Source organism: Streptomyces sp. NPDC002004 (assembly GCF_053593975.1).
Map to the genome: position 1 here is coordinate 1 of NZ_JBSFDP010000032.1, position 57671 is coordinate 57671.

Below are 57671 nucleotides of genomic sequence, written 5' to 3' on the forward strand. Positions count from 1 at the left end.
TCGGACAGGCAGTAGGAGAACATCGCGTCGCCCTTGGCGAGCGGGGCGAGGTAGGTCTTCTTCAGCTCCTCGGAGCCGGAGAGGATCACCGGCAGAGAGCCGAGCTTGTTGACGGCCGGGATCAGCGAGGAGGAGCCGCAGACCCGGGCGACCTCCTCGATCACGATCACGGTGGCCAGGGCGTCGGCGCCCGCACCGCCGTAGGTCTCGGGCACGTGCACGGCGTGCAGGTCCGCGGCGACCAGCGCGTCCAGGGCCTCCTGCGGGAAACGGGCCTCCTCGTCCACCGCGGTCGCGAACGGCGCGATCTTCGCCTCGGCGAGCGAGCGCACCGTCTCACGGAGCATCTCGTGCTCTTCGGACAGGCGGTACAGGTCGAACTCCTGGGGCATCGCTGACAGCTCCTCGCTTCTGGCACTCAGTACCCTCGATTATGCACACTCAGTGCCATGCACGACTAGGTCGGTTCGATTTCCGGTGCTATGTTCCGCCCATGCGAGACGAGCCCGGCAGCAGCCGTGAGACCTCTGGTAACAGCCGTGAGACCCCCGGTGCCGGCGGCAAGATCCCGATGCGGGACGCCATCATCACGGCGGCCTTCGAGCTCTTTCTCGACCGGGGATACGAGTCCACGACGATCGACGAGATCGTGGCCCTGGCCGGTGTCGGCCGCCGGTCCTTCTTCCGGTACTTCCCCACCAAGGAGGACGTGGTCTTCCCCGACCACGAGCGCCGTCTGGCCGAGCTCGGGGAGTTCCTGAACGCGGGAACGGACGACGAGGACCCCATCCAGAGGGTGTGCGACGCCGCCCGCGAAGTCGCCCGGATGTACATGGAGAACCCTCGCTTCTCGGTCCAGCGGTACCGGCTGACCAGGAGTGTCCCCGGCCTGCGGGCGCACGAGCTGTCGGTGGTGTGGAGGTACGAGCGCATCTTCGCCGAGTATCTGCGCCGCCGCTACGCGGGATCGCCCGACGGTGCCCTGCGTGCCGATGTGGTCGCCTCCGCCGTGGTCGCCGCCCACAACAACGCCCTGCGTTCCTGGCTGCGCTCGGGCGGCACGGAGGACGGCCGCGCCTATGTGGAGCACGCCCTGGACTACGTCCGGGAGGTGTGGGGCGGCGACGGCGAAAAGCGGGCGGAACCGGCCGAGCCGGACGATGTCGTCGTCGTGATCAGCAAGCGTGGAATGCCGATGTGGCGGGTCGTCCGGGAGATCGAGTCGTCCCTCGGCGGCGACTGAGCGGATCCGGAACAAGATGAGGGAACGCAGTGCCTTCCCAAGTGGCACTGAGTGTCATACGCTGCGGTCGTGCGGGGCGGCACGGGACGTAGGGACGCGTCCGGCCCCGCGACGTAGCCTCCGGCAATGCGCAGGGAGAAGACATGACGGTCATCGACGCCCTCGACGGTGTGCACACCGATGAGCCCCGCTCGGACATGGACGGTACGCAGGCCCTGGCTTCGGGCGCGAGCAGCTGCGGGCTGCGGGACGGCGCCCTGTGGTTCCAGCGATGCCACTGGTGCCGGGCCGCGGTCTACCAGAAGCTGCTCTGCCCGTTCTGCGGCTCCACCGAGCTGACCGCGGAGCGCAGCGGCGGCACCGGGCTCGTCCGCCGCGCCTCCGCCTCCCGCACGGCCCAGACGGGTCGGCAGCGCCGCGCCTGGATCGAGATGGCCGAGGGGTTCCACCTCCGGGCGACGGTGATCGGTCTGTCGCCGCTCACCGCGGGCGAGTGGGTCCCGGTCCATCTGGCGCCCGAGGTGGAGGACGCCTCACGCGGACTCGTGTTCCGCTTCACCGAGGACGAGCCGCAGCAGCCGGACTGGCGGTGAACGACCGCGGCGGCTGCGTGCCGCCGGCCGTACGCGTGTGTCAGGCGAACGTGTAGGGCGGCAGCGGACCCTCGAGCCGGAACTCGAAGTCGTCGCCCATCTGGTGAGCGAGGCTCAACTCCGTCGTGAGGAACAGCTCCTCCTTGTCGTGGGCGATCAGGAAGGAGACGTCGAGGATGTCGTCGCCGGTCGGCTCGGCGCGGTTCTGGCGTCGTGCGAACGGCACGAAGGCCTCCACCACTCCGGCGGCCAGGGCCTCTTGGCGCGCATGCACCGCCCCGACGGCCCGCTCGTCGGCCGAGACGTCGTGCGACACCTTCAGCTGGTACTCCGCGCACCCCTCCAGTTCCTGGAGCCGGTCCATGTAGTCCTGGGCGTGCTCCTCCAGGCCGAGCCGCACGGTGTCGTCCCCCGGCGCGGTCATGCCGAGCCGCATGGGCAGCACCGTCCCGTCCGCGAGGAGTCGGTCCTGGATCCTCTGGTGTGCGGCCACGTCCGACGCCTCGGGCCGCAGCCCGTCCGGTGCGTCGCTGACGACTGCGCACAGCGGTCCCGCGGTCACGGTGCGCAGACGGGAGGGCGGGGAGCCGATGCCGTGGAGTCCGTCGAGCCGGACGGGATGCTGCTTGCCGACGATGGAGTGGATGTAAACGGCCACGGCTTGTTTCCCCTTTGCGTTCCCGCTGTCCCCCCGGGCCCGCATGACCACACACGTTCAGGATAGAGGAGACCTCACCCCGGAGCGCAGGTGTTGACCGCGTCGCCCGACGCCGGCCGGTGCACCATACCGCTGCACGTCGGGCTCTGCCGATGCCCGCCCCACGGGTGACGCCGTGAACGCCTCGTGGCGGCAGGGCAGGCGGGCGCGGTGGGTGTCGTCGGTGCGCATGCGCCGTCCTCCGCGGTGGAGTAGCGATGCGGTCGCTCACGGTGCCGGGTGCCGTCCGCGGCCGCCCGCATGGCGGAGCCGGTGGCGACCGGCGGCAGTGTGCCGAGCATGTCCGGAGGGCGTCGAGCGGCCTGCCGGTCCGTCCGGCGGGCGCCACCCGGCCCACCGCGAGGTACTCGGTGCCGTGTCCCGGCGCCACGACGTACCGGCCCTACTTGTGCGGCAGTTGGCCGTGCACGTCGGAGGCCACGGGACGGGAGGTGAGGGTGAAGGTGCCGAGCCCGTTGCCGTCCAGGTGCTCCACCCGGACCTTGGTCGCGTCGCCGTCGGGGCCCAGGGTGAACGTGACGCCGGACAGGCCGACCGCGTTCTCGCCGGTGGTGTCGTAGCTGAAGGTGTTGCCGGTGTAGTGGCGGAGTGGGAACCGCATCTTCCTGGGCCCGAGGCTCATGACCAGGGTGCTGCCCTCGGTGCTCACGGTCAGGGGGCCGTAGTAGCCGTTGCCGTAGGTGCCGGTGTAGGCGCTGTCGGGGCGGGCCGCGACCGGATGGGCGGGCGGCTTCGCGTAGTCGACCCGTGAACGGCCGACCGCGAGTTGCTGGGCGAGGACACGGCCGATGAACGAAAGCCAGTCGACCTGGGGCCGCCCGGTCTGCGCGATGTCGAAGAAGTCGTTGGCGATGGCCTCGGGCACGCCGACGGGCTGGCCGTTGGTGAGGACGACGATGCCCAGCTGTTCGGACGGCAGCATGGTGACGTTCGTCGCCGCGCCCTGGTCGAACGCGCCGGAATGGCTGAGGCGCAGTCGCCCGTGGTCGTCGTAGCCGACGTCCCAGCCGAGTCCGTAGAAGCCGGTCCGGCCGGCCGGAGCCATGGGGGGTTGCGCGACGATGTGCGGGACGTACGTCTCGGCGAGCGGGGCCGCGTCGATGACCTGTTTCCCCTCGAACCGTCCGTCGCCGAGCTCCAGACGCAGCCACCTGGCCATGTCGCGGGCCGTGGAGTAGGCGCCGCCCGCGGGGCTCTGCGCCTGCGGGTTTCGTACGTACTTGGCCTGCCAGGTGCCGTCGGTCCGCACATGGCCCGCGGCCTTGTCCCCGGCCCGCTGGTAGTCGGCGAAGGACGAGCTGGTGGAGGTCATGCCGAGCGGCCGGTACAGCGTCCGGGCGGACAGCTCCTCCCAGCTGCTCCCTGCCGCCCGGGCGGCAGCGACCGCCGCCTCGGTCAGCCCGAAGTTGGTGTACGCGTACGAGGCACGGAACGGCGCCAGTGGCTCGTCCCGCAGATGACGCAGGATGTACGCACGGTCGTAGCCGAGGTCCTCCAGGAGGTCGCCCGCGTGGTCGGGCAGACCGCTGCGGTGGGAGAACAGGTCGGCCAGGGTGACATGACGGGTCACCCAGGGGTCCTTGAGCGCGAACCCGGGGTCGTGCTCGGTCACCGGGTCGTCCCACCCCACCGTCCTGCGGCCGACGGCTCCGGCGACCACCGTGGACGCGAGCGGCTTGGAGACCGAGGCGAGTTGGAACACGGTGTCGGGGTCGACGCGGTCCGGCAGCCCCACCTTCCGTACACCGAACCCCTTCAGATACACGACGCGGTCGCGGTGGACGACCGCGACCGACACACCGGGCACACCCGTTCTGCGCATGGTGCTCTGCACGACGCCGTCGAGCTGCCGCACCGCGGCGTCCACCTGGGCGGGCGTGAGCTGCGGCGGTGGCTGCACGGGCGGCGCAGCGGCCGGACCCGCCGACGCGGAGCCACCCGCCAGATCGGGTGCGGACACCGGTCCGGCAGGGCCGGTGCACCCGCCGGTGGCCAGCACCGTGGCCAGCGCCAGCGAGGCGACGGCGCGGGGGCACGCCGAACGGCCCCGGTCATGGCGTCTCATGAACCCAGTCAAGATCCACCCCCGGGAACTGTCGCCCCGTGCGTGGCGATCGGGGTGACGGCCATTCGGGCGGCAGTGCCTCTTCCCCGACCACGGCGCACCGACGGTGGACCACGGCGCACCGGCCCATGACGTACCCACGGCGGACCCCGACGTCCACGGCGCCCCGCGGCGCACTACGGCGGACCCCGGCGGCCGGGGCGGACCCCGACGGGCGGCAGCGGACGCCGGCCGACCCGCGCGCATCCCGGACCGCCCGCCGTGCATCCTTCACGCACCGGGCAGCACGGAACACCGCGGCCCTCCCGTGGCCCTCCCGTGGCCCACGCGTCAACTCGTTGCTCTACATTGCCGGTTGACAGTCACACAGACGCAACCGACCCCAGGAGACGAGCCCGTGACCGAGAAGCCGGATACCGGGGGAGTACCCGCCGACGCGGTGCGCAGCCGGATCAACACCTCGCAGCCGCACACCGCCCGGATCTGGAACTACTGGCTGGGCGGCAAGGACAACTACGAGGTCGACCGCGTCGTCGGCGACCATATCCGGGAACTGCACCCGGGCATCGGCGAGTACGCCCGTGCGGACCGTCTGTTCCTCGGGCGTGCCGTCCGCCACCTGGTCGCCGACCGCGGCATCCGGCAGTTCCTCGACGTCGGCACCGGCCTGCCGACGGCCGACAACACGCACGAGGTGGCCCAGCGCCTCGCGCCGGAGTCCCGCGTCGTCTACGTCGACAACGACCCCCTGGTGCTGGCACACGCCCGTGCCCTCCTCACCAGCACGCCCGAGGGCCGTACCGACTATCTCGACGAGGACCTGCGCAACGCCGACGCCATCCTTGAACACGCCACGAAGACGCTGGACTTCACCGAACCGGTCGCGCTGATGCTGCTCGGCGTCGTGATCTTCATCGGGGACGACGACGAGGCGTACGGCCTGGTGCGCCGGCTCCTGGACGGACTGCCTCCGGGCAGCCACCTGGTGCTCTCGCACACCGTCACCAGCCCGGCGATGCCCGACGTGGACGCGGCGGTCGCCTACTGGAACGAGCACGGCACACCGAAGCTGACCCAGCGCACCCCCGAGGCGGTCGCCCGCTTCTTCGACGGCCTCGAGGTACTCGACCCCGGGGTGGTCTCCTGCTCCCGCTGGCGCCCCGGCGACGGCGACGAACCCGGTGAGGTGGCCATGTTCGGCGGCGTCGGGTTGAAGCGCGGCTGAATCCGCCGGGGGCCGCGACGGGCCGTGGGAGCCTCCCGCGGCGCGCCGCGGCCCCGCGGCAGGGGCGAGCCGGTCCCGGGGCCGCAGGGCCTGCGCCCACAGGCGGCCCGCGGCCCTAGAGGCCGTTGCCCGGGAGCGCCTGCTCCGTCCAGATGGTCTTGCCCGTGGACGTGTACCGCGTTCCCCACCGCGCCGCCAGCTGGGCGACCAGGAACAGACCGCGGCCGCCCTCGTCCGTGGTGGCGGCCTGGGTGAGGTGCGGGGACGTATGGCTGCGGTCGGACACCTCGCAGATCAGGGTGCGGTCGTGGATGAGACGGACGTGGATGGGCCCGGACGCGTAGCGGATGGAGTTGGTGACGAGTTCGCTGAGGATCAGCTCCGTGGTGAACGCCTCCTCCTCCAGGCCCCATTCGCCGAGCTTCTCCAGTGCGGCCGCGCGCACCGTCGCCACCGCGGACGGCTCGCTGGCCACCGCCCACTCCGCCACCTGGTCGTAACTCAGCAGATGCGTCCGCCCGGCCAGCAGGGCGATGTCGTCGATGGGATGCTCGGGCAGCAGCGCGGCGAGCGCCGAGTCGCAGATGTCCTCGGGGGACCGGTCCGCCCGGCCGGTGAGGGTGCGGTGCAGCAGTTGGAGCCGGTCGTCGATGTCCTCGTCGCGGTCCTCGACGAGCCCGTCCGTGTACAGGACCAGGGTGCTGCCCGGCTCCAGCTTCAGCTGAACGGTCTCGAACGGCAGTCCGCCCAGGCCCAGCGGCGGGCCGTCGGGCACCGGCGCGAACCGTGCGGTGCCGTCGGGGCAGAGCACCAGAGGCTGAAGATGGCCCGCCCGCGCCATGCTGCACAGTCCGGTCGCGGGGTCGTAGATGGCGTAGAGGCAGGTCGCGCCGGTGACCCCGATGTCCGAGCCGTCGCCCGGCTCGTCCTGGTCGATCCGGGCGACCAGTTCGTCCAGGTGGAACAGGAGCTCGTCGGGGGGCAGGTCCAGCGTCGAGAAGTTGTGCACCGCGGTACGCAGCCGGCCCATGGTCGCCGCCGCGTGCAGCCCGTGTCCGACGACGTCGCCGACCACGAGCGCCACACGCGCCCCCGGCAGCGGGATGACGTCGAACCAGTCGCCGCCCACTCCGCCGAGGGTGGCCTGCGCGGGCAGATAGCGGTACGCGGCCGTCAGCGCGCTGTGTTCCGGCAGGGCGTGCGGCAGGAGACTGCGCTGGAGGGTGATGGCCATGCTGTGCTCGCGGGCGTAACGGCGGGCGTTGTCCACACTGACCGCGGCCCGGGCGACGAGCTCCTCGGCCAGGGACAGGTCCTCGTCGTCGAAGGGGTCCGGCTTCTCCGAACGCCACAGCAACGCCAGTCCGAGGACGATGCCGCGGGCGCGCAGCGGAACCGCGATCATCGAGTGGATGCCGCTCTCGACGAGGTTGTGCGCCCGGACGGGGTCCTGTTCCTGCCACCCGGCGAACGCGGCGAGATCCGCCTCGAGCACGGGCTCGCCCTTGGACAGGGCCACCCCCAGACGGGTGACGGGCACGTAGTGGATCAGCTTGCCCCGCGGATAGAAGTCGATGCCGCTGCGGATGCCGCTGAGAGCTATCCGGCGCATGCCGTTGGCCACGCCGGAGGCATGGGGTTCCTCGCCGCGCAGCACGTCGTCGACGAGGTCCACGGTGACGAAGTCGGCGAAGCGCGAAGCGGCGAAGGAGGCCAGCTCCTCGCAGGTGCGCTCGATGTCGAGGGACGTGCCGATCTGCGTACCGGCGTCGTACAGCAGCTTCAGACGGCCGCGGGCCAGGTCGGCCTTGCCGGACAGGGCCTGCAGATCGGTGGTGTCCCGCAGGGTGACCACGCTGCCCGGCGGGCCGCCGCCCTGGTCGGTGGGCCGCTGGTTGACGGCCAGCAGCCGCTCGCCGACGGGCACCACTTCGTCCGTGGCGACCCGGCCCGAGGCCAGCAGTTCGGCGGTCGCCTCGTCGAGGCCCAGCTCGTCGACGGTGCGCCCTTCCACGTGTGCAGGCAGGTCGAGGAGACGGCGCGCCTCGTCGTTGGCGAGCAGCAGCAGGTGGTCCTCGTCGAAGATGAGCACGCCCTCGCGCACCGAGTGCAGCACCGCGTCGTGATGCTCGTACATACGGGTCATCTCGACCGGGCCCAGGCCGTGCGTCTGGCGCCGCAGCCGCCGGCTGACCATCGCGGTGCCGGCCGTCGTGACGAGCAGGACGGCCGCGGCGGCACCGAGCACCAGGGGCAGCTGGTTCTGGACGACGCCGCTGATGTGCTTGAGGGTGATGCCGGCCGAGACCAGGCCGATGACCTGGCCGTTCTTTCCCTTGACCGGGACCACGGCCTGCACCAGCGGCCCGATCGTGCCGTTGATCTTCTCCGTGACGACGCCGCCGGCGAGGGCCGGCCCGGTCGTGCCGACGAACTTCTTGCCGATCCGGTCGGGCAGCGGGTGGGTGTAGCGGATGCCGTCGCGGTTCATCACGACGACGAAGTCGACGCCCGTGCTCTTCCTGGTCGCCTCGGTACGCGGCTGGAGGAGGGCCGTCGGATCGCGGGAGGTGAGGGCCGCCCCCACACCCGGTGAGTTGGCGAAGGACTGGGCCACGGCGACCGAGCGGTTGCGCGCCTCACGCTCGCTGTCGGTGCCGGACTGCAGCACGAGCGCCACGATCGCTGCGGCTACCAGCAGCACCACGATCGCCAGCTGCAAGAGGAAGACCTGACCTGCGACAGTTCGCAAACTGGGAACCATGCGCGGGCGGCCGAGGCGTGCGGCCATGTCCTATTACTACACCCCGGTGTGCCCGCGGCGCACCGTGCGGTGCGGCGGTCGGCACGTCCACCGGGGCCCTTTCGGTCAGCGACCGGCGGTGCCGATGCGGGCGACGAGCAGGGCGATGTCGTCGTCCGCCGATGAGGGCGCGAGATGGCTGACCAGGGTGTCGCACAGCTCGGTCAGGGGCAGCTCGGGGTGCGCTATCAGATGAGTGAGTTCGCCCAGGCGCTCGTCGATGTCCGCGCCCCGGGCCTCCACGAGGCCGTCCGTGTACATCACCAGGATGCTTCCGGGCTCCAGCGTGACCTCGGTCGTCGTGAACGAGACGTCGCCGATGCCCAGGGGCGCGCCGGGCGGCGCCTCGACGAGGCGCGCGGTTCCGTCGGGGCCGACCACGGCCGGTGGCGGGTGTCCCGCCCGGGTGATGCTGCACGTGCCGGTGGCCGGATCGCACTCGGCGTACAGGAAGGTCGCAAGGAGCGGCTCGGCGAGCTCGGCCAGGGTGGTCTCCAGATGGCCCAGCAGCTCGGCGGGCGACAGCCCGAGCCGGGCCAGCGCCCGCACGCTGCTGGACAGGCGGCCCATCACGGCCGCAGCCGCGATGCCGTGCCCCATCACGTCCCCGATCAGCAGGGCCGCCCTGCCGTCGGGCAGCGGGATCACGTCGTACCAGTCGCCGCCCACTTCGTTGACGTCACCGGCCGGCAGGTACTCGTGGGCGACCTCGATGCCGGGTGGTGCCACGATGCGCTGCGGCAGCATGCTCCGCTGGAGGATCACCGCCGTGTCGTGCTCGCGGTGGTAGAGGCGGGCGTTGTCCACGCACACGGCCGCGCGGCTCGCGAGATCACCGGCGAGCGTCACGTCGTCCGCGTCGAACGGCCCCACCGGGCTGGTGCGGTACAGCGTGGCCAGGCCCAGCACCACTCCACGGGCGATCAGGGGCACCATCATGATCGAGTGCACCCCGGCCCGCAGCAGCTGCTCGGGACGCGCCGTGTGGCGGGCCGCCGGGGCGATCGCGCGCTCGTCGACATGCGCCACCAGGAACGGCTTCCGGTCGGCCAGGGTCTGGGTGTACGGGGCGGTTCCGGGGAAGGAGAGGGTGCGGCCGAGCGGGGCGAGGATGTCGGCGACGGGGGAGCCGACCAGGGGCGCCTTGCCCAGGCGGCGCAGGGCCGTGCCTCCCCTGAGACCGCCCTCGGGATCGTCGTCCGTGACGATCGTCTCGAGGATGTCGACGGTGACCACGTCCGCGAGCTCGGGCACCGCGACGTCGGCGAGTTCCTGCGCGGTGCGCTCCAGCTCCAGGGTGCTGCCGATGCGCAGGCTCGCCTCGCCGAGCAGGGCCAGCCTGCGTCGGCCCCTCTCCGCCTCCAGGTGCACGCGCTGCTGCTCGGTGATGTCGATGATGGTGGCGGCGAGGCCGATCGGCGTGCCCGCCGCGTCCTCCACCCGGACGTACGAGCAGGACCAGACCCGGTCATGGTCGGGGTCGGCGGCGGTGCGCCCGGTCCGGCGGACGTCGCGGACCGGCTCCCCGGTGGCCAGCACCCGGCGCATCACCGCCTCCATCTCGGCCGTGTTCACGCCCGGCAGCACCTCCGCGAACGGCCGCCCCACATGGCCCTCCTCCGGAACGCCGGTCATGGCCTGCAGAGCGGGATTCACCTGGAGGAACCGCAGCTGTGCGTCCAGCACCGCGATGCCCACGGGCGACCGGGCGAAGAGCCCCTCCCACACCACGGACGTGCCGCGGATCCGGTGGGCCTCGTGGGCGTCGGCGGCCAGCACCAGCACCGTGTTGCACCCTTGGCCGCCCGATGCGGGGCACGCCCAGATCTCCAGCTCGACCGGGTGTCCGTCGCTGTGCCAGGCCGTCACCGTGCCCATCACCCCGCGGCCCGCCGTCGCCGTCTCCCACAGCGACCGCCCGAGGCTCGGGTCGGAGCCCGGATGCAGCAGGTCGGCGATGTGGTGGCCGACCACCTGCGGCGGGGCGTAGCCCAGGAGCCGCTGGGCGGCCGGGTCCCAGCGCACGATCGTCCCCGAGGCGTTGGTGGCCACCAGGGCCACGGGGAGAGCGCCCAGCCAGCCCCCGGCATTCCCGGACGCGCCGCCTCCCCTGTCGTCGATCGGGATGTGTGTGTCCATCGTGCACATCCGCCGGGCCTAGGGTGATCTCTCCCCTCAGTATGGGCGCCCGCCCGCACCCCGGCACTGCCTGACGACGACAGGCCGTCCGCCCGCCAGGCCGGCCGGCAGGGGAGAGGCCGCCGTCCGGCGGCGCAAGGCCGGCCGGAGCGTCCGCAGGACGGCGGACCCCGGCGGGGACGAAGGAGGGCCGGCCGACCGCGGCGGCGGGCCCTGGTGGTGTGCAACGGCCCCGGCGCGGGGGTGTCACGCGTCAGGGCCCTCCACCGCGGTCGGCACCGTGATGGAGGGCCGCGTGGAGGGCCCTGACGCCTTGTGGGCCTGGCCTCAGTGGGTCAGCGGGTGCGACGTCCGGCCGGACGCCGTGTCGATCTCGTCGTGCGCCTTGGTCAGCAGCTTCATCGCCAGATCGTTCAGCGCCCTCGCCCCGGCGACTTCCTCGCCGACCCTCGGCTGATTCGAATCGGAGGGGTGGCGGCTGGCGTACCCGTGGGACCGTACCTCGGTCCCATCGGGGAGTCTTACGAGGGCGGCCGCGCGCGTACGCTGCGCGTCCTCCTCGAATTCCAGCTCGACATGCCATCCGACAGTGGTCTGCAACATGACGATCACCTCCGGAACCGCTGCTTCCAGAGTGCTCCTGCCGGCGCACCGACGCCACCACGTGTCCCGGGTCGCGCGGGGGCGGAGCATCGGCCCGCCCACGGCCCGTCGGCGCCTCGGACACGAGGGGCACGTCGTCCGTGGCGCTCGGTGATCCGTCTCCCGGCGGCTCGGTCGCGGTGGAGCGCTTCGACGGCGGCGCGGCGCCGGGGGCAGGGCGGACGCCCTCGGCCCCGGGTGGGCGTCGCCGGTCAGAACGGGCCGTGGAGCGCGCCGAGGCGGTCGGTCAGGCGCAGGTTCTCGGAATAGTCGACGGGGCAGGCGATCACGGAGACGGCATCGTCGTCGAGTGCGCGTCGCAGCACGGGCAGCAGCTGGTCGGCCGCCTCGACCGCGTATCCGCGTGCGCCGAAGCTCTCGGCGTAGGCAATGAGGTCCGGGTTGGTGAACCGGGTGTGGCTGTGGCGGCCGAGTTCGAGCTCCATCTTCCAGGTGATCAGGCCGTATTCCCGGTCCACCAGGACGAGGACGACCAGGGGGACGCGTTCCCGCACGGCGGTCTCCAGTTCCTGGGAGTTCATCAGGAACGAGCCGTCGCCCATCATCGCCAGCACCCGCCGGTCCGGGCGGGCGAGCTTGGCGGCGATCGCGCCCGGCAGGGCGAAACCCATGGTGGACAGACCGTTGGAGACCAGACAGGTGTCGGGTTCGTACGTGGGGTACAGGCGCGCCATCCACATTTTCCCGGCGCCGGTGTCCGCAAGGACGATGTCGTGGCGGTCCAGCGCGGTGCGGACGTCGGCCACCACGCGCTGCGGCACCAGCGGGAACGCCTCGTTGCCGCGTCCGTACGCGAGTTCCTCGGACAGCAGCGACCGGATCCTCTCCCCGGTGCCGCCGGTGCCGTACGCCGTCCCGTCGGGCAGCGCAGCCGCCAGCGCGTCCAGGGTCCGCGAGGGGTCGCCCTGGACCCCGACCGCAACCGGGTAGTGGGAGTCCACCTCGGCGGGGAACCGGTGAAGGTGCAGAATGCGCTTGTCGCGGTTCGGGTTGATCTTGACCGGATCGAACTCCTGGACCTCGTACCCCACGCAGATCAGGACGTCGGCCGTGTCGAAGCCGAAGTTGCCGTAGTCATGGCGCATGAAGCCGACCGCCCCGAGCGCGTTGGGGTGGTCGTCCGGGAAGACGCCCTTGCCGTGGAAGGTGGTCGCCACCGGCACGTCGAGCCGCTCGGCGAACCGTACGAGGGCAGCGGACGCCCCGGCCCTGGCGGCGCCGTGACCCGCGAGCACCACGGGGCGCCGCGCCGCGGCCAGCACCTCGGCGGCCCGTGCGATCTGGGAGGGCGACGGCGCGTCGGTGCGCACCGTGTCGACCTGCAGGGGAGTCAGCGGCTCCGCGGGATGTGCTGCCTCGATGTCCTCCGGCACCGCCAGGAAGACGGCACCGGGCCGCTCGCTCTGCGCCGTCTTGAACGCCTTGCGCACCATCTCGGGCACGGCGTCGGGGCTCTGCACCCGCGCCGCCCACTGCGTGACGGGAGCGAACATCGACACCAGGTCGATGACCTGGTGGGACTCCTTGTGGACCCGGCGCAGTGCGCCCTGCGCCGCCAGGGCCACCAGCGGCGTGCTGTTGGTCGTCGCGTCCGCGGTGCCCAGCAGCAGATTGATCGCGCCCGGCCCGAGCGTGGCCGAGCACACCCCGGCCCGGCCGGTCAGCCGCCCGTAGATCTCCGCCATGAACGAGGCACCCTGCTCATGACGCACCAGGATGTACCGGATCCCGGAGCTGTTCAGCGCGTCGACGAAGCGGATGTTCTCCTCGCCGGGAATCCCGAAGACGTACTCCACGCCCTCGGCCTTCAGGCAGCGCACCATCAGATGCGCGACGTCCTCCACGAGTGCCGCGGCCTGCTGCTCGGTGTCCATGCAGCGAACCTAGGCAGGCCGTCGCCCGCAGGCCAATCACCGGCCGCTGAGCAGGGGAACGCCACCCGGGCAGGGGAGAAGCCGTCGGCAGGCCCGGCCGGGACGGCGCATCGGCGTCCACGGGCCGCCCGTGCGAGGGCCGTTCGGACGTACCTCTGTGGCGGGAGCCCGTGGCCCGGCCGGACGATGGGCCACGACGCGCCGCCGTGAACGGCACGGCGGCGGGGTTCCGGGAGGACCGTGTGACCACTTCGTCGTCGACCGCCGACTCGCCGCCCGCCCGCTACGACGACCTGCGCGCCCTCGTCATCAACTGCACGCTCAAACGGTCGCCGGAGCGCAGCAACACCGAGGGGCTCATCGAACGCAGCACCCGCATCATGGGCGAACAGGGGGTGCACGTCGACGTGGTACGGGCCGTCGACCACGACATCGCCACCGGTGTCTGGCCCGACATGACGGAACACGGCTGGCAGACCGACGCCTGGCCGGCGTTGTACGAGCAGGTCACCGCGGCCGACATCCTCGTGCTGGCCGGGCCGATCTGGCTGGGGGACAACAGCTCCGTGATGAAGCAGGTGATCGAACACCTCTACGCCTGCTCCAGCCTGCTCAACGAGGCCGGACAGTACGCCTACTACGGACGGGTCGGAGGCTGCCTGATCACCGGCAACGAGGACGGCGTCAAGCACTGCGCCATGAACGTCCTCTACAGCCTGCAGCACCTGGGGTACACCATCCCCCCGCAGGCCGACGCAGGATGGATCGGCGAGGCGGGCCCCGGCCCTTCCTACCTCGACCCCGGGTCGGGCGGCCCGGAGAACGACTTCACCAACCGCAACACCACCTTCATGACCTGGAACCTGCTGCACCTGGCCCGGGCGCTGAAGGACCTCGGGGGCATCCCCGCCTACGGCAACCAGCGCACCGCCTGGGACGCCGGCTGCCGCCACGACTACGAGAACCCCGAGCACCGGTAGCAGCTGCGGCGCGTCGTGGGCGCCGTCGCGGAACCCGCCCCGCGCCGAGCGCCCGGCATTCGGGTGCGGGGCGCCCCGGTCGCCGGAACCTCCGCTCGAGGACAGCCGCATCCGGGGTGACAGGGGCCCCGGACCGTGGGGTGTCCGCCGGGCTCGTGTGCACTCCCGGTGCCGCGACGCGCGGGCGCGGCGGAAGCGGAATCGTCCGCGGGGCGAACCACGAAGTTGCTCCGGCGAAATGACGTGACACGGTCTTGCCGTCCCGGCCGGCCGCGGACAGGATCGGCAGCCGCCGAGCACTCCGTCCGTTCCGCCGACCGCCCCCGGAGGCACCATGCGTCTGCGTCGCGCAGCCACCGCCCTCGCTCTCGGCACGACCCTCCTCTGCGCGGCCCCCACCGCCGCCCCCGCACAGCCCGGAACGCCCACCGCCGCGCCGGCCCCACGGCCCGGCCGGTCGGACTGGGCCGTACCCACCGGCACGGTCACCACCCCCGACGGCATCGTCCGCCTCGCCGACCGGTACGGCCGGGCCCTGCGGCTGCACGGGCCCAACCTCGGCAAGACCGACACGGTCACCCGCGACCGGGTCGCCCTGCTGTCCCGGGAGGGGTTCACGCTGATGCGGCTCAACATCCAGTGGGAGAAGGTGGAGCCCCGGCGGGGCCACTACGACACCGCGTATCTGCGGCACCTCGACCGGGTTCTCGACTGGGCCGACGACTACCGCGTGCTGGTCCTGGTCGACTGGCACCAGGACGTCTACGGACCCGCCTTCGGACACAACGGCATCCCCGCCTGGGCCACCCGCACCGACGGCCTGCCCTTCGAACCGAACCCGGACGACTGGTTCGCCGACTACTTCCAGCCCGCCGTCCAGGCCGCCTTCACCCACCTCTACGACGACACCGACCTGCGCACCGCGCAGGCCGCCGCCTACGCCGAAGTGGCCCGTACCCTGCGCGGCCACCGCTCCCTGCTGGGATACGACCTCTTCAACGAGCCCTTCGGCCCCGTACCCGGGGACCCGGCCGACCCGGCGGACCTGATCGCAGCCTCCGCCGCGCTCGAACAGGGCCGGCTCGCCGCCCTCTACCGCCGCCTCATCGTCGCCGTGCGCGGAGCCGACCGCGACGCCTGGCTGTTCGTGGAACCGACCGTGCTCGTCGGACAGGGCGTCCCCACGCGCCTGCCCGGCTTCGACGACCCGCGCCCGGGCGCCGACCGCATCGGCTACGCACCGCACGCCTACGACACGGCCGTCGAAGCGGGCCGGGACTGGGACCCCACCAGCCGGTTCGTCGAGGACTACGAAGCCGCCGTCGCGGCCTACCCCGCCGAACACCGGCTGCCCGTCGTCGTCGGCGAGTGGGGCCCGCCGAAGGCAACCACCCCCGGGAACGCCGAACTGATACGCCGGCAGCTCCGGTCCCTGCAGGGCTTCGCGACGGGGTGGGCCGTCTGGTACGACTGCGACGCCGCCGACGGCGGAGGCTACTGCATACGCGGCGCCGACGGCCGCCCCGCGCCCGGCAAGGAAGGCGTGTTCGCCCCCTATGCACGAGCCGTCGCCGGAGCGCCGGGCGACGAGACCTATGACGCGACGACGGGCACCTTCACCCTCACCCTCACGGCCGACCGCACCACCCGCCGTGCCCGGACCGCGCTCACCCTGCCCGCCGCCGCGTTCCCGCACGGCGCACGCGTGACCGTCGACGGCGCAGGCCACGCGGTCGTGCACGCCGACTCCGCGGGCGCGCAGGTGCTGCTGCCCGATGCCCGCCCCGGCGCGGAGGTCACCGTCACCGCTGTCCCCCGCTGAGCCGGACCCCCGGCATGAAACCCGGTGCGCAAGGGAGGTCATCCGCCGACGCGCGGTGGACCGACACGGCGCGGTCCGGGGCCGTGGCCCGCGCGGACCGGCGGCGGGCGCGCACCTCGGTACGCTCGCCCCGTGCGCCTGCTCCTGATGTCCGACACCCATCTGCCGAAACGCGCCAAGGCCCTGCCGCCCGAACTTCTCGCCGAGCTGCCGCACGCCGACGTCGTCGTCCACGCGGGCGACTGGGTCGACACCGCAACGCTGGACCTGCTGCTGGAGAGGTCGCGACGGCTCATCGGCGTCCACGGCAACAACGACGGCCCCGAACTGCGCGCCCGGCTGCCGGAGGTGGCCTACGCCGAATTGGCGGGCGTCCGCATCGGTGTCGTGCACGAGACCGGGGCGGCCCGGGGCAGGGAGAAGCGCTGTGCCGAACGCTTCCCCGACCTGGACGTCCTGGTCTTCGGTCACAGCCACATCCCCTGGGATTCGCTGGCCGAGGGACGGCTGCGCCTGCTCAACCCCGGCTCGCCGACGGACCGCAGACGTCAGCCCTACCGCACGTACATGACCGCGGAGGTCGCGGACGGCCGCATCGGCGAGGTACGGCTCCACCGGCTCCCCGGCCCGCCGCGCTGAGCCCGCCCGTGGTGAGCCGGCCGCGACGTGCCGCTCCGGCCGGGCCCCCGCCGACTGGTGGCGTCCGGTTGCGCTTTCGGGTGACCCCACGGCTCGGCGGCGGATGTCCGTGTACCGCGTGCTGAACGATCGCCGTGGCCGGTTCTGTCCGGGTCCGCGCGGCTCGCGCGTCGCCGGGACCGTACCGACCGGTCGTGAACCGCCCGTTCCACGGGAAGGCCGTCATGCACATCCTGCTCGTCGCCAGTGCGTACAACAGCCTCACCCAGCGCGTCCACGCGGAACTGCGCGACCGCGGACACTCCGTGGGCGTCGAGCTGGTGCGGGACGAGGAGACCGTGCGGGACGCGGTCGCGCGGCACACGCCCGAACTGGTCGTCGCACCGATGCTCAGGACGGCGATTCCGCACGTGGTGTGGAGCGCGTACACGTGTCTGGTCGTCCACCCGGGACCGGTCGGCGACCGGGGGCCGTCCTCCCTGGACTGGGCCCTCCACGAGGGCGCCGAGACCTGGGGGGTGACGGTCCTTCAGGCACATGAGGAGATGGACGCGGGTGACGTATGGGCCACGGCCGCGTTCCCGGTGCCGCCCGTCGGCAAGAGCGACCTGTACCGGGGCGAGGTCTCCGACGCCGCGCTGAGCGCCGTGCTCCGAGCCGTCGACCGCTTCGCCTCCGGCACGTACACGCCCCGGTCGCAGAGCACGCTGCGCACCGTACGGGCCAGGCCGTTCCTCCGGCAGCCCCAGCGCCGTATCCGGTGGGAGTCGGACAGCACGGAGACGGTGCTGCGCACCCTGCGCGCGGCCGATTCGCAGCCCGGTGTGCTCGACGAACTGCTCGGTGACGAATGGTTCCTGCACGGTGGTCACCCCGAGGACGGGTTGCGCGGGCGTCCCGGGGACCTGCTGGCGACCCGGGCCGGTGCGCTCTGCCGGGCCACGACGGACGGCGCGGTGTGGATCCCCGAGCTGCGGCCACGACGGCGCGCCGGCGGGCCCGGTACCGTGAAGCTGCCCGCGGCCCTCGCGCTGGCCGGCCGTCTCCCCGCACTTCCCGAGCTGCCCGCGCCGCTGCACATCGAGGACGGCGGCGAACACGGCAGGACCTGGAGCGACATCCGCTACCGGGAGGAGGGTCGCGTGGGCGTGCTCTCGTTCTCCTTCCCCGGCGGAGCCATGAGCACCGCACACTGCCGGCGCCTGCTCGACGCCTACCGGTTCGCCTGCACCCGGCCCACCTCCCTGCTGGTGCTGGGCGGGCAGCGGGACTTCTTCTCCAACGGCATCCACCTCAACGTCATCGAGGCCGCCCCCGATCCCGCGGCGGAGTCCTGGGCGAACATCACCGCCATGGACGACCTGGTGGAGGCGGTGCTGACCACCACCGACCGGCTGGTCGTCGCCGCCGTCGGCGGCAACGCCGCGGCGGGCGGACTCATGCTGGCCCTCGCCGCCGACGAGGTCTGGTGCCGTGCGGGCGCGGTGCTCAACCCGCACTACCGGCTGATGGGCCTGTACGGGTCGGAGTACTGGACGTACACGCTGCCCCGGCGCGTCGGCCGGGCCGCGGCGGACCGCCTCACCCAGGACGCGCTGCCGGTGACCGCGTCTGCCGCGCTCGGCCTCGGCCTGGTGGACCGGGTGGTCGACTGCGCGCCGCAGGACTTCACGGCAGAGGTCACCCGTTCGGCGGCACGCCTCGCCTCGTCGCCCGGTGCACAGGCGCGTATCGCCGCCAAGAAGGCGGACCGCGAGCGCGAGGAGGCCGTCAAGCCGCTCGCCGCGTACCGCGCCGAGGAACTGGCCCGCATGCTGACCACGTTCGGCGACCCCGACGCGCCCTATCACGCGCTGCGGCGGGCCTTCGTCCGCAAGGAGCCCGTGACCCGTACGCCCGCCCATCTCGCGGCGCCGCCTAGGGCGCGGGACGGTTCCGCGCCCCCGCCGGCCGGCCCATCGGGGCCGGGGAGGGGAGCGGTGGCGGCCGGACCGGCCACCTGTTAGCAAGGAAGACGACAGCCGGTAGTGGGGGGTCACTGCGAAGAGCTCCCCAGGAGGCGTCCTCATGCACAGCGCACCGCCGAACACGGTCGACACCACGCAAGGGTCCGGCGAGGCCGCAGCGGAGCAGGCCCCGATCCACATCCTCTGGATCAACGCCGGTCTGAGCTGCGACGGCGACTCGGTCGCCCTGACCGCCGCCATGCAGCCGAGCATCGAAGAGATCGCGCTGGGCGCGCTGCCCGGCCTGCCGAAGATCCAGGTGCACTGGCCCCTGATCGACTTCGAGTGCGGGCCGGTAGGCGGCGCGGACACGTTCATCGAGTGGTTCTTCAAGGGTGAGCGCGGCGAGATCGACCCCTTCGTGCTGGTCGTCGAGGGGTCCGTGCCGAACGAGCGCATCAAGAAGGAGGGCTACTGGTGCGGGTTCGGCGACGACCCCGAGACGGGCCAGCCGATCACCACGAGCGAGTGGATCGACCGGCTGGCGCCGAAGGCCCTCGCCGTCGTCGCGATCGGCACCTGCGCCACGTACGGCGGCATCCACGCGATGTCCGGCAACCCCACCGGAGCCATGGGTGTGCCCGACTACCTCGGCTGGGACTGGAAGTCCAAGGCGGGCATCCCGATCGTGTGCGTGCCCGGCTGCCCGATCCAGCCCGACAACTTCGCCGAGACGCTGACGTACCTGCTCTACCAGGCCGCCGGCTCCGCGCCGATGATCCCGCTCGACGACAAGCTGCGGCCGACCTGGCTGTTCGGCGCCACCGTGCACGAGGGCTGCGACCGCGCCGGCTACTACGAGCAGGGCCAGTTCGCCGAGACGTACGACTCCCCGAAGTGCCTGGTCAAGATCGGCTGCTGGGGGCCGGTGGTCAAGTGCAATGTGCCCAAGCGCGGCTGGATGAACGGCATCGGCGGCTGCCCGAACGTCGGCGGCATCTGCATCGCCTGCACCATGCCGGGATTCCCGGACAAGTTCATGCCGTTCATGGACGAACCGCCCGGAGCCAAGCTCTCCAGCGGAGCCAGCGGAGTGTACGGCGCGGCCGTCCGCAGACTGCGGTCGATCACCGCCCAGACCGTCGACAAGGAGCCGAAGTGGCGCCACACCGGAAAACGCCTGACCACCGGATACCGGGCCCCGTGGTGAACGCACCCGGATCGACACCCCGCACGGACTTCGACGACGAAGGGCACGGCAGACGATGGCACTGAGGACCAAGGCGGCGCGCGAGGGCGACGGCCTGGTGGAGATGTCCTGGGACCCGATCACCCGGATCGTGGGCAGCCTCGGCATCCACACGAAGATCGACTTCAAGCAGAAACGCGTCGCGGAGTGTTACAGCACCTCATCGGTGTTCCGCGGCTACAGCGTCTTCATGCGCGGCAAGGACCCGCGCGACGCACACTTCATCACCAGCCGCATCTGCGGCATCTGCGGCGACAACCACGCCACCTGCTCGGTGTACACGCAGAACATGGCGTACGGCGTGAAGCCGCCGCACCTCGGGGAGTGGGTCATCAACCTCGGCGAGTCCGCCGAGTACATGTTCGACCACAACATCTTCCAGGAGAACCTGGTCGGGGTCGACTACTGCGAGAAGATGGTCCGCGAGACCAACCCGGGCGTCATGGAGCTCGCCGAGCGCACCGAGGCCCCGCACGCCGCCGAGCACGGCTACCGCACCATCGCCGACATCATGCGCTCGCTGAACCCGCTCGAGGGCGAGTTCTACCGTGAGGCGCTCCAGGTCAGCCGCTACACCCGGGAGATGTTCTGTCTGATGGAGGGCCGCCATGTGCACCCCTCCACGCTCTACCCGGGGGGCGTCGGCACGGTCGCCTCCGTGCAGCTCTTCACGGACTACCTCAGCCGTCTGATGCGGTACGTGGAGTTCATGAAGCGCGTCGTCCCGCTCCACGACGACCTCTTCGACTTCTTCTACGAGGCGATGCCCGGCTACGAGGAAGTCGGCCGCCGCCGCGTCCTGCTCGGCTGCTGGGGGGCCCTCAACGACCCCGAGTACTGCGACTTCACCTACCGCAACATGACGCACTGGGGACGGAAGATGTTCGTCACCCCGGGCGTCATCGTGGACGGCAAGCTGGTCACCAACGACCTCACGAAGATCAACCTGGGCATCCGGATCCTGCTCGGCAGCTCGTACTACGAGGACTGGGAGGGCCAGGAGCAGTTCGTCACGCAGGACCCGCTCGGCAACCCCGTCGACCCGCGCCACCCGTGGAACCAGCACACCATCCCCGCCCCGCAGAAGCGGGACTTCGACGACAAGTACAGCTGGGTGATGTCCCCGCGCTGGTACGACGGCAAGGACTACCTGGCCCTCGACACCGGCGGCGGCCCCATCGCCCGTCTGTGGTCCACGGCCCTGTCCGGGCTCGTCGACATCGGCTACGTCAAGGCGACCGGCAACAGCGTCGTCATCAACCTGCCGAAGACGATGACCAAGCCGGAGACCACCTTCGAGTGGAAGATCCCGAGGTGGAGCAACGCCCTGGAACGCAACCGCGCCCGCACCTACTTCCAGGCGTACGCGGCGGCCGTCGCGCTGCACTGCGCGGAGAAGGGCCTCGAAGAGGTACGCGCCGGACGCACCCAGACCTGGGAGAAGTTCGAGGTGCCGGACGAGTCGATCGGCTGCGGATTCACCGAGGCCGTGCGCGGTGTGCTCTCGCACCACATGGTCATCCGGGACGGGAAGATCGCCAACTACCACCCCTACCCGCCGACCCCGTGGAACGCGAGTGTGCGCGACTCCTACGGCACGCCCGGCCCCTACGAGGACGCGGTGCAGAACACGCCCATCTTCGAGGAGAACCCGCCGGAGAACTTCAAGGGCATCGACATCATGCGCACGGTCCGCAGCTTCGACCCCTGTCTGCCGTGCGGCGTCCACATGTACGTCGGCGGCGGCAAGACGGTGAAGACGATGCACATGCCCACCGGACTGAGCGGGCTCGCCGGATGAGCGCCACCGCAACCGCACGCCCCGTCACGGCGGAACAGGCGGGCCGGCAGGTCGAGGAGGTCCTCGACCGGCTGGCCGCCTCCGGCGACCCGCAGGCGCGGGCCGCCGCCGAGGAACTGGTGCGGGTCCTCATGGACTTCTACGGCGCCGGACTCGCCCGGGCCCTCGAACTGCTGCGCCGTGCACAGCACCAGGGGCCCGGGGCGGACCCGCTCGCCGCCCTCCTCGGCGACGAACTCGTGGCGAGCCTCCTCGTCCTGCACGACCTGCACCCCGACGACCTCGCCACCCGGGTCGCCCGTGCCACCGACAGAATCCGCGCACAGGGCGCCGAACTCGCGGGGATCGACGAGGCGACCGGAGTGGTACGTCTGCGGACCACCGGATCCGGCGGCTGCGGCTGCCCGAGCACCCAGGAGACGATCCGCAGGGCCGCCGAGGACGCGCTGGCCTGCTTCGCCCCCGAGGTGACCGGCGTCGAGCTGGAAGCGGGCGGCGCGGCACGTGAACCCGCCCTCCTCCAGATCGGCCGGCGCCCCACCGGCGTATCCGCGGACTCCGCACCGTGACCGCGCAGCACGCCGGACCGGACGGCGGACCGCTGGCGGGGCGCAGGGACGGGCTGTGGCGCTTCACGGTGCCCCGCCCGCCCCAGCAGGAGCGCTGCGAGATGTGCGGAGTGGCGCTCCCCGACGAAGCACACCGGCACCTCGTCGACACCGAGAAGCGGACCCTCGCCTGCGCCTGTACGCCCTGCGCCCAGTTGCTGGCCCATCCGGGCACCGCGCGCGGGCGGTTCCGCGCCGTCCCGGACCGTTTCCTCACCGACCCCGACCACCGGCTCGACGACAACGCCTGGGCGGTCCTGCAGATCCCGGTCGGCGTCGCCTTCTTCTTCCACAACGCCGCACTCGACCGCCTGGTCGCGCTCTACCCGAGCCCGGCCGGCGCCACCGAGAGCGAACTCGAACCCCCCGCCCGCCGCACCCTGCTCGACGTGAGCCCCCTCGCCGAACAGCTCGAACCCGATGTGGAGGCACTGCTGGTGCGCCGCACCGACGGGCACGCCGAGTGCTACCTCGTGCCCATCGACATCTGCTACGCCCTCGTGGGCCGCATGCGACAGCTGTGGCAGGGCTTCGACGGCGGGGCCGAGGCCCGCGCCGCGCTCGACGCCTTCTTCGACGACGTCAGGCACCGGGCCCGCAGCGCCGGGGGTCGGCAGGCATGACCGAACTCGACTTCACCTGCACCGGTGTACGCGCCGACGCCTACGCCGCCGGGCCCACCCTCGTGTTCCGGCTGCGCATCACCGCGTCCGACCGGGCCCAGGTGCACGCCCTCGCGCTGCGCTGCCAGATCCGCATCGAACCGGCGCGACGTGCCTACGACGACACGGAGGCCGGCGGACTCGCCGATCTGTTCGGCGAGCGCTCGCGCTGGGGCAGCACGCTCCAGCCGGTGCAGTTCGCCCAGGTCTCGCACATGGTCCCCTCCTTCACCGGGGAGACCGAGACCGACCTCGTAGTGCCCTGCACCTACGACATGGACGTGGCCGCGACCCGCTATCTGCACGCCCTGGAAGGCGGCGAAGTCCCCCTGCTGCTGCTCTTCTCCGGCACCGCCTTCGCCGGCGCCGGCGGATTCCGTGTCCACCCGGTGCCCTGGGACCGCGAGACGTCCTTCAGGATGCCGGTCAAGGTCTGGCAGGAAATGATCGACCAGCACTTCCCCGGCTGCGGCTGGATCAGGCTTCCCCGCGACACCATGGACGCGCTCCTCGCCTTCCGTTCGCGGCACGCCCTGCCGTCGTGGGAGGCCACCGTACGGGCCCTGCTCGGCACCGAGGGCGCACCGGACGGGAGGACGCAACGATGACGACGACCGCCCTCCCCCCGGAGACCGGGGCACGGCTCGCGCACGCCCGGCAGGTGGCCGACGCCGTCCTCTTCGAGGGCTACGTCCTCTACCCGTACCGTGCCTCCTCGGCCAAGAACCGGCTGCGCTGGCAGTTCGGGGTCCTGGTGCCGCCCGCATGGAGCGCCGCGGGCTCGGAGCACGACTTCCAGCACACCGAATGCCTGATGGAACCCAAGGCCGACGCGGTGCTCACCGCCCAGGTGCGGTTCCTGCACGCCCACCGGCGCACCGTCCAACAGGTGCGCGGCGACGGCGGCTTCGACACCGTCGCCGCGCTCCACCTCCCGGACCGCGTCCTGATGCCCTGGGACGAAGGGGTCGAGGAGAGCGTCGAAGCGGCCGTCACCGTCGCCGAGTTGACCGGCGACGGCGTCGAGGTGCCGTTCTCCCGGCCCGCCGGCGAGGAGACGGAACCGGTCCTCGACGGGACGGGACGGCTCGTCGGCCGGCTCGTGCGCCGCCGCGAGGAGATCCGCGGCGTCCTGCGGCTGCGGGCCGAGGAACTCCCCGGCCCCTACCGGGCGTTGCGGCTGACCGCAGTCGTGGAGAACACCAGCCCCTGGCTCCCCGCAGCCGGCGGCACCGAACCTCCCGAGTCCGGGGCCGGCCGCGACGCGGCGCTGCCCCACTCCATCGTCGCCGCGCATCTGCTGCTGCACCTGGGCCGCGGCTCGTTCCTGTCGATGACCGACCCGCCGGAGTGGGCCCGGGCGGCGGTGGCCGCGTGCCGGAACCTGCACACCTGGCCGGTCCTCGCGGGCGAGCCCGGCCGCGCCGACCTCGTCCTGTCATCGCCGATCATCCTCGACGACCACCCTGCCATCGCACCGGAGAGCCCCGGCGTCCTGTACGACGCCACCGAGATCGACGAGATCCTCGCGCTGCGCACCGCCGCACTCACCGACGAGGAGAAGCGGGAGGCCCGCGGCACGGACCTCCGGGCCGCGGCCGTCATCGAACTGGCCGACTCGATGCCTCCCGAGGTCCTGGAGCGGCTGCACGGCGCGGTGCGCTCGCTGCGTGAGGTCACCGGGCCGGAGCCGGCCGTCCGGGACGACCGGGCCGTCACACGCCCCGACACACCGTGGTGGGACCCGGGCGGTGACACGGGCGTCGATCCGGCGCACGACGCGGTGCTCGTCGACGGCCGGCAGGTGCGCGCGGGAAGCCGGGTGCTGCTGCGTCCGGGCGCGCGCCGAACCGACGCCCAGGACCAGTTCCTGCACGGGCGTACCGCCGTCGTCGAGGCGGTGCTGCACGACGTGGACGGGGGCGTGCACATCGCGGTGACCGTCGACGGCGACCCCGGCGCGGACATCCGCCGCGAGCAGGGCCGGTTCCTGTACTTCCAGCCGGACGAAGTCACCGCGCTGGACGACGAAGCCGCACCGCCGGCCGCTCCGCCCGCCGGCGACGCCTCCCGGCTGGAGGACGCGTGAGCACGGCATCGCCGACGGGCCCGCGCACGCTGGTCGCGGGCATCGGCAACATCTTCCTCGGCGACGACGGCTTCGGCGTGGAGACCGTACAGAGGCTGCCGGCCGAATCCCTCCCGCCGCACGTCGAGGTGGCCGACATCGGCATCCGCGGCGTCCACCTCGCCTACCAGCTGCTCGACGGCTACGACACGCTCGTGCTGGTCGACGCCACCGCTCGCGGCGGCGATCCGGGCACGGTCTACCTCATCGAGGACCCGGCACCCGGCGCCGTCCGGCCCGAGTGCCTTCCCGTCGACGGGCACGGCATGTCCCCGGACACCGTCCTGGCGCTGATGGACGGCCTGTGCACGGGCACCGGCGGGACCCCGCCCCGCCGCATCGTCGTGGTCGGGTGCGAACCCGGCTCCGTCGAGGAGGGCATCGGCCTCAGCCCGCCGGTCGAGGCCGCCGTGACGGAGGCAGTGAAGATCATTCTGGGTCTCGTGCGCGAGTCCCTGACGACAACGTGAGGACACCATGAAGAAGCTCGTCATGTGCGGCGCCGCCGCAGCCCTGCTCGCCGCCTTCGCGCACAGCCTGCCGGACATCCGGCGCTACCTCCGGATCCGCCGGATGTGAACACCGCGGTCCCGGCCGGGGGACGGCCGCTGCACTGAATGGCGTACCCGGCCGCATGCCGCCGGTGCGCCGGTCCGCCGAGGCCCGCCGCCGGCCCTGTAATGGATCCCCCGGAGGGCTTCGGCAGGACGGATACGCGGATACCCATGCACGAGATGTCCATCGCGATGGCAGTCGTCGACCAGGTGGAGGAGGCCGCGCGCTCCGGCGGGGCCACCTCCGTCAGGACGGTACGGCTCCAGGTGGGCGAACTGGCCGGAGTGGTCCCCGATGCCCTCGGCTTCTGCTTCGAACTGGCCTGTGCGGACACCGTGCTGGCCGGCGCAGAGCTGGTCACGGAATCCGTGCCCGGCCGGGCACGGTGCGAGCCGTGCGCCCGCGTCTGGGCGGTCGGGATGCCGCCGGACCTGTGCTGTCCGGCCTGCGGCACTCCGGCCGCCGAACTGCTGTCGGGCCGCGAGCTGCGCGTCGTCGGTGTGCAGTGGGACGAGGGCCCGGCGGACGGCACCGCCCCGGCCGCCGCCACCGTGGACGGCTCCGCCGCGGCGGGTCCCACCACGGCCGCCCCCGCCCCGGACGTCCCTCCTTCCGACGCCCTCGCCTCGGACGGCCCCGCCCCCGACGGCCCCACCGCGGACACCTCCGTTCGGCAGAAACGTACCCGCGAGCCGACCCCCCAGGAGAGCTGAACCATGTGCCGTGTCGTCGACCTCCAGCAGGCGGTGCTCGCCAAGAACGACGCCGCCGCCCACGCGCTGCGCACCGACCTCGCCGCCCGCGGCACCACCGTCGTCAATCTGCTGTCCAGCCCTGGCAGCGGCAAGACCGCTCTGCTGGAGGCGGAACTCCAGCAGGCGCGCGAGCGGGGGGTGCGCACCGCGGCGCTCACCGCGGACCTCGCCACCGAGAACGACGCCGTGCGCCTGGCCAGGTCCGGTGTCCCGGTCAAGCAGGTCCTCACCGACGGGCTCTGCCATCTGGAGGCCGGCATGCTCGGCGGACACCTCGACGGATGGCTGCCCCAGGGCACCCGGCTGCTGTTCGTGGAGAACGTCGGCAATCTCGTCTGCCCGGCCTCGTACGACCTTGGCGAGACCCTGCGCGTCGTCCTCGCCTCCGTCACCGAGGGCGAGGACAAGCCGCTGAAGTACCCCACCGCCTTCGGGCTCGCCCAGCTAGTCCTGGTCACCAAGACCGACATCGCCAAGGCCGTGGGCTTCGACGAGGACGCCTTCCGCGCCCACGTCGAGCAGGTCAACCCCGGGGTGGAGGTGGCGCTCACGTCCGTGCGCACGGGCGAGGGCGTGGGCGTGCTGCTCGACCGCGCCCTCGCCGCGGCCGACGGCGCGACGCTCCACACACCGGTGATGACCCGGACCGTCCACGGCCATCACGCGTGACCGAGACCGAACGGCCGGCCGCGCCCGGAGGAGCCCCCGCTCCGCTGCGCCGCCGGGTCACCGTACGCGGCGTGGTCCAGGGCGTGGGGTTCCGGCCGTTCGTCCACGCCCTCGCCGCGCGGCTGGAGTTGAGCGGGCACGTGACCAACACCGGCGACGGCGTCGTCGTCGAGGTCGAGGGCGCGCCGGACGCCGTCGCACGGTTCTGCGCATGCGTCGCCACCGACGCCCCGCCCCTGGCCCGCGTCGAGACGGTCCGGCACGAGGACATGGCGACCGCGGGCACCACCGGGTTCACCATCCTCGCGTCCCACCACGGCGGCCCCGTCCGCACCCTCGTCCCCCCGGACACCGCGACGTGCGCCGACTGCCTGCGCGAGCTCGCCGACCCCGGCGACCGGCGCCACCGGCACCCCTTCATCACCTGCACCCACTGCGGGCCCCGGTTCACCATCGTCACCGGACTGCCGTACGACCGGGACCACACGACGATGGCCCGCTTCCCCCTGTGCCCCGACTGCGCCCGCGAGTACGACGATCCCGCGGACCGGCGCTTCCACGCCCAGCCGGTGGCGTGTCCCGCGTGCGGGCCGCGCCTGCGGCTGACCGGGGACGGTCCCGGCCCCGTGGCCGATCCGGTCGCGCAGGCCCGTGCGCTCCTGGCGCGCGGGGCCGTCCTCGCCGTCAAGGGACTCGGCGGCTACCACCTGGCCTGCGACGCCACGAACGCCGATGCGGTCGCCCTGCTGCGTCGCCGCAAGGCACGCGGCGACAAACCCTTCGCCCTGATGGCCCGGGACCTCGGGGACGTCGAACACCTCGTGCACCTCGGCCCCGCCGAGCGGGACCTGCTGACCGGCTCCGTCCGGCCGATCGTCCTGTTGCGCCGCCGTACCGCCGCCGCGCCACGGCCCGGAGTCCCGCATCCCGCCGACGGCGTCGCGCCCGGCAGCCCCGACCTCGGCGTGATGCTGCCGTACACCCCGCTGCACCACCTGCTGCTCGGCCTCCCGGGCGACCCGGAAGGGCCCGCCCTGCTCGTCATGACCAGCGGCAACGTCTCGGGCGAGCCGATCGTCACCGACGATGCGGAGGCCCTGGAGCGGCTCGCGCACCTCGCGGACGCCTGGCTCGCCCACGACCGGCCGATCCATGTGCCGTGCGACGACTCCGTGGTGCGGGTCTGCGACGGGGAGCCGCTGGTGCTGCGCCGCTCGCGCGGATACGCGCCACTGCCGCTCACCCTGCCCGTGTCCGTCCCGCCGTCGCTCGCCGTGGGCGGCGACCTCAAGAACACCTTCTGCCTGGGCAGCGGCCGCAAGGCCTGGCTCTCCGCCCACATCGGCGACATGGACGACCTCGCGACCCAGCACGCCTTCGAACGGGCCGAGCGGCAGCTGGAGTCCGTCACCGGAGTGCGTCCCCGGCTCCTCGCGGCGGACCGGCACCCCGGCTACCGGTCGGGCCGCTGGGCCGAGCGCCACACCGCAGGGCGTCCCCTCGTACGGGTGCAGCACCACCACGCGCACATCGCCTCCGCGATGGCCGAACACGGCCTGGACGGCAGCACCCCGGTCATCGGCGTCGCCTTCGACGGCACCGGATACGGCGACGACGGCGCGGTCTGGGGCGGCGAGTTCCTGCTGGCCGACTACACCGGCCACCACCGGCACGCACACCTGTCCTATGTGCCGCTGCCGGGCGGGGACGCGGCGGTGCGCCGGCCGTACCGCATGGCCCTCGCGCACCTGCGGGCCGCGGGCATCGCCTGGACCGGTGACCTGCCCTGCGTCGCCGCCTGCCCGCCCGAGGAACTCGCGGTACTCCAGCGGCAGGTGGACCGGGGCATCAACTGCGTGCCCACCTCCAGCATGGGCAGGCTGTTCGACGCCGTGTCGTCCCTGGCCGGGGTGTGCCACCACTCCGGGTACGAGGCACAGGCGGCCGTCGAGCTCGAAGCGGCGGCGGTGGGCGCGCAGCCGGAGGACGGCGACGCGTACGCCTTCGCACTGAGCGCCCCGTCCGCCGGACCGCTGACCGCCGACCCGGCCCCCGTGCTGGCGGCGGTCGTCGGCGACCTCCGCGACGGCGTCCCGGCCGGTCGCGTCGCCGCCCGCTTCCACCGCGCGGTGGCCCGCCTCGTGGCGGAGGTGTGCCGACGGGCACGCGAGGCGTACGGACCGGACACGGTGGCCCTGAGCGGCGGGGTGTTCGCCAACACCCTCCTGTCCACGGACTGTGCCCGGCGGCTGCGCGACGACGGCTTCACCGTGCTGCGCCACCGACAGGTCCCGCCCAACGACGGAGGACTGGCCCTCGGCCAGCTCCTCGTCGCCGCCGGGACCGCCGCTGCCGGCGACGGCACGGCACCACCCGACTGACCACCCCGGCCCCGGCCGCGCCGGGGCCACGCAGCGCGACAGCGAGGAGACAACTCATGTGCCTGGCGGTTCCCGGCAGAGTGCTGGGCATCGAGGAACGGGACGGCACCCGCATGGCCACGGTCGACTTCGGCGGTGTGGTGAAGGAGGTGTGCCTAGAGTACATGCCGGACCTGCAGGTCGGCGAGTACACCATCGTCCATGTGGGCTTCGCCCTCCAGCGACTGGACGAGGAGTCCGCCATGCGGACGCTGGAGCTGTTCGAGAACCTCGGGCTGCTCCAGGAGGAGTTCGGCGACCCCTGGGAGCAGGCCGAGGCGGAGCAGGAGGTGAACCGGTGAAGTACATCGAGGAGTTCCAGAACCCCGATCTCGCCCGGCGCCTGCTCGACGACATCCGCGCCACCGTCACCCGGCCGTGGGCGCTGATGGAGGTCTGCGGCGGCCAGACGCACACCATCATCCGCCACGGCATCGACCAGCTCCTGCCGGACGAGGTGGAGCTGATCCACGGCCCCGGCTGCCCCGTCTGCGTCACGCCCCTCGAAGTCATCGACAAGGCCCTGGAGATCGCCTCGCGCCCCGACGTGGTCTTCTGCTCCTTCGGGGACATGCTGCGCGTCCCCGGGACCGGCCGCGACCTGTTCCAGGTGCGTGGCGAGGGCGGCGACGTACGGGTCGTGTACTCGCCGCTCGACGCCCTGCGGATCGCCCAGCAGAACCCCGACCGCGAGGTCGTGTTCTTCGGCATCGGATTCGAGACCACCGCGCCACCCAACGCCATGACGGTGTATCAGGCCCGCAGGCTCGGCATCCGCAACTTCAGCCTCCTGGTGTCCCATGTGCGGGTGCCCCCGGCGATCGAGGCCATCATGCGCTCGCCCAGCTGCCGCGTGCAGGGATTCCTCGCCGCCGGGCACGTGTGCAGTGTGATGGGCACGGGGGAGTACCCGGAGCTCGCCGAACGCCACCGGGTGCCCATCGTGGTGACCGGCTTCGAACCGCTGGACATCCTCGAAGGCGTCCGCCGGACCGTGCGGCAGCTGGAGCGCGGGGAACACACCGTCGACAACGCCTACCCGCGCGCGGTGCGCCCCGAGGGGAACCCCGCCGCGCAGGCGATGCTCGAAGACGTCTTCGAGGTCACCGACCGCGCCTGGCGGGGCATCGGCGTGATCCCGGACAGCGGCTGGCGGCTGTCGGAGCGCTACCGGGAACACGACGCCGAACACCGCTTCTCCGTCGGGCACATCGACACCCGGGAACCCGCCGAGTGCCGCAGCGGAGAGGTACTGCAGGGCCTGCTCAAGCCGCACCAGTGCGAGGCCTTCGGCACCGTCTGCACCCCGCGCACCCCGCTCGGCGCGACCATGGTCTCCAGCGAGGGCGCGTGCGCCGCCTACTACCTCTACCGGCGGCTGGATCTCACACCCTCCCCCGGACCCTCGGCCGCACCGCAGCAGGGCGGACCCCGATCCCGGGAGGGCAGCACCGTTGTCTGACACCGTCCGCACCGCCCGCCCCGGCGCCGTACCCGCTGCCGGAGCGGACACCCCGTCCGCGCCGGACGTCCTCTCCTGGACGTGCCCGGCCCCGATCCGGGACCTGCCCAGGGTCGTGATGGGCCACGGCGGCGGCGGGGCCCTGTCGGCCGAGCTGGTCGAGCAGATCTTCGCCCCGGCGTACGGCGGCCCCGCGCTCGCGCAGTCCACCGACGCGGCCGCCGTCGAACTCGGCGGCGCACGACTGGCGTTCTCCACCGACTCGTTCGTCGTGCGCCCGCTCTTCTTCCCCGGCGGCAGCATCGGCGACCTCGCCGTCAACGGCACCGTCAACGACCTCGCGATGAGCGGCGCCCGGGCCGCCCACATGTCCTGCGGGGTCATCCTCGAGGAAGGGGTCGAGCTGACGGTCGTCCAGCGGGTGGCCGAGGCGATCGGCGCCGCGGCACGCACTGCAGGCGTCGAGGTCGTCACCGGCGACACGAAGGTCGTGGAGGCGGGCCACGGCGACGGCATCTACCTCAACACCAGCGCCATCGGCCTGATCCCGGCGGGCGTGGACCTGCGTCCGCAGCGCGTCACCCCCGGCGACGTCGTCATCGTCAGCGGCGCGATCGGCGTCCACGGCGTGGCGATCATGAGCGTGCGCGAGGGCCTGGAATTCGGGGTGGAGATCGAGAGCGACTGCGCGGCACTCGTCGGCCTCGTGGAGGCGATGCTGGCCGTCACCCCCGACCTCCACGTGCTCCGCGACCCCACGCGCGGCGGTCTCGCGGCCTCGCTCTGCGAGATCGCCTCGGCCTCCGCCACCGGCGTCGTCCTCCAGGAGCGCGCCGTCCCGGTCCCACCCGAGGTGTCCAACGCCTGCGCCGTCCTTGGCCTGGACCCGATGTACGTCGCCAACGAGGGCAAGCTGGTCGCCTTCGTACCGCGTGAACACGCCGACGCGGTGCTCGCGGCGATGCGTGCCCACCCCCTGGGTGCGCAGGCCGCCGTCATCGGCGAGGCGGTCGAGTCCCACCCGGGCATGGTGGTGGCCCGCACCGGACTCGGCGGGACGCGCGTGGTGGACATGCCACTGGGCGAGCAGTTGCCGCGGATCTGCTGACCGGCGCGCCGACGTCCCGGACACCGAGGTGCGGGGGGCCGAGGCGCGCGGTCGCCCGGTCCGCCGCGCGCAGGCGGCGGACCGGGCTGCTCCGGGGCGGGCCGCTCCGGAGCGACGACCGTGCCGGCCGGGGCGGACCGTCGGGCATTCCGTCGCCCGGTGGCACGCCCTCCGACGCCTGCCGCCGAGCCTCGGCGGTCATCGACGGTGGGCAGCCCCGGCGTTCGGCGTCAGTCGGGAAGCTCGTGGAGGTCCACGATGCGCAGGCCGAGCGACTGGAACCGTGCCAGGAGGCCGTACAGATGGGCCTCGTCGATGACCGGCCCGTACAGGACCGTCTGGTCGCTCACGACGAAGTGCTTGAGCTCGGGGAACGCCTCGGTGAACATGTGCGACATCTTTCCGAGAACGCGGATTTCGTATCGCATGAGGCGCCTCTCTCGCAGCCGGACGCCGACGTTTCCCGTCCATCGTGCACAGCCGCGAGGACCGGGTGCATCACCCGGCATAGGTGACTCGCGCGCTCACAGGAGATGAAGGTCCCTGGCCCGCCGTACCGCCTCACCGCGGCGGCTGGCCGAGAGCTTGCGGTGCACGCTCTTCAGATGCGTCTTGACCGTGTTCACCGAGAGGTGGAGTTCGGCCGCTATCTCCTCGGTGGACATCATCTGTGCCGCGCACTTCAGCACATCGTGCTCACGGCCGCTGAGCGGCTCGACGAGGGCGGCCGGTGTCGGCACAGCGGGGGGCGTGCGGGCGCAGTCCGGGAGCAGGACCGGCGGCAGCCAGTCCTCGGCGAGGTCGGGCCGGCGCAGCAGCAGCCGGCGCAGCCATGCTCCGGATTCGAGGAACGCGAGCCGCAGCAGTTCGGGGCGTCCGGTCCTGAGCGCCCGGCCGACGATCCGGTGGGCCGCCTCCTCGTCACCGAGGGTCTGCGCGATCCGGGCGCGCAGCAGGAGCATCCGCACGGCGGGGCCCGGCCCGCCGGCGGTCGCGGCGGGTACCGCGTCCAGGACGCCGAGGGCGGCCGTGGCGTCGCCCGCCTCCAGCCGGGCGCAGGCAGCCGCCACGGCGCACTCCGGCGATACCGCGGCGTCCTCGCCGAGCGTCTCCAGGGCGGCCGCCGGATCTCCTCGCGCCAGGAGCGCCATCGACCGGGCCACCGCCAGATGTCTGCCGGCCCACGGGGACGCCACGCCCGCGGCGGAGCGGGCCTCCGCTCCGTCGAGGACGTCGAGTGCGACGCGCGCATCACCGCGGGCGAGCGCCAGCCGCGAGCGCAGCACGGTGAGACTGGTGGCGACGAGCGGATCGGCGGCGGCGCCCGACGCCTCCTCGGCGCGGGCGAGGGCGTCGCGCGCGGCGGCCGGGTCGGCGCGTTCGAGTGCGACGGCCGCCAGCACGAGCGGGGCGATCCCGCTGCAGTGGGCCGGTGCGAGACCCGCACGCTCGGCCACCTCCAGCGCTTCCCTCGCGCGGGACTCCGCCTTGCGGAGGCAGCCGTGCAGGACGTCGATCAGGGCGACCCTGCCCGACGCCTCGTGCCGTGGCCACGCGGTCCCGGCGGAGTCGGACACGGCCACGGCGGCGCAGAGGCGGTCGCGGGCGGAGTCCGGCCTGCCCGCCCAGAGCTCGGTCGACCCGAGAGCGGTCAGCAACAGGGCGGTCAGCTCGGGGTGGTCCGCGATCCGCTCGGCCGCGACGCACCGCATCAGCCCGTCGGCCTCCCGGGCCGCGTTCCCGGCCAGGTCGGGCGCGCCGAGGAGGCCGCCCGCCATGACGCGCAGAAACGCGTGCGTCAGCCGCGCGGCAGCCGACTCGTCCGTGCCGTCGTCCCCGAGCCGCTCCGCCGCGCGCCGCAGATGCAGCAGACCCCGGTCCACGTCGTACCGGGCCAGCTCCCGCGCCGCGCGGACCAGTTCGGGAGCGGCGCCGGGCACCTCCCGCGGCATCCCGGAGAACAGGGCGCCCAGCCGTTCCATGTCGACGCCCGTGAACAGCCGCCCGACGGCGAGGTCGCCGACGAACCGGCCGGCCGCGAACTCCCAGTCACCCGCCGCAGCGGCGTGCGGCAGCGCGTCGCCGAGCAACCCGGCGTCGCACAGCCATCGCGCGGCCCTGCGGTGCAGCTCCCGCTCCAGCCCCGGATGGCGGGCCCGCAGCCGGGCACGCAGCACCTCCGCGCACAGGGGGTGCAGCCGGTACCACCGGTGACCCACCGAGGTCACGAACGCATTGGCACGCTCCAGCGAGGCGAGGATCCACTCGCCGTCCTCACGGCCGGTGAGGGCGTTCGCCAGGGCGGGGTGGGTCTGGTCGAGGATGCTGGTGCGCAGCAGCAGGTCCTGGGTCCGGGGCGGCTGGGTGGCCAGTACCTCCGACAGCAGGAAGTCGGCGACGACACTGTGCCCCGCCTCGAACTCCTTGGCGAAGGTGTCCGCGTACGGGGTGCGCAGCATGGCGAGCGCGAACAGCCGCAGACCCGCGGCCCACCCCTCGGTCCGCTCGGTGAGCGCCCGGGCCGCTTCACGTGACTGCGGCAGACCGTGCCGGTGCAGCAGGACGGCGGTCTCGTCGGGCGTGAAGGCGAGATCCGCGGCGCGGACCTCGGCGATGTCGTCGGCGGCGCGGTAGCGGTGCAGCGGGAGCAGCGGCTCGGAGCGGCTGATGAGCACCAGGCGCAGCCCCGAACCCGCGTGGCGCAGCACGAAGTGCAGCTGGGCTGCGACCTCGGGGGACGTCACCCGGTCGTACTCGTCGAGGACGAGCAGCACCGGCTGCGGCAGCGCGCCCAGCTGGGCGGCGAGCCGTGACAGCAGCGCCCGGTCCACCTCGTCCGAGCGCGCCGGGCTCCCCACGTCGTCGGGCAGCGGCACACCGCAGCGCCGCAGCGCCTCCAGGACGTACGCCCAGAACAGGCCGGGTGCGTTGTCGTCGGACGACACGGTCAGCCACGCGGCCGGCCAGGGCAGGGGCCCGGCGAACCAGTCGGCGACCAGCAGGGTCTTGCCCGCACCGGCCGGACCGTTCACCAGCACCAGGGGCTTGCGGACCCCTTCGGAGAGCAGCCCCAGCAGCCGCGGGCGGCGGACGAAGGTCCGGGGGAGCGCGGGCGTGGTGACCCGGACGCCGAGCAGCGGGTCACCGCGGGGCGAGAGCCTCCACGGCGACGCGTGCGGACGCGGTCCGGAGCCCGGTGGCCCGCTCTCCGTCCCGGGGGACTCGGCATGGGGGTAGGGGGTTGCCATCGCATCACCGCGCAGAATCAGCGGCCCGCGCCTCCCGGCATCTCTGCGGTCCCCCGCGCGAGCTCTCCGTACGTATCTGCCGCTCGGCTGATTTCTTACCTAAGTGATTCTGGCACGGGGAACGCCGGTGGGCAGGACCGAACGGCCCTGCCCGGTACCCCCGCGGCCCTCGGCCTCTCCGGCCGGACCGGCGGTCCACTGTGTGCCCGGCTGCGCGCCGGGCCTCAGATTCCCTTGTCGAAGTCCGCGCTCCGCGCCACGCACAGCCCCCAGATGATGAACCCGTACATGGCGATCGCGACGATCGACCAGAGCGGGTAGTAGGGGATGGACAGGAAGTTGGCGATGATGAGCAGGCTCGCGAAACCGATGGCCGCGTAGCGTGCCCAGGTGACGCCCTTGAACAGGCCGGCACTCACCACGATCGCGAGGGCACCGAGGACCATGTGGATCCAGCCCCAGCTGGTGGTGTCGAACTTGAAGACGTAATTCGGCGCGACGACGAAGACGTCGTCCTGGGCGATGCCCATGATGCCGCGGAACAGGTCGAGGAATCCCGCGACCATCAGCAGGATGGCGGCGAACATCACCAGTCCGCTGGCCGCGGCCAGATGCGTTTCCGAGCGTTGCCTGACGCCTGTGGTCATGATGGCCTCGTTTCGCGATTGGTGTGGCGGACGCGCGGCCGGCCAGGACGTGCGCCCACGGCCTGCCGGTCTCCGGCCCCGACGGGGGTGGATCCTCCGCGACGCCGGTGTCCCGTCGTGTCCGAGACTGCGCCGCGCGGAGGATGATCGCCTCACCCCGCGGGAGTGAACCGCGCGGACGGTCCGGACGGACCAGGCCGCGTGCTACGGCGCCTGCGCCCGCCGCAACGCCGAGCGCAGCACCAGCGACCCGGCGACCTCGGCCAGCCCCAGCAGGACGAACCACAGCCCGAGCAGCCGGGTCAGTGCGACGGCGGAGTCCACCGGAAAGGCGAGCACGAACACCCCGGCGACGACTCCGAGAGCGGCCAGGGCGAAGGCCGTGCCACGGTGCGGCAGGTCGGTCGCCGAGATCGCGACGAACGCGGTGAGGACGCCGGACACCAGCCAGAACGCACCGACGATCAGCGCCAGCACGGCGACGGTCTGCGTCTGGTGCCGCAGCACCAGCACGCCCGCCAGGACGGCGAGGGCCGAGACCAGGACCGCCGGCAGCCTGCCGCCCTGCTGCTCGCCGCGGCGGGAGAAGGCGGAGACGAAGCGGAACACTCCGGCCAGGAGCAGCTGCAGTCCGATGATGATGGCCAGGATGTGAAGGGTCTCGTTCGGCCAGACCAGGATGAGGATGCCTGCGACGAGGGTGATGAGGCCGAAGCCGAGGGCCCAGGTCCATGAGCCGCCCAGGTCGCCCAGGGCGTCGCTGGGGTCGCTCTCCCGGGCCATCGTGGGGTGCGGCGATCCGGTCATTGCTGCCTCCGCAGTCGGCGTGGTCCGCTCGGGCACACGCATCGGTCGACGGGCAACCGCAGCGTCACGCGTCGGAGCCGTCCGCGCATCACCCCTCATGGGCGAATTCCGGCCCCTGCGGACGGTGCCCGGCGTCCACGGAGGTCACCCGAACGGCGGACGCGCCCGCCGCCCGGAGCGCCCGGCGCCCATCCGGGGCACGCCGCCCACCAGCGGTTTCGGCGGCGGCGCGGGTGGTGTCCCGGCCCGTTCCGCTGAGTTGCAGGGGCATGCGCGGGGGGTTACCACGTAAAGGGACGACAGCGATCGGAGATCGCCAATGGCTACGGAAATCAGTCCCCTCATCGGGACTTCTCATCTGAAGCGCCGCGGGGGCCTGCTCGGCGAGTGCCTCGCCGAGTTCCTGGGGACTCTCGTTCTGATCGCCTTCGGCTGCGGCGTGGTCGCGATGGCCGTCGCCGCGCTGCCGGGCTCCGGGCGTACGTCGGGCCCGACCACGTTCTTCATCAGCGCCGGGGACTGGCTGCTCATCACCTGGGGATGGGGCTTCGCCGTCATCCTCGGCATCTATGTCGCAGGTGGTGTCAGCGGCGCGCACATCAACCCGGCCGTCACACTGGCGCTGGCCGTGCGCCGCAAGTTTCCGTGGCCCAGGGTGCTGCCGTACTGGGCGGCGCAGTTCCTGGGCGCCTTCGCGGGCGCCGCGCTGGTGTACGCGGTGTACCACGACGCCATCAACACGTTCGACGCGGCGATGAAGGGACCCAAGACGAACGGGCACACCCTGGCCTCGTTCTCGATCTTCGCGACGTTCCCGGCGCCGTATTTCCACGGCAGCATCTGGGGTCCGCTGCTCGACCAGATCGTGGGTGCCGCGTTCCTGGTGATGCTGGTGGTGGCCATCACCGACCTGCGTAACACCGCGGTGCGCGCCAACCTCGGACCGGTGGTCATCGGCTTCGTCGTCGCCGCCATCGGCATGTCCTACGGTGCGAACGCCGGCTATGCCATCAACCCCGCCCGTGACTTCGGCCCGCGGCTGTTCACCTACGCCGCCGGATGGGGTGATCTGGCCCTGCCGGGCACGTTGTCGGGGGCGTTCAGCAACTACTGGTGGATCCCGATCGTCGGACCGTTCGTCGGCGGCGTCGTCGGCGTCCTGATCTACGACCTGTTCATCGGGGACGTCCTGCACATCCGGGCACAGCTGCACGAGCCTCACGAGGTCGGCCGGGTGCTCGAGGAGGACGAGTAGCACGGGCAGCCGCCGCGGAAACGGCAGGGCCTGGCGGAGCGTGTGCCGGAGGATTTGGCGCACGCTCCCGTGGCATGCCGTTGCGCATACCCGGAGGCGGCGCCCGGGTCGCGTGGGACTAAGGTCTGAACTCCAGAACCAGCACGACGAGGGGCGGCCGGGAGATGGCAGAGGACGATGCCGTTATCGGCTGTACAGGGGAGCTTCTCATCGGTACGCGCGGACCCGCCGGACCCGGCGAGGTCCAGGTACGTGTCAGAGGCGGAACCGAGACCTTCCTCGCCTGGTCCGAGGAGCCCCTGCCGACAGGGGCCACCGTGCTCGTGGTCCACTCCCGAGGCGCGCGACAGGTCGATGTCGTCGGGTGGGCCGATCCGTTGGACGCGTTGGGCGACAGCGCCGCCGACGCAGGTTAAGGAGACAAGGATGTTCGGTTACCGGGTACCCGCCCCGGATCAGGCGATGTTGATCTCGGGTGGCAGGCGTGGACTGGGGGGTGCGCCGTTCCGCGTGGTGACCGGCCACGGCAAGTTCGTGCTCCCGGTCTTTCGCAAGACCCGCTTCCTGACGCTGGCGATGTGCGAGGCGGAGGTCGCCGAGACCTGCGTGACCCGTCAGGGCATCGCGCTCACCGTCCGCGCCGTCATCGCCTTCAAGGTGGGCAACGACAACGAGAGCATCGTCAACGCCGGTCAGCGGTTCCTCTCCGACCAGGACCAGATGTCGGTCCTGACCGGCCGCATCTTCGCCGGTCATCTGCGCTCCATCATCGGCTCGATGACGGTCGAGGAGATCGTGACGGAGCGCCAGAAGCTCGCCACGGAGGTGCTGGACACATCCAAGGCCGAGATGGCGAAGATCGGTCTGATCGTCGACTCCCTGCAGATCCAGTCCATCGACGACGGTGACACCGGCTACATCGACGCCATGTCCGCACCGCACAAGGCCGCGATCCAGCGGCAGGCCCAGATCGCCCAGGCACAGGCCACCCAGGCCGCGTCCGAGGCGGAGCAGGAAGCCGCCCGGAAGCAGGCCGAGTACGCCCGCCAGACCGCGGTGGTCAAGGCCGAGTACACGGCCGAGGTGGACCAGGCCCAGGCCAAGGCCGCCCAGGCCGGTCCGCTGGCCCAGGCCCACGCCCAGCAGGAGGTCCTGGCGGCCCAGACCGAGCTGGCCCAGCGGCAGGCCAAGCTCCGCCAGCAGCAGCTGGTCGCGGAGATCGTCAAGCCCGCGGAGGCCGAGGCCGAGCGCATCCGTATCCTCGCCCAGGCCGATGCGGAGCGGATGAAGATCCAGGCCGAGGCCGCAGCCTCGCACGACCGGGTCGCCCTCGACCGGATGCTCATCGACCAGCTGCCGCAGATCGTCAAGGAGGCCGCAGGCGGCCTCTCCGGCGCCAACGTCAACGTGCTCAACGGCGCCGACGGCCTCGGCGAGATCGCCGCCGGGCTCGTCGGCCAGGGCCTGACCATCCTCGACTCGGTCCGGCAGAACCTGGGCGGCGGCGCCCAGCGGCCCGGCCACGCCAACGGCTTCAAGGAGCTGCAGGGCCCGGCGCAAGTGAACGACGAGGGCGAACAGCGCGAGCAGGGACGCGCCGGCGGGCAGATCGACATCGACTAGGGTCTGTTGCGGAAGTGGATCTTGTTCGTTGGTGATCGCGTGCTGCGGGACGCGGGGATCTGACGAATGGTCAGTGGGCCTGACGAGCAAGATCCACCTTGCGGTGGAGCAGGGTCAGAAACCCTTATGGCCATGACCAGCACCTTCACGACAGGCCCCCAGGTTGCAGCACCGGACGACGGCCTCGCCCTCGTGGTGCTGGAGGGTGAGGCCGCCGTCGGGGGCGTGTCAGCGGCTGGCGTTCGGCGTTGCAGCGATTGTCGGAAACCGTACCCGCCGAAGGCGTCCTTGGCCGGTGGTTACGCGTCCTGGAGCTGGGCCAGGATCCACTTGCCGAGCTCCGGGGTCATGACGGTGTGGCCTTCGTTGGTGGTGGCGCAGAGGAAGTGGTGGAGTTCGCTCCGCTCGGGGTCGACCTTGGAGTAGAGGGCGGTGTGGTCGTCGATGTCGGCCGACGCCACGGCGCTGATGGTGGGGACGAAGGTGGAGGCGTTGTGGGTGAGTTCCGCCGGCTGCTCGTTGACCATCGCGGCCAGCACGGCAGCCATGCCGAAGTTGGCGGCGTCTTCCAGGAGAGGCGCCTTGGGGAACAGGCCGCCGGGAGCGCCGTCGAGTTCGGGGAAGCCGGTGGTCTTGATCGAGACCGGTGCCTGGCGTGCCTCCGCCATCTGGGCGACGGTCTGCCGTCCCTGGCCCTGGGTACGGAGCTGGGCGCTCGCCTTCGGTCCGAGGGCGGCCATCGCGGTGTCGGCGGCGGGGATGTTGTTCCCGACGCCGGTGCCCGTTCCGTTGGCGACACCGAGCAGGCGGGGGCGCATGGGCCAGTCGCCCACCCGCTGGAGTGCTTCCAGGAAGTCGGTCCGTTCCTGATCCTGGCCGGCGGCGACGTCGAGGGTGACCTCGGTGCCGGTCTCGACGTGCCAGCGCAGCATCTGGCGTGCGGCCGGGCTGTTGACCAGGTCGGAGTAGAGGCTGAGGAACGGGTTGGTGTTGCCCCAGTGTTCCTTCACGAAATGGGCGAATGCCTGGACGCCGAGGGGCAGCCACGCGCCGCGGTGCGGGGTGTCGTAGGAGAGGTAGGTGGAGGTCTGGTGGTCCTCCCTCTGCCTTTCCATCTTGGCCAGGGCGTAGCGGGTGACCATTCCTCCCATGCTGAAGCCGCCCACCGTCAGCATGGCGTCACCTTCGCGGTCGGCGACCGTCCTGCGGATGCACTCGATCGCGACGTCGGCGTTGTCGAGGATGGACGCGGACCGGTCGTTGAAGCCCAGGAGGACAACGTCCAAGCCGTTCTCACGCAGCGAGGAGATGAACGGGTAGTCCCCGTTCTCCAGGCCGTCGTACAGCACGTGGCCGTTGCTCCCTCCCATGGCGAAGCCGTCGGCGAGGATCACTGGCCGTTGGACGGCCGTCTGGTCGGATGAGCTGTAGAAGACCCAGGCGGTCCCGTTGCGGAGCTCCCACTTGGTGTCCCAGGGCTCCGTTTCCGCGGCTGCGGGCTGAGCCCCCGGAAGTGGGCCCCAGATACTGACAACAGGCTTGGACATGCTTCGACGACTCCTTGGTGTCGCGGCCGGTCACACCGAACACGGTTATCGTCTCAGTGGCAAGATCCAAGCCCCCGCCGCGACCCAGCAGCATCACTCTTTCGTGGATGACTCGGCTCTTGGCTGTGACCAGCACTTTCACAACAGGCCCTGGCCGTCCGACCACCGGGGTGGGGGAGTCCCCCACCCCGGTTCACTGCGCCCGGCCTTCATGTGCCGGGCGCAGTGCCGCGCCCCGTACCCGCGGCGCGGTGCCGCCGCCTCCCGGCCCACCGGCACACAAGGAATCCGGCGGCGGCCAAGAGCAGGTACGCGGGCACGAGCAACACCGCGTCGGGGCCGGTGAGTTCCGCGTGCCAGCCGGCTCCTCGCCGGTCGCCCTCCAGCAGGATGCGGTTGACGGTGAGAAAGGTCAGATGGGTACCGATGGCGGCCCACAGCGGCGCGCCGCTCCCCGCCGTCCTGGCCGCGACCAGGGTCATCCCGAACACGGCCATCACGAACAGGTACGGGGCCGGGTCCAGCCCTTCGGGCGCCACCCCGACCGGCCCGGGCTCGGTCCCGATCAGTGTCGCCGTCAGCGCTCCCACCACGGTCGACATCCCCGGCACCGCGAGGAACACCGCCGTCGTACCCAGGGCGGCGCCCCTGCCGCCGAACCGGTCCCGCAGCGACCGCCATGCGTAGCCCCGCAGCGTCGTCTCCTCCGGAAGAGCCTCCAGCAGCAGCGCGACCACACCGTTCGTGAGGACGAAGCGGGCCAGGGCGACGGGATCGGGACCGGACCAGCGCAGGAGCCCCGCGGCCGTGCCCGCACCGAGGACGACCGCCGCCGCCGCAGCCGTCACGCCGGCCCCCGTGAGCAGTCCGCGCAGGCTTGCCGCCGCACCGCCGAACCCGAGCCGCCCCAGGGGCAGCCCGTCCCGGCGCAGCGCCAGTGCGACCAGAGCGACTGCCGAGGCACCGACGAGCGCGGCCGGCACCAGACGCGCCGGCCAGCCCGTGAGCCCTGCGGCAGCGGCGAGGCGCGGACCGACCTCCGTGCCGGCACCCAGGGCCGAGGCCATGACGAGACCACCTATGACCGCCCGGCCGACGGCACCGGCCGCCGACACGGGAGCGGAGGGGGCGGCGGGAGGGAGGGAAGCGGTGTGCGCGGCGCGCCGAAGCTGGGTCATGGGACGGTCCTCGAGTGGTGCGCGGGGAGACGGGCGCCCGTACGGACGGCTGCCGTCATCCTCCCGGCGCGCCACTGGTACCTGCCTCGTCACCACCGACGATCCGCCCGGGACGCCGGTACATCCTTCGGCGTACCGGTCCGTCAGTCCGCAGGCGCGGAAATGTCGTTGACCAGCACGGCGGCCCCGTCGAACCGGCCCGCCTTCAGGTCCTGCAGCGCCTGCAGCCCCCGCGACAGCGGGTAGGTGTGGGTGGTGGCACGCACGCCGTACCGCTGCGCCAGTGCCAGGAACTCCCTGCCGTCGTCACGGGTGTTGGACGTCACGCTGCGCACCTCCTTCTCGTAGAACAGCTCACGTCGGTAGTCCAGAGGCGGTGTGTCCGTCAGATGGATGCCCGCGATCGACAGCACACCTCCGCGGTCCAGGGCCCGGAGCGCGACCGGGACGAGGTCGCCGGCCGGCGCGAACAGGATGGCGCTGTCGAGCGGTTCCGGCGGCATCTCGTACGCCCCGCGTGCCGACGCCGCGCCGAGGCCGAGCGCAAGGCGCTGCGCCGCCTCGCCCCGTGTCAGTACGTGCACCACGGCACCTTGCGCGAGCGCCACCTGGGCGCACAGATGGGCGCTGCCCCCGAACCCGTACAGCCCGAGCCGCCCTCCGGGCGGCAGCGACGCCCGGCGCAGCGCACGATGACCGATGATGCCCGCGCACAGCAGCGGAGCGAAGGCTGTGTCGTCGACGCCGCCGGGCAGCGGATAGGCGAAGGCGGCCGGGACCGTCGTGTACTCGGCGTAGCCTCCGTCGGCGTCCCATCCGGTGTACTCCGAACGGGGGCACAGGTTCTCCTTCCCGCGGCGGCAGTACCGGCACGACCCGTCGGTGCGGCGCAGCCAGGCGACCCCGACCCGGTCCCCGACGGCGTGGCCGTCGACCGCGTCGCCCACCGCCGCCACCCGCCCGACCACCTCGTGACCGGGGGTGACGTGCGGTCGGTGCACCGGCAGATCTCCCTCACTGACGTGCAGGTCGGTGCGGCACACCCCGCAGGTGCGTACGTGCACCAGCAACTCGTCGGGACCGGGCACCGGGACGGGCTTGCGGACGAAACGCAGGGGCGCACCCTCCACCGGGCCGGGCTCGGTCACCTCCCACGCCCACATCGTCCTCGCGGTGCCGCCCGTCATGTGCCACCCCGTCCGCCGACGTGTTCCGTTCCCCACCAGTCTCGGGCCGACCCGGGGGAGCCGCCAGGAGGGCAGGTACTGCGTGCCGCGGACGAGGCGGCCGTGGGCGGCGGCACACCGCCGTGGTGTTCGCCCGTCAGGGCCGCCCGGGTGCGGCACCGGCGTCCGCGCCGTCGGCCCGCCCGCTCGCGGCCCGGCCGAGCAGAGCCGTCACCACCGACCGGAGCTGCTCCCGGACCGCCGGGTCACCGATCGTGCCGTCGTCACCCAGCATGTCCCGGCCGACCGGAACCTTCAGGCACGCGGAGTCCACGATGTCGGCGCCGGTGTACGTGAGCACGGTCCGCAACGTGGCCTCCGCGCCTCCGCCCCGTCCGGGCGCCGCCGCATTCACCCAGGCCACCGGCTTGTCGCAGATCTCGGTACCGCCGACGGTCCAGTCGAGGAGGTTCTTGAAGGAGCCCGGCAGCGTTCCGGCGTACTCCGGGGTGCAGACCAGCAGGCCGGCCGAAGCGGCGATCGCCTCGCGCAGCTCGGCCACCGGCGCGGGGAGCGGGTCGCCGTCGTCGTCCGGATTGAAATGCGGAAGCGCCGCCAGACCCTCGAACGACACCGTACGCGCGAGCGGGGGCACCACCACCGCCCGCACCGTACGCAGCACGGCCTCGTTGGACGAGCCGGCACGCAGACTTCCCGACAGCAGCAGGATCACAGGGGACTCGGACATGATCCCAAACTAGCCCCATGGCAGGGCGACAGGACCTAGGGGTCAGTGCACGGAGAACCCGCCGTCGACGTGGAGCGCCTGCCCGGTGACGTACGCGGACGCCCGGCTCGCCAGGAACACGGCCGCGCCGGCGAAGTCCTCGGCCAGGCCGTTGCGGCCGACCATGGTGCGCGCGGCGAGGGCCGACACCCTTTCCGGGTCCGACGACAGGTGGGCGTTGAGGGGTGTCGGCACGAAGCCCGGCACGAGCGTGTTGCAGGTGACGCCGTAGGGGGACCAGGCCTCGGCCTGCGAGCGGGCCAGCGACTCGAGCGCCCCCTTGGACACACCGTAGGCGCCGCTCCGCACGAAGGCACGGTGCGCCTGCTGCGATGTGATGTGGATGATCCGCCCGAAGCCCCGCTCGGCCATTCCGGGGCCGAAGCGCTGGCCGAGCAGGAAGGGCGCGTCCAGGTTCACCGCCATCGTGGTGTCCCACACGTCCTCCCCGAGCTCGCTCATCGGGGGCCGCAGATTGACCCCGGCGCAGTTCACGAGGATGTCGGGTTCCCCGAACACCCCGGCCGCCTCATCGGCCGCCGCACGGACACCGTCACGGGTGCCCAGATCACCGCTCACCCACGCGGCGCGGCAGCCGGCGGCGGTCAGCTCGCCGACCGTCGCCCTCAGTTCCGTCTCTCTGCGCGCGACGACCACCACGCGCGCCCCCGCCCGGGCCAGGGCACCCGCGACGCCCCGCCCGATGCCGGAACTCCCGCCCGTCACCAGGGCGTTGGTGCCGTCCAGCGAGAACAGTTCGGAGAGGTAGGGCTGAGAGATCATGATCTGCACCCTAGACGGCCGTCCTCCGACACCGGAACCCGGGGCGGCGCCCGCCACGACGGCAGAGCCGCGGCGCGCCGCCCCGGACACGCCCTCAGGAGGTGGGTGGGAGCGAAACCGCGGTGCCGAAGGCCGCCTTGACCGTCGCGTAGCCGAGCGAGTCCGGGCCGAAGAGGATCGAACCGCTGCCGGTCGGACCGTCCGGGCTCCCGTAGAGCAGGCTGACGGCACCCGTACCGAGCCACTTGCCCCGCACACCCACGGCGAGGTCGGCGACGCCGTCGCCGTTGTAGTCGGCGGGTGCGACGGCCGCGCCGAACATGTCGCCCGTTTCGGCGACCCCGGCCACGCCCTTGGTGTCCAGGGATATCGTGCGGCTCCCCGAGGCCGTGAGCCAGCTCCGGCTGCCGCGCAGGACGGTCAGTGCACCGGCGTTGCGGAAGCCGTCGCTGTCCTCGGCGCCCGGGTCGCCGATCAGCAGGTCGTCGTAGCCGTCGCCGTCAACGTCGGACAGGCGCGTCGCGGTGCCCTGCTGCACCGTGCCCGACCAGACCACCGCGCCCGCCACGTCCAGGCCGCCCGCGCCGCCCGGGAACGTGCGGAGCTTGTAGTCGTCGGGACCGTCCTCGAATCCGGTGTCGATGACGACGTCGTCCTTGCCGTCGCCGTTCACGTCGCCCACCACAGGCGTGTAGCCGGCGAAGGGCAGGCCGACGTTCCTGCCCAGCGCCCTGGTACCGAGACCGCTCTTCGAGCCGGGCAGCACGCCGAGGGTGCCCTCGTCGGCGGGGTCGTCGTTGTACGCCACGGTGACCAGGTCCGCGTAGCCGTCACCGTTGACGTCGCCGCTGCGGATGGCTCCGGTGCCCGCGCCGCCGCCCGGCGGTGTGATGCGGGTGATCTTCGGGGTCGGCGTGTTCCGGAGGTTCCTGGCCCCGAGGACCACGTCGACCTTCGTGCCCTCGACGGTGGCGAGGTCCTGCGTTCCGTCGTGGTTGAAGTCGCCCACTGCGAGCCGCCCGCCGAATCCCTGCCGCGCCGTGACGGTGGGGGCGTGGAAGGCGATGGCCCTGTCGGAGAGCCCCGTCGAGGAGCCGAAGACGACGGTCACCGAGCCCGCGCCCTTGACGTCGCCGATCGCCTCGCCGCTCGCGCCGACGATCAGGTCCGCGTGACCGTCGCCGTCCATGTCGCCCACCGCGACCGCCGAACCGAACCTGTCCCCCGCCTCCGGCGTGCCCGGCACCCCGGGGTGCGACTGGGTGAGACCCTGATGCCGGTTCACCCGGACGCCCGATGACGAGCCGAACGTCAGCGCCACGTACCCCGCCTGTGCATGGTTCTTGACCGCCGCGCCGGGCGCACCGACGGCCAGGTCGTCGTACCCGTCGCCGTCCACGTCGGCGGGCTTGCCCGTGGCCGCGGGGCCTGCCGTGGCGGCCCTGTGGGGTGGTGGTGCCGCGACGGCGTACGTGCCCGTGAGGGCGCCCGTGACCGCGGCCACCACCGTGGCGATCGGCAGGATGTGTCTGCGCATGCGTGCCCCTTGCGTGTTCCGGTTCACCAGATCTGCATCCAGTGGGACACCCGGGGGACCGCAAAGGTTGGGTTCGTGCCTGCCGGTGTGCCGGACCGCGAGCGGACCCCCGGCCCGCGTCGCGGGCCGGGGGTCCGAGATCCGTCGTCAGCGGCCCAGGGACCGCTTCAGCTCGTCCTTGTTCATCGAGGAACGGCCGTGGATGTTGCGGCGCTGTGCCTCCGCGTAGAGCTGGTCGTAGGTGGGCCCTTGGGCACCGGTGTGGGAGCGCTGGCCGCCCCGCTTCGACGACGACATGTCCTGGATCGACGTCCTGCTCGCGGTCTTGGCCTCTCCCGAGCGGGCCCGCTCCTTGTTCACCGTGCGCGAGGCGATCTCCTTCGCCCGTTTCGTGCTCTCTCCACGCTCCTCCGCGCTCTCCTTGATGTGTTCGTACTGGCGTTCCCGCTTGGGGCTCGAACCGCGAGGCATGACGGCTCCTTCGTCTTTTCGCGTGCCGGAACACGCCGGAGTTCCGGTATGTCCGGTTCCACCCTGGAGTGCTGCCCATCTCCCCGCAATCGCAGCCCGGCCGCGCATCCGTCGGTGCCGACGGCCGGCCCGTGCCGACGAGGTGGGGGAAAGCGAGGAGGCCCGGTGGACGACGCACCCCGCGCGGGCTTTGCGGGTCTGCTGGATGCTGGGCATAGGAGCCCCACGCCTGCGCGGGAGCAGTGATCAAGATGTCCGGCATGGGTACACGCATTCGTGTCGTCGTCGCCGACGACCATCCGATCTACCGCGAGGGGATTGCCCGGGGTCTGGCGCTCAGCGGCCGGATCGAGGTCGCGGGCGAGGCGTCCGACGGCCGGGAGGCCCTGGAACTGATCCGCTCGGAGAAGCCCGAGGTGGCCGTCGTCGACTACCGGATGCCCGAACTCGACGGGATCGCGCTCGTCCATGCCGTGGTGCGGGACAAACTGCCCACGCGCGTGATCATCCTGTCGGCCATCAGCGACAGTGCCGTGGTCTTCCGCGCGGTGCAGGAGGGCGCGGCCGGGTATCTGCCCAAGGACGCGCGCCGGGGGGAGATCGTCGACGCGGTCACCAAGGTGGCCAAGGGCCTGACGGTCATCCCGCCCGAACTCACCGGTGCGCTCGCGGGGGAGATCCGTCTCCGGGCGGAGCACGACCAGCCCGTGCTCTCCGAGCGGGAGCGCCAGGTCCTCGAGGCCTTCGCCCAGGGCCTGAGCGTGCCGGAGACGGCCGCCCAACTCATGCTCGGTGCCAGCACCGTGAAGACCCATGCGCAGCGGCTCTACGAGAAGCTCCAGGTCTCCGACCGGGCCGCGGCCGTCGCCGAGGCCATGCGGCGCGGCCTTCTCGAATGACCCGTGGCGGATGCCCCTCTGGGCGGCGCGTGCCCGTGTGTGCCGGATGCCCGGAAGCGCGGTGCCGGAGTTCAGGTGCACGGGGTCCGGCGGTCCCGTCCGCGTCAGGCCGCCAGGCGCGTGCACGCGGCGCGTGCGTCGGGCCCGGCGGGCCGCGCGTACGTCGGCTCGTCCGGGTCGCCGGACGCCGATTCGCACCGCGGGCCGCCTCGGGAGTGGGGCTGCGGCTCGTGCAGCAGATCTGCCATGCAGCGCGTGGCACGCCCGATCTCAGCCTCGGTGACATCGTCCACGAGGGCGGTCCTGCCGATGTCGGCCAGCAGCATCAGGGACCGCCGGTCGTCCCGGGGCCGCACGGTGTCGGCGAGTGCCTGCCTCATCGTGGCCGCGTCCGTGTACACCGGGTGCGAGGGGGCCAGCCCGATCCGTCGCGCCGTCCCGACGATGCGGGTCAGCTGCCGAGGCGCGAGGATCCCGCGGTTCGCGGCCAGGACCGCGCTGAAGACGCAGTCCATGGCGACGGCCTCGCCGTGGTGGAGCTCCGGCAGCGCGCACATCTCGACGATCGGCGAGAACGTGTGTCCGTAGTCCGCGATGCCCCGGCGGCCGGTGTCCGACAGGTTCCGCCGCAGTTCCTCCGCCACGCCCGCGACGGCGCGGTGGACGACCTCCAGACCGGGCTGCGGGTCGCCCGGCTGTGTTCCTGAGTCCTGGAGCCGGTCGGCGACCAGATCCGGACCGTACTCCTCGAGCAGCGCGAACAGGCGGGCGTCCTTGACCAGCGCCATCCTCAGGGCCTCGCCGAGGCCGCCGCGGATCTGCCGTTCGGACAGGGGGGCGAGCAGACTGCGGTCGATCAGGGTCCGCGGCGGCGGGGCGACGGCGCCCGGGCGGGTGCGGCAGCCCCTCGTGGTCATGTCGCTCTGCACGGGGAGCGATCCGTCGAGCTGGCCGATCAGGGTCGTGGGTACCCGCACGTACGCAATTCCCCGTCGGTACAGGCCCGCAGCCATGCCCACGGCATCCTGGAGGGCCCCTCCGCCGATCGCTGTGGGTGGGGCGACCGGACCGGCGTCGCCTGCTGCGGACAGCCGGCCGGCGACCTGCACGAGCGCGTCGACGGGCCGGTGCTCGTCTCCGCCGCGCAGCGTCAAGTACTCCGTGGCGATGTCGTTGCCCGCGAAGTACCGCCGGATCCGGTCGCCGAACAGCTCCGCGGCCTGCTCGTCCATCACGACGAGCCGGGTGCCGCCGGGCTCGTGACCCTCGGGGAGCATCCCGAGTTCGGGATTGTCCGGGTCGAAGATGTCGGACGTCACCACGATCTCGTAGGCGGAGTCCCCGGTCGCCGTAGCGGTCCACTGGTCGCGCGTGCGTGTCATGCCGGTCTCCCTCGCTGTGCGTTTCGCCGTTTTCCGGCCGGTATCGCCACGCTAGGGCGCGGTAGTCCCGGCCTGGATACGTCATTCGGTCGTCCGGCCGGACGACCTCGGTGTCCCCCGATCGGTGGGCCCGGTGTCCGGGCCGGAGACTCCCGGACCGCCGGCGGCCTTCTGCGCGGTGGACCCCTGCTCCGCGGGGCGGGGGGCGCCCGGGCCCCGACGCATCGGCACCCGGCGCCGGAGCGCCGGGTGCCGATGCGATGGAAGGGCGACCGCTCATGGGCGGCGACGGCGCGAGCGGCCCCGGAACCCTCCGGGGGGTGGCTCGCAAGCACGCCACGGCTGCGCCTCGGGGGGACGGTCGCGCCAGCGGGCCGCGAGCATCCGCGCCCGCCCCGACGGCTCGGTCACGTCGGCGCGTGCGATGAAATCCTCGTCGAGGACGATGTCGTCCCAGGACTCCGGTTCCGGTGCCGACGCCGACTCGGGACCCACTCCTGTGGCCATGAGCCATCCCTCCTTCTCGCCGGGTGTGCAGGGGTTCTGCTGGCGTTCTGCTGACAGGTTCGCCCGAGGGCGCCGGCCCGTTCGTCGGCCGACCGGTGACAAGAAGGCCGTTTGTGATGTCCGCCGATCGGTGGACCGGTGCGTCGTCCGGTCGGCCAGCCCGGTCGGCGCCCCGCCCCCGCGCCCGCACCCCGCCCCTCCCCGCACCCCCGCGTCGCCGGGCGGCCCGGCGTCACTGTGCCGAGACCGGGACCACCACCCTGATCGAGGTTCCGCGCTCCACCGGCAGCAGCGTGAGCGAGCCGTGTGCGGCCTCGATGCGCACCCGCTGCGACGCCAGCCCGATGTGTCCCTGCGCGAGCCGGTCCTGGATCAGCCGGGGGTCGAACCCCTTGCCGTCGTCGGTGACGGTCAGCGACACCGCGCCGTCGAGAGGAGCCAGCTCCACCATCAGGCGGTCGGCGTCGGCGTGCTTGAGCGCGTTGGTGACCAGTTCCCGCGCCACCCCGAAGAGCAGCGTGTCGTAGTCCGTCGAGACCGGGGTCACCCGGCAGGTCACCTTGAGGCGCGAACGCGACTCCGCGGCACGCGCCAGGGACTCGACGGCCGCGGCCAGGCCCGCCGCCTCCAGCACGGCCGGGTGCAGCTCGTAGGTGGTCTGGCGCAGTTCCCGGACGACCTGGGTGAGCGTGCGGTCCGCGCTCGCCAGAGCCTCCTCGCGTCCCGACTCCGTGTACTCGTCCAGGTCCTGGCGCGCCGCGTAGACGGACTGCAGCGCGCCGTCGTGCAGCGTCTCGGCCAGACGGCGGCGCTGCCGGTCCTCCGCGCCCATCGTCTCCGCGAGCAGTTCGGACCGGTCGTTGATCAGCCACCCGATGCGCAGGGCGCGGTTGCGCTGCACGAAGGTGAGGGCGAGCACGGTCGCGCAGGTGAAGGCGTGTGCCACGAGCAGCACGACGATGCGCGCCGGGTTCAGCGTGGTGGTCACCACCGGGTCGGACAGCACGGCGAGGGAGAAGGCGGCCATGTTGGCGGCGACGGTGATCGCGGTGGTCACCGGCCGCATGTTGAAGGCGCAGAACAGCGGCAGGAAGAACAGGATGAGCAGCAGCATGTAGGCGCCGTCCGACTCCTGGAGCATGATCAGCACCGTGATGATGTCGAACAGGCCCCATGCGACGGTGACCAGGGCGAACACTCCGACCGGCGGGCGCAGGTACCACCAGACGAGCCCGAGCACCGACACGAACGCGTAGGGCCATACGACCATCAGGAGCGTCGTCCGCTGAGCCGGGGACACATCGACGAGGACGACGGTGACCAGGAGCCCGCACAGAGCGAGCCGCAGCCAGTTGCGCAGGCGCTGGACCTGGATTCCGTACACGGTGAACACACGCTCCGCCGCCGGCGATCCGGCGGAGATGCGCGGGACCATCAGTGGCTTCTCGTGCGGGATCATGACCGTCCAGCGGAGGGCGACGCTCGTTGCGGCCGGACCGCCCCGGTGCCGCGGACTCGCCCGCCGGCGCGGAATGCATGGGTCCTGCCCTCCTTCAGGGTAGGACCGGGCGTTCCGTCTCGCGTGGGGGCCATGTCGCCTGCGGCCGCCCGTCGCCGAGGTCGTCGAGCGCACGGTCGAGGATCACCAGCAGCCGGCCCTCGGTGGCACGGGTGTCCACGCTGTGGGGCGGCCGTGCCGATGTGCGGACCAACTGGTCCCAGGCGCGCCGGGTCGCCGGCAGCACGGGGTGCGGCCGGCCGCCGCGGCAGCCGTGGACGCACAGGGCCGTGCTGTTCAGCAGGCGGGCGTACCGGGCACGGAAGGGGCGGTCCAGTGCCAGGCGGCCCGCCGGTGCCGACGCCGGGACGGGTGGCCGGTCCAGGGTTCGCACGATGGCTCCGGCGTCGTCGGCCAGGCGCTCCAGGGTGTCCAGGACGTCCTGGTCCAGATGCCACACGCTGCGCGTCCGGGCCCGCAGATTCCAGCGCAGGCTCTCGTGGGCCTGGTCCAGAGCCTGCCGGGCCTCGCGGACCGACGAGGTCAAGGACTGGCGCCACCTGCCGCCCAGCACGTCGTCGGGGTCCCGGGCCTCCGCGAGGGCCTTGGCCGACCCCCGCAGCACGCCGGCCACCTCCTGCCGCAGCCGGTCCAGGGCGGCCTCCGCGGGCCGCAGTCGCAGCGGCGGCAGGAAGAGCGCATGGAAGGCCGCACCGACGGCGACGCCCACCGCGATCTCCGCCAGATGCGGCGCGGTACCCGCCACGAGCTGACCGCGCCCCAGCATCAGGACGAACAGAGCAGTGATCGGTACGTGGATGCCGTGCGGCCCGAGCCGCCCGGACCCCGCGGCCAGCAGCGAGAGCAGCAGTACGACGCTCAGCCCCCACACGGTCGGCCCCGTGAGGAGCGCGACGGGCAGGGCGATCAGGGCGCCGATCGCACAGCCCGACAGGTACTGCAGGGCCGCGGTGCAGGACCGGGCGACCGTGGGGTGCGTGACCAGCAGGGCGGCGAGTGCCGCCGGATAGGGCTGCGGCTGGCCGAGGAAGGTGCGGCACATCTCCCAGGCCAGCGCGGCGGCGAAAGTCGCTCTGACCGCGATCAGCCATCGCAGGGTTCCGGGCTCGTCCAGTGCCTGTATCAGCCGGGTTGCGGTTGCTCGGCTCCTGGTGGGGACGCCTACAGGCGTCTCCGGCTTCGTGCTCAGCCGCACGTTTCTGTCACCTCCGGTGGGAGCTGTCCGTTTGCTCGTCACCCGACCCACCATTTCCGGTGATATGTCTGTTATTCACGCTTTGCGTGTGACTCGGGTCACATCGACTCGGGAGTGAGTCGTCCCTTTTCGTTCTCTCGTGTCCACCGGCCCATCGCCCGATCGGAGGAAACGAGGGATCCGCCGCGTGGGGGAGAGTCGATGCCGACGCCGCCGCGGAGGCGGCGGCGGGCAGCCGGGGCCGCGGGCGGACGCCAGGTCCGGCCCACGGCATCCGGAGACGGTTGCGCTGCAGCCGGATCCGCCGGGCCCGGCAGCCCCGCAGTCGAGGGAGAGGACCCCGACATGCCAGTGACCGAGCAGCACCGGGCCGGGGGTTCGTCCTTGCCCGTCCACCGATTCCATCGCCCGGCCCCGGTCGGAGCTTCGCGGCCACGCCCCGGAGGCGGACCCGTCGAGCCCCGGCCGGCGGCCCCGCAACGAGCCGATCGACCCGTACGTCCCCGCGGGCGACGCCGCGTCGGGCGGCCGCGCCGATCGCACGACGGTACGTGCGACACGACCACGCGATACCCATGAAGACACCCACCGAACGAAGCGGAACCATGGCCGCCGCACTCGCCGCGTGCCACCGGTTCCTGCCCGCAGGACTGACCCTGGCCGTCGTCACCGCGGCCAACCTCGCCTCACCGGTGCGCTGGTGGCTGGGACCCGTCATGTGTGCGGCTCCCGCGCTGGCCGCCGCCACCTGTTCGCTCACCGGCACGGCCCTCGCCGGGGCCCTGGCCCTGGCCCTGGCGAACATCTCGGCAGAGGTGCAACACGTGTGGGGCGACCTCGAGTTCAATGTGACCGTCGCCGCCGTCGTGGCGGTGTCCCTGGCCAGCCTGGTCACCTGTCACGCCCGGCTGCGCCAGCAGCGCGAACTGGTGCGGGTCCGTCTGGTGGCCGAGACGGCCCAGCGTGTCCTCCTGCGCCCGATGCCCGAACGCCTGGGGCTGGTCCGACTCGCCAGCCTCTACGTCGCCGCACAACAGGACGCGCGCATCGGCGGCGACGTGTACGAGTGCCTGGACACGGCGTACGGGGTCCGTCTGCTCATCGGCGATGTGCGCGGCAAGGGCCTGGCCGCCGTGGAGGCCTCGGCGGCGCTGCTCAGCTCCTTCCGTGAGGCCGCGCACACCGAGGCGAGCATCTGTGCCGTCGCCTCGCGCCTGGAGGACAGCGCCCGCCGCCATGCGCGATCCGCCCACAGCGACTATCCGGAGTGCTTCGCCACCGCGCTGATCGTCGAGATCCTGCCCGAGGGGATCGCACGCATCGTGCACTGCGGCCACCCCGCCGCCCTCATGATCCGCGACGGCCGCATCCGGGTGCTGGAACCCGCCGCCGCGGGCCTGCCCCTGGGGCTGGGCGAGCTGGCCGACGGTGACTTCACCCCCGACGTGGTCGACTTCACCGCGGGTGACCGGCTGGTGCTGTGCACCGACGGTGTGACCGAGTGCCGGGACCGCGACGGCCGCTTCTATCCGCTGCCCGAGCGTCTGTCACGATGGGGCGACCGGCCGATGGACGCCATGATGGATGCCCTGTACGCCGACCTGCTGCGCCACTGCGACGGCCGGCTCCAGGACGACGCGGCCGTGCTGGTCGTGGAATGCGACGGAGCGGGCGGCCCGACGGTCCGCGACGAGGCGGCGGTCACCCCCTGACGGGGCGACACCCACCCTCCGGGAGGGGTGCGTCGGCGGTGCGACCTCTTCACGTTGCACGCGCGTGCCTCTCCCCAGTACGGTGTCGCACGCCTTAATGCTGATCAAGAAGCGTTAATGGTCAGTTGCGACATCGACGGGGAACCAGCGCCATGACTACACGGACACCTGCGTACGAGGGTCCGGCCGGTAATGCCTCCGCCGGCCCGGTGAGCACCCCCTGTCCGGCGGCGGCCAACAACAGCCGCTGGGGCCAGTAGACACGGGGGACGAGGCGCTCACCGCGCCGCCGGAGCCGGGGCGCCCCGGGTCGGCACGGAGCCGTCCGGCGACCGGCCGCCCGCATGCGTACGCCGGCACAGCCGCGGTCCAGGCGGCTGTGCCGGCGTGCAGGTGGAGCGGCCGGCCGGGGGTCCGGCCGTCGTGCTCAGTTCCCGTTCGCGCTGATTCCGTCCGAGCCGGACTGGTCTGCTCCGGTACCGCTGGAGCCGTTCGGGTCGGCGCCGCTCCCGGCGGCACCACTCTGGTCCGCGCCGCTTCCGGCAGCGCCGTTCTGGTCCGCCCCGTCCCCGGGGGCGGCGCTCTGGTCGGCGCCACCTCCGTTGGCGCCGCTCTGGTCGCCGCCGTTCTGGTCGGCGCCGCCGCCGTTCTGGTCCGCGCCGCCTCCGTTGGCCCCGCTCTGGTCGCCGCCGTTCTGGTCCGCGCCGCCTCCGTTGGCCCCGCTCTGGTCGCCGCCGTTCTGGTCCGCGCCGCCTCCGTTGGCGTCGCCGCCGCCGTTGCCGATCGTGGCGCCGGTGGCGGTCAGGGCCGTGGTCACCGGCTGGAAGAACGTCTCGCCGCCGGACTTGCAGTCGCCGCTGCCCCCGGAGGTGAGTCCGACCGCATTGCCGTCCTGCGTGAAGAGCGAACCGCCGCTGTCACCCGGCTCCGCGCACACATCGGTCTGGATGAGGCCCGTGACGGTGCCCTCGGGATAGGTCACGGTCGCGTCCAGACCCGTTACCGAGCCGTCATGAAGGCCCGTCGTACTGCCCATCCGGAACACCTGCTGGCCGACCGCCGCGTCGGCGGCCTGCTTGATCTGGACGGTCTGCCCGTTGCCCGTTGCCACCTCGCTGGGTGCCTGGGTGTTCTGGTCGTCGTACGTCACGAGGGCGAAGTCGCCGTCCCCGGGGAAGGTCGCCTTCTGGACGGTGCCCAGGGGCGCGCCGTTGGCGTCGGTCCACTGCTTCGCCGCGACGCCGCAGTGGCCGGCCGTGAGGAAGGCGGGCTTGCCGTCCGATGTGGTGACGTTGAAGCCGAGGGAGCAGCGTGCGTTGCCCCCGAAGATGGCGTCGCCGCCGGAGACGAAGGGCTTGAACTGGCCTGCGGACTTGTGGATGTCGCCCGCGCGGGCGCCCAGCGAGCGCACGGTGGACTCCACCCGGTTCCACTTCGCGCCCGTGACGGTGCGGTCGGTGGTGACGCGTATCCGGTTGGTGCGGGGGTCGATGGCCCACGCGGTACCGGGCACCGCGGCCCGCTGCCGGAGCGTATGGGCGGCGGCCTTCAACTCGGCCATGCTGTTGGACACCTGCCGGGGAACCGCCCCGGCCTGCTTCACCTCCGCTGCGCTCCGGTCGCCACCGCCCGCGACGTTGACGACGAGCTGTTTCTTCTTCGCGTCGAAGTAGGCACCGGCGTAATTCGCGCCCAGCCGGGTGCTGAGCTGGGACACGATACGTGCGGCGGACGCGGAGCCGGCCTTTTCGGTCGCCGCGTGGGGAAGGGTGGCCGTCTGGTCCGGCCCGGTCTGCGACGCGTTGGCGTGGGGCAGCAGAACGGCCGCCGCCGCGACGGCGACCGCACCCGATCCTGCGAGGACGGCCTTGCGCTTGGGAATACGCCGGTGACTCAACTCGTAACCTCCTGAACCCCCGTTGGGGACTGGGGTGGACGGAGGTTCATACGGAGGAGATCGCAGTTCTGTTCAGTGGAACCGGACTGGAGTGCTCCCGAAGCGGCTCGCCGGACCGGCCGAGAGTGTCCAGACGGCGTACGCGATCGCGTCGCTATTGCGATCGAGCGCGGTGTCGTCCAGGTTCGCCGAGGTGTCGCAGGCGGAGTGGTAGCAGCGGTCGAAGGCCACGCCCGCCGTGCCGCCCCACTTCTGCGCCTGAGCGTCGGTCTTGATGTAGTCGGCGCCGCTGAACAGACCGCCGACCGGTATCCCGGCGTTCTTGAAGGACGCGTGGTCGGAGCGGCCGTCCCCCTCGGTCTCGGGCTCCGTCGCCACTCCGGCCGTCGCGAAGTAGTCCTTGAAGACCTTCTCCAGCGCCGGGTCGTCGTCGTACACGAAATAGCCCGGGTTCGGCGAGCCGACCATGTCGAAGTTGAGATAGCCGCCGATGGCGGCGCGATCGGACGCCGGGAGGTGCCCGACGTAGTACCGGGAGCCGACCATCCCGAGTTCCTCCGCGCCCCACCAGGCGAACCTCAGGTGTTTGGTGGGCTGGAGGTGTGCGCGGGACACGGCGAGCGCGGTCTCCAGGATGGCGGCGGAGCCGGAGCCGTCGTCGTTGATGCCGGGCCCGCCGGTGACCGAGTCGAGGTGTGCACCGGTCATCAGGACGTGCCCGCTGTCGCCTCCCGGCCAGTCGGCGATGAGGTTGTAGCCGGTGGTGCCTCGGGAGGTGAAGCGCTGCACCGTGGTGGTGAAGCCCGCCGCGTCCAGCTGGGACTTGACGTAGTCGAGCGACGCCTTGTAGCCGGGGCGGCCGTGTGCGCGGTTTCCGCCGTTGGCGGTGGCGATCGACTGGAGTCGGGACAGGTGCGCCTTGACGTTGGCCACCGGTATGTCGGGTGCGGCCGCGGTGGGGGTGGCCGCGGTGACCGTGCGGGGCGCCGGGGGGTACGGTGCCGCCGCCACGGACGAGGCGGCCGTGACGAGTCCGGCCATGGCGCACACCGCCGCCAGGGCGGGGCGCCCGGGCAGCCGACGGGAGGGAGAGGAGTTCATGTGGGGGGCTCCGGGTTTCCGTTGTGGGGGGGGGTCGGACGGAACGTACGAACTGCCGGAAGCAGCCTCGGACGCGCACATCCGTGCGAGCTGAAAAAATGTTCAACGACGAATTGACTGACCGTCAATGGCGAAATCCGGACAGTGGTGTCCGTTGTCCGTGCGCGACGCCGGCCGCGGCGATATGGGCGACACGGGGCGTGCCGGGGGCGCACTCGTGGGAACTCTCGTATGGACCCACCGGACGATGGCGCCGCGCTCCGTGCGCGGGCCGGCGACCCCC

49 protein-coding genes and 1 pseudogene are annotated in these 57671 nt (G+C 72.3%); 26 read left to right on the plus strand and 24 right to left on the minus strand.

The features are described from left to right. The coding region (locus ACWCP6_RS30375) for an acyl-CoA dehydrogenase family protein (RefSeq protein ID WP_450935793.1) at positions 1-392 on the minus strand (392 nt) is incomplete at its 3' end. A 179-nt stretch (positions 393-571) separates the two neighbouring features. Here ACWCP6_RS30375 and ACWCP6_RS30380 point away from each other — a divergent pair. Both ACWCP6_RS30380 and ACWCP6_RS30385 read left to right on the plus strand, forming a co-directional pair. Then, positions 572-1243 carry a TetR family transcriptional regulator gene (locus ACWCP6_RS30380; protein WP_450935853.1) on the plus strand — a complete coding sequence of 224 codons (672 nt, stop codon included), beginning with the start codon at positions 572-574 and terminating at the stop codon, positions 1241-1243. Between the two features lie 143 nt (positions 1244-1386). Continuing rightward, complete coding sequence (locus tag ACWCP6_RS30385; RefSeq protein WP_450935794.1) at positions 1387-1836, plus strand: zinc ribbon domain-containing protein; 450 nt, start codon at positions 1387-1389, stop codon at positions 1834-1836. Positions 1837-1876: 40 nt separating this feature from the next. On the opposite strand, the gene ACWCP6_RS30390 is transcribed toward ACWCP6_RS30385, so the two are convergent. Together ACWCP6_RS30390 and ACWCP6_RS30395 are read right to left on the minus strand one after the other, a co-directional pair. Next, a complete protein-coding gene (locus ACWCP6_RS30390; RefSeq protein WP_450935795.1) occupies positions 1877-2494 on the minus strand; it encodes a GvpL/GvpF family gas vesicle protein in 618 nt (205 codons plus the stop codon). 442 nt (positions 2495-2936) lie between these two features. Next, positions 2937-4619, minus strand: a complete 1683-nt coding sequence (locus ACWCP6_RS30395; RefSeq protein WP_450935796.1) for a serine hydrolase — start codon at positions 4617-4619, stop codon at positions 2937-2939. Between the two features lie 397 nt (positions 4620-5016). Between ACWCP6_RS30395 and ACWCP6_RS30400 the strand changes: the two genes are divergently transcribed. Beyond that, positions 5017-5844, plus strand: a complete 828-nt coding sequence (locus ACWCP6_RS30400) for an SAM-dependent methyltransferase (protein WP_450935797.1) — start codon at positions 5017-5019, stop codon at positions 5842-5844. Between the two features lie 115 nt (positions 5845-5959). Here ACWCP6_RS30400 and ACWCP6_RS30405 read toward each other — a convergent pair whose 3' ends face one another. The 4 genes from ACWCP6_RS30405 to ACWCP6_RS30420 all read right to left on the minus strand — a co-directional run bounded on the left by ACWCP6_RS30405 (position 5960) and on the right by ACWCP6_RS30420 (position 13323). Further along, positions 5960-8635 (minus strand): SpoIIE family protein phosphatase, encoded by a 2676-nt coding sequence (locus ACWCP6_RS30405; RefSeq protein WP_450935798.1) that lies wholly within the window; start codon positions 8633-8635, stop codon positions 5960-5962. A 78-nt stretch (positions 8636-8713) separates the two neighbouring features. Next, on the minus strand, positions 8714-10786 hold the full coding sequence (locus ACWCP6_RS30410) for a SpoIIE family protein phosphatase (protein ID WP_450935799.1): 2073 nt from the start codon (positions 10784-10786) through the stop codon (positions 8714-8716). 327 nt (positions 10787-11113) lie between these two features. Next, a complete protein-coding gene (locus tag ACWCP6_RS30415) occupies positions 11114-11389 on the minus strand; it encodes a DUF1876 domain-containing protein (protein WP_450935800.1) in 276 nt (91 codons plus the stop codon). Positions 11390-11640: 251 nt separating this feature from the next. Next, positions 11641-13323 carry an acetolactate synthase large subunit gene (locus ACWCP6_RS30420; protein ID WP_450935801.1) on the minus strand — a complete coding sequence of 561 codons (1683 nt, stop codon included), beginning with the start codon at positions 13321-13323 and terminating at the stop codon, positions 11641-11643. A gap of 242 nt (positions 13324-13565) precedes the next feature. On the opposite strand from ACWCP6_RS30420, the gene ACWCP6_RS30425 reads away from it, so the two are divergent. The 18 genes and pseudogenes from ACWCP6_RS30425 to hypE all read left to right on the plus strand — a co-directional run bounded on the left by ACWCP6_RS30425 (position 13566) and on the right by hypE (position 32127). Further along, positions 13566-14303, plus strand: a complete 738-nt coding sequence (locus tag ACWCP6_RS30425) for a flavodoxin family protein (RefSeq protein ID WP_450935802.1) — start codon at positions 13566-13568, stop codon at positions 14301-14303. A 334-nt stretch (positions 14304-14637) separates the two neighbouring features. Beyond that, positions 14638-16125 carry a cellulase family glycosylhydrolase gene (locus tag ACWCP6_RS30430; RefSeq protein WP_450935803.1) on the plus strand — a complete coding sequence of 496 codons (1488 nt, stop codon included), beginning with the start codon at positions 14638-14640 and terminating at the stop codon, positions 16123-16125. A gap of 132 nt (positions 16126-16257) precedes the next feature. Continuing rightward, positions 16258-16764: a metallophosphoesterase family protein gene (locus ACWCP6_RS30435; RefSeq protein WP_450935804.1), complete on the plus strand. Its 507-nt coding sequence runs from the start codon at positions 16258-16260 to the stop codon at positions 16762-16764. Positions 16765-16988: 224 nt separating this feature from the next. Next, the gene (locus ACWCP6_RS30440; protein ID WP_450935854.1) at positions 16989-18770 is read left to right on the plus strand and encodes an enoyl-CoA hydratase-related protein; all 1782 of its coding nucleotides are present in this window, start codon (positions 16989-16991) and stop codon (positions 18768-18770) included. Positions 18771-18831: 61 nt separating this feature from the next. Then, positions 18832-19920 carry an NADH-quinone oxidoreductase subunit B family protein gene (locus ACWCP6_RS30445; RefSeq protein ID WP_450935805.1) on the plus strand — a complete coding sequence of 363 codons (1089 nt, stop codon included), beginning with the start codon at positions 18832-18834 and terminating at the stop codon, positions 19918-19920. Between the two features lie 55 nt (positions 19921-19975). Further along, a complete protein-coding gene (locus tag ACWCP6_RS30450; protein ID WP_450935806.1) occupies positions 19976-21760 on the plus strand; it encodes a nickel-dependent hydrogenase large subunit in 1785 nt (594 codons plus the stop codon). After that, the gene (locus ACWCP6_RS30455; protein ID WP_450935807.1) at positions 21757-22329 is read left to right on the plus strand and encodes a hypothetical protein; all 573 of its coding nucleotides are present in this window, start codon (positions 21757-21759) and stop codon (positions 22327-22329) included. Before ACWCP6_RS30450 ends, ACWCP6_RS30455 begins: the two co-directional genes overlap by 4 nt. Continuing rightward, positions 22326-22991, plus strand: coding sequence for a DUF5947 family protein (locus ACWCP6_RS30460; RefSeq protein ID WP_450935808.1), 666 nt, complete (start codon positions 22326-22328; stop codon positions 22989-22991). The genes ACWCP6_RS30455 and ACWCP6_RS30460 overlap by 4 nt, the downstream gene beginning before the upstream one ends. Then, on the plus strand, positions 22988-23638 hold the full coding sequence (locus ACWCP6_RS30465; RefSeq protein ID WP_450935809.1) for a DUF6084 family protein: 651 nt from the start codon (positions 22988-22990) through the stop codon (positions 23636-23638). The genes ACWCP6_RS30460 and ACWCP6_RS30465 overlap by 4 nt, the downstream gene beginning before the upstream one ends. Beyond that, entirely contained in the window at positions 23635-25119 is a 1485-nt protein-coding gene (locus tag ACWCP6_RS30470) for a hypothetical protein (RefSeq protein ID WP_450935810.1), read from the plus strand. The genes ACWCP6_RS30465 and ACWCP6_RS30470 overlap by 4 nt, the downstream gene beginning before the upstream one ends. Continuing rightward, on the plus strand, positions 25116-25628 hold the full coding sequence (locus ACWCP6_RS30475) for a hydrogenase maturation protease (RefSeq protein WP_450935811.1): 513 nt from the start codon (positions 25116-25118) through the stop codon (positions 25626-25628). The genes ACWCP6_RS30470 and ACWCP6_RS30475 overlap by 4 nt, the downstream gene beginning before the upstream one ends. A gap of 7 nt (positions 25629-25635) precedes the next feature. Next, the gene (locus ACWCP6_RS30480) at positions 25636-25737 is read left to right on the plus strand and encodes a DUF6893 family small protein (RefSeq protein ID WP_450935812.1); all 102 of its coding nucleotides are present in this window, start codon (positions 25636-25638) and stop codon (positions 25735-25737) included. Between the two features lie 146 nt (positions 25738-25883). Further along, positions 25884-26246: pseudogene (locus ACWCP6_RS30485) on the plus strand (hydrogenase maturation nickel metallochaperone HypA/HybF); the annotation flags it as partial. Positions 26247-26429: 183 nt separating this feature from the next. Next, positions 26430-27137 (plus strand): hydrogenase nickel incorporation protein HypB, encoded by a 708-nt coding sequence (gene hypB / locus ACWCP6_RS30490; protein ID WP_450935813.1) that lies wholly within the window; start codon positions 26430-26432, stop codon positions 27135-27137. Beyond that, the gene (hypF, locus tag ACWCP6_RS30495) at positions 27134-29518 is read left to right on the plus strand and encodes a carbamoyltransferase HypF (protein ID WP_450935814.1); all 2385 of its coding nucleotides are present in this window, start codon (positions 27134-27136) and stop codon (positions 29516-29518) included. Before hypB ends, hypF begins: the two co-directional genes overlap by 4 nt. A gap of 56 nt (positions 29519-29574) precedes the next feature. Beyond that, positions 29575-29859: a HypC/HybG/HupF family hydrogenase formation chaperone gene (locus ACWCP6_RS30500; RefSeq protein ID WP_450935815.1), complete on the plus strand. Its 285-nt coding sequence runs from the start codon at positions 29575-29577 to the stop codon at positions 29857-29859. Further along, the gene (hypD, locus tag ACWCP6_RS30505; protein WP_450935816.1) at positions 29856-31019 is read left to right on the plus strand and encodes a hydrogenase formation protein HypD; all 1164 of its coding nucleotides are present in this window, start codon (positions 29856-29858) and stop codon (positions 31017-31019) included. Before ACWCP6_RS30500 ends, hypD begins: the two co-directional genes overlap by 4 nt. Next, entirely contained in the window at positions 31012-32127 is a 1116-nt protein-coding gene (gene hypE, locus ACWCP6_RS30510) for a hydrogenase expression/formation protein HypE (protein WP_450935817.1), read from the plus strand. Before hypD ends, hypE begins: the two co-directional genes overlap by 8 nt. Before the next feature lie 230 nt (positions 32128-32357). Here the strand turns inward: hypE and ACWCP6_RS30515 are convergent, their stop codons facing one another. The 4 genes from ACWCP6_RS30515 to ACWCP6_RS30530 form a co-directional block, all read right to left on the minus strand. Beyond that, complete coding sequence (locus ACWCP6_RS30515; RefSeq protein WP_450935818.1) at positions 32358-32555, minus strand: hypothetical protein; 198 nt, start codon at positions 32553-32555, stop codon at positions 32358-32360. A 96-nt stretch (positions 32556-32651) separates the two neighbouring features. Then, the gene (locus tag ACWCP6_RS30520; protein ID WP_450935819.1) at positions 32652-35375 is read right to left on the minus strand and encodes a LuxR C-terminal-related transcriptional regulator; all 2724 of its coding nucleotides are present in this window, start codon (positions 35373-35375) and stop codon (positions 32652-32654) included. Positions 35376-35599: 224 nt separating this feature from the next. Then, complete coding sequence (locus tag ACWCP6_RS30525; RefSeq protein ID WP_450935820.1) at positions 35600-36022, minus strand: DUF7144 family membrane protein; 423 nt, start codon at positions 36020-36022, stop codon at positions 35600-35602. A 204-nt stretch (positions 36023-36226) separates the two neighbouring features. Continuing rightward, entirely contained in the window at positions 36227-36829 is a 603-nt protein-coding gene (locus ACWCP6_RS30530; RefSeq protein WP_450935821.1) for an HdeD family acid-resistance protein, read from the minus strand. Positions 36830-37148: 319 nt separating this feature from the next. On the opposite strand from ACWCP6_RS30530, the gene ACWCP6_RS30535 reads away from it, so the two are divergent. The 3 genes from ACWCP6_RS30535 to ACWCP6_RS30545 all read left to right on the plus strand — a co-directional run bounded on the left by ACWCP6_RS30535 (position 37149) and on the right by ACWCP6_RS30545 (position 39707). After that, entirely contained in the window at positions 37149-38084 is a 936-nt protein-coding gene (locus ACWCP6_RS30535) for an MIP/aquaporin family protein (protein WP_450935822.1), read from the plus strand. Between the two features lie 164 nt (positions 38085-38248). Beyond that, positions 38249-38500 (plus strand): hypothetical protein, encoded by a 252-nt coding sequence (locus ACWCP6_RS30540; RefSeq protein WP_450935823.1) that lies wholly within the window; start codon positions 38249-38251, stop codon positions 38498-38500. 10 nt (positions 38501-38510) lie between these two features. Next, complete coding sequence (locus tag ACWCP6_RS30545; protein ID WP_450935824.1) at positions 38511-39707, plus strand: SPFH domain-containing protein; 1197 nt, start codon at positions 38511-38513, stop codon at positions 39705-39707. 299 nt (positions 39708-40006) lie between these two features. On the opposite strand, the gene ACWCP6_RS30550 is transcribed toward ACWCP6_RS30545, so the two are convergent. From ACWCP6_RS30550 to ACWCP6_RS30580, 7 genes are all read right to left on the minus strand, one after another. Next, positions 40007-41254 (minus strand): esterase/lipase family protein, encoded by a 1248-nt coding sequence (locus ACWCP6_RS30550; protein WP_450935825.1) that lies wholly within the window; start codon positions 41252-41254, stop codon positions 40007-40009. Between the two features lie 209 nt (positions 41255-41463). Then, positions 41464-42432 carry a CPBP family glutamic-type intramembrane protease gene (locus ACWCP6_RS30555; protein WP_450935826.1) on the minus strand — a complete coding sequence of 323 codons (969 nt, stop codon included), beginning with the start codon at positions 42430-42432 and terminating at the stop codon, positions 41464-41466. A gap of 143 nt (positions 42433-42575) precedes the next feature. Continuing rightward, on the minus strand, positions 42576-43595 hold the full coding sequence (locus ACWCP6_RS30560) for a zinc-binding alcohol dehydrogenase family protein (protein ID WP_450935855.1): 1020 nt from the start codon (positions 43593-43595) through the stop codon (positions 42576-42578). A gap of 160 nt (positions 43596-43755) precedes the next feature. Further along, a complete protein-coding gene (locus tag ACWCP6_RS30565) occupies positions 43756-44346 on the minus strand; it encodes an NADPH-dependent FMN reductase (protein ID WP_450935827.1) in 591 nt (196 codons plus the stop codon). A gap of 42 nt (positions 44347-44388) precedes the next feature. Continuing rightward, positions 44389-45168 (minus strand): SDR family NAD(P)-dependent oxidoreductase, encoded by a 780-nt coding sequence (locus ACWCP6_RS30570; RefSeq protein WP_450935828.1) that lies wholly within the window; start codon positions 45166-45168, stop codon positions 44389-44391. Between the two features lie 94 nt (positions 45169-45262). Further along, the gene (locus ACWCP6_RS30575; protein ID WP_450935829.1) at positions 45263-46705 is read right to left on the minus strand and encodes an FG-GAP-like repeat-containing protein; all 1443 of its coding nucleotides are present in this window, start codon (positions 46703-46705) and stop codon (positions 45263-45265) included. Positions 46706-46852: 147 nt separating this feature from the next. Then, positions 46853-47176 carry a plasmid stabilization protein gene (locus ACWCP6_RS30580; RefSeq protein ID WP_450935830.1) on the minus strand — a complete coding sequence of 108 codons (324 nt, stop codon included), beginning with the start codon at positions 47174-47176 and terminating at the stop codon, positions 46853-46855. 260 nt (positions 47177-47436) lie between these two features. Between ACWCP6_RS30580 and ACWCP6_RS30585 the strand changes: the two genes are divergently transcribed. Beyond that, positions 47437-48075 (plus strand): response regulator transcription factor, encoded by a 639-nt coding sequence (locus ACWCP6_RS30585; RefSeq protein ID WP_450935831.1) that lies wholly within the window; start codon positions 47437-47439, stop codon positions 48073-48075. 104 nt (positions 48076-48179) lie between these two features. Here the strand turns inward: ACWCP6_RS30585 and ACWCP6_RS30590 are convergent, their stop codons facing one another. The 4 genes from ACWCP6_RS30590 to ACWCP6_RS30605 form a co-directional block, all read right to left on the minus strand. Continuing rightward, positions 48180-49457 (minus strand): 3-dehydroquinate synthase family protein, encoded by a 1278-nt coding sequence (locus ACWCP6_RS30590; RefSeq protein ID WP_450935832.1) that lies wholly within the window; start codon positions 49455-49457, stop codon positions 48180-48182. Positions 49458-49733: 276 nt separating this feature from the next. Continuing rightward, positions 49734-49964 carry an SGM_3592 family protein gene (locus ACWCP6_RS30595; protein WP_450935833.1) on the minus strand — a complete coding sequence of 77 codons (231 nt, stop codon included), beginning with the start codon at positions 49962-49964 and terminating at the stop codon, positions 49734-49736. Positions 49965-50196: 232 nt separating this feature from the next. Further along, positions 50197-51423, minus strand: coding sequence for a sensor histidine kinase (locus tag ACWCP6_RS30600; RefSeq protein WP_450935834.1), 1227 nt, complete (start codon positions 51421-51423; stop codon positions 50197-50199). 94 nt (positions 51424-51517) lie between these two features. Beyond that, complete coding sequence (locus ACWCP6_RS30605) at positions 51518-52678, minus strand: FUSC family protein (RefSeq protein ID WP_450935835.1); 1161 nt, start codon at positions 52676-52678, stop codon at positions 51518-51520. A 575-nt stretch (positions 52679-53253) separates the two neighbouring features. Between ACWCP6_RS30605 and ACWCP6_RS30610 the strand changes: the two genes are divergently transcribed. After that, entirely contained in the window at positions 53254-54390 is a 1137-nt protein-coding gene (locus tag ACWCP6_RS30610; RefSeq protein ID WP_450935836.1) for a PP2C family protein-serine/threonine phosphatase, read from the plus strand. Positions 54391-54817: 427 nt separating this feature from the next. Here ACWCP6_RS30610 and ACWCP6_RS30615 read toward each other — a convergent pair whose 3' ends face one another. Together ACWCP6_RS30615 and ACWCP6_RS30620 are read right to left on the minus strand one after the other, a co-directional pair. After that, the gene (locus tag ACWCP6_RS30615; RefSeq protein WP_450935837.1) at positions 54818-56287 is read right to left on the minus strand and encodes a S1 family peptidase; all 1470 of its coding nucleotides are present in this window, start codon (positions 56285-56287) and stop codon (positions 54818-54820) included. Positions 56288-56359: 72 nt separating this feature from the next. Next, positions 56360-57388, minus strand: coding sequence for a M28 family metallopeptidase (locus ACWCP6_RS30620; protein ID WP_450935838.1), 1029 nt, complete (start codon positions 57386-57388; stop codon positions 56360-56362). Positions 57389-57671: the final 283 nt, after the last annotated feature.

Coding starts and splice junctions, on each gene's coding strand:
- ACWCP6_RS30610 (WP_450935836.1), top strand. CDS start 53,254: ATGAAGACACCCACCGAACGAAGCGGAACCATGGCCGCCGCACTCGCC.
- ACWCP6_RS30480 (WP_450935812.1), top strand. CDS start 25,636: ATGAAGAAGCTCGTCATGTGCGGCGCCGCCGCAGCCCTGCTCGCCGCC.
- ACWCP6_RS30500 (WP_450935815.1), top strand. CDS start 29,575: ATGTGCCTGGCGGTTCCCGGCAGAGTGCTGGGCATCGAGGAACGGGAC.
- ACWCP6_RS30430 (WP_450935803.1), top strand. CDS start 14,638: ATGCGTCTGCGTCGCGCAGCCACCGCCCTCGCTCTCGGCACGACCCTC.
- ACWCP6_RS30570 (WP_450935828.1), bottom strand. CDS start 45,168: ATGATCTCTCAGCCCTACCTCTCCGAACTGTTCTCGCTGGACGGCACC.
- ACWCP6_RS30585 (WP_450935831.1), top strand. CDS start 47,437: ATGGGTACACGCATTCGTGTCGTCGTCGCCGACGACCATCCGATCTAC.
- ACWCP6_RS30395 (WP_450935796.1), bottom strand. CDS start 4,619: ATGAGACGCCATGACCGGGGCCGTTCGGCGTGCCCCCGCGCCGTCGCC.
- ACWCP6_RS30410 (WP_450935799.1), bottom strand. CDS start 10,786: ATGGACACACACATCCCGATCGACGACAGGGGAGGCGGCGCGTCCGGG.
- ACWCP6_RS30405 (WP_450935798.1), bottom strand. CDS start 8,635: ATGGCCGCACGCCTCGGCCGCCCGCGCATGGTTCCCAGTTTGCGAACT.
- ACWCP6_RS30415 (WP_450935800.1), bottom strand. CDS start 11,389: ATGTTGCAGACCACTGTCGGATGGCATGTCGAGCTGGAATTCGAGGAG.
- ACWCP6_RS30575 (WP_450935829.1), bottom strand. CDS start 46,705: ATGCGCAGACACATCCTGCCGATCGCCACGGTGGTGGCCGCGGTCACG.
- ACWCP6_RS30520 (WP_450935819.1), bottom strand. CDS start 35,375: ATGGCAACCCCCTACCCCCATGCCGAGTCCCCCGGGACGGAGAGCGGG.
- ACWCP6_RS30530 (WP_450935821.1), bottom strand. CDS start 36,829: ATGACCGGATCGCCGCACCCCACGATGGCCCGGGAGAGCGACCCCAGC.
- ACWCP6_RS30560 (WP_450935855.1), bottom strand. CDS start 43,595: ATGTGGGCGTGGGAGGTGACCGAGCCCGGCCCGGTGGAGGGTGCGCCC.
- ACWCP6_RS30545 (WP_450935824.1), top strand. CDS start 38,511: ATGTTCGGTTACCGGGTACCCGCCCCGGATCAGGCGATGTTGATCTCG.
- ACWCP6_RS30450 (WP_450935806.1), top strand. CDS start 19,976: ATGGCACTGAGGACCAAGGCGGCGCGCGAGGGCGACGGCCTGGTGGAG.
- ACWCP6_RS30620 (WP_450935838.1), bottom strand. CDS start 57,388: ATGAACTCCTCTCCCTCCCGTCGGCTGCCCGGGCGCCCCGCCCTGGCG.
- ACWCP6_RS30540 (WP_450935823.1), top strand. CDS start 38,249: ATGGCAGAGGACGATGCCGTTATCGGCTGTACAGGGGAGCTTCTCATC.
- ACWCP6_RS30385 (WP_450935794.1), top strand. CDS start 1,387: ATGACGGTCATCGACGCCCTCGACGGTGTGCACACCGATGAGCCCCGC.
- ACWCP6_RS30600 (WP_450935834.1), bottom strand. CDS start 51,423: ATGATCCCGCACGAGAAGCCACTGATGGTCCCGCGCATCTCCGCCGGA.
- ACWCP6_RS30420 (WP_450935801.1), bottom strand. CDS start 13,323: ATGGACACCGAGCAGCAGGCCGCGGCACTCGTGGAGGACGTCGCGCAT.
- ACWCP6_RS30580 (WP_450935830.1), bottom strand. CDS start 47,176: ATGCCTCGCGGTTCGAGCCCCAAGCGGGAACGCCAGTACGAACACATC.
- ACWCP6_RS30590 (WP_450935832.1), bottom strand. CDS start 49,457: ATGACACGCACGCGCGACCAGTGGACCGCTACGGCGACCGGGGACTCC.
- ACWCP6_RS30550 (WP_450935825.1), bottom strand. CDS start 41,254: ATGTCCAAGCCTGTTGTCAGTATCTGGGGCCCACTTCCGGGGGCTCAG.
- ACWCP6_RS30445 (WP_450935805.1), top strand. CDS start 18,832: ATGCACAGCGCACCGCCGAACACGGTCGACACCACGCAAGGGTCCGGC.
- ACWCP6_RS30470 (WP_450935810.1), top strand. CDS start 23,635: ATGACGACGACCGCCCTCCCCCCGGAGACCGGGGCACGGCTCGCGCAC.
- ACWCP6_RS30515 (WP_450935818.1), bottom strand. CDS start 32,555: ATGCGATACGAAATCCGCGTTCTCGGAAAGATGTCGCACATGTTCACC.
- ACWCP6_RS30465 (WP_450935809.1), top strand. CDS start 22,988: ATGACCGAACTCGACTTCACCTGCACCGGTGTACGCGCCGACGCCTAC.
- ACWCP6_RS30440 (WP_450935854.1), top strand. CDS start 16,989: ATGCACATCCTGCTCGTCGCCAGTGCGTACAACAGCCTCACCCAGCGC.
- ACWCP6_RS30565 (WP_450935827.1), bottom strand. CDS start 44,346: ATGTCCGAGTCCCCTGTGATCCTGCTGCTGTCGGGAAGTCTGCGTGCC.
- ACWCP6_RS30535 (WP_450935822.1), top strand. CDS start 37,149: ATGGCTACGGAAATCAGTCCCCTCATCGGGACTTCTCATCTGAAGCGC.
- ACWCP6_RS30595 (WP_450935833.1), bottom strand. CDS start 49,964: ATGGCCACAGGAGTGGGTCCCGAGTCGGCGTCGGCACCGGAACCGGAG.
- hypB (WP_450935813.1), top strand. CDS start 26,430: ATGTGCCGTGTCGTCGACCTCCAGCAGGCGGTGCTCGCCAAGAACGAC.
- ACWCP6_RS30525 (WP_450935820.1), bottom strand. CDS start 36,022: ATGACCACAGGCGTCAGGCAACGCTCGGAAACGCATCTGGCCGCGGCC.
- ACWCP6_RS30380 (WP_450935853.1), top strand. CDS start 572: ATGCGGGACGCCATCATCACGGCGGCCTTCGAGCTCTTTCTCGACCGG.
- ACWCP6_RS30455 (WP_450935807.1), top strand. CDS start 21,757: ATGAGCGCCACCGCAACCGCACGCCCCGTCACGGCGGAACAGGCGGGC.
- ACWCP6_RS30555 (WP_450935826.1), bottom strand. CDS start 42,432: ATGACCCAGCTTCGGCGCGCCGCGCACACCGCTTCCCTCCCTCCCGCC.